Raw genomic sequence first — 57,671 nt, 5'->3', positions numbered from 1 at the left:
CTGAACAGCGGCTTACCCGTCTCCTCTGCTGTCCGGCACCCGCAACTCCTCGATGCGATCGACAGCGCCGCGAGCCATCACCGTCATCAAGTTGTGTCGATCAACGAGGTGGTGCCCGTCGAACGCTGGCTCTCCGCCACGGTGAGCTGGATCGGCCCGCCGGCGGCCGGCCCGAACGACCCGGCGATTTTCGTGTTCCTCCGCGACCTGACCGAGCAGGAACGCATCGGCCAGATGCGCGCGGATTTCGTCGCCAATGCCAGCCATGAGCTGAAGACCCCGCTGGCCTCCGTGCTCGGCTTCATTGAAACGCTGCGGGGTCCTGCGCGCGAGGACGAGAAGGCGCGCGAAGAGTTTCTCGGCGTCATGGCGCGCGAGGCGGAACGCATGAAACGCGTCATCAATGACTTGCTCTCGCTCAGCCGCGTGGAGATGAAGGCTCATCTGCGCCCCACCGATCCGGTGGAGATCAACGAGGTGCTGGACTACGTGCGCGGCTCGCTGGAGCGGCTGGCCGCAGAGCGCGGAATCAGCATCGATCTGCAACCACTCGACGGGCCGGCCTATGTGCCTGGTGAGCGCGAAGGGCTGATCCAGGTCTTCGAGAACCTTGTGAATAACGCGATCAAATACGGGCGCGAGGGCGGTTTCGTCCGCATCGTTGCGGGGCGCGAGGGCGGCAAGGAGCCCATGCTGAGCGTGGCGGTCATCGACAATGGACCGGGCATCTCCGAAGAGCATCTTCCACGGCTGACGGAGCGCTTTTACCGCGTGAACGTGGCGGACAGCCGGGATCGCGGCGGCACGGGACTGGGGCTTTCCATCGTCAAGCACGTGCTCAACCGCCATCGGGGGCAATTGCGCATCGCCTCGAAACCCGGGGAAGGCTCGCGCTTCACGGTGTTGCTGCCCGAGCACGAGCAGGCGAGCGCCGAAACGCAAGACGCCGGCTCGCTGCCAGAGCGGGTGTAGTCATCTCGCGGAAGAAAAACGAAATTCCGCAAGGCGTCGACGGACAAATACCCGGTTTGCGCGGATGAACTGGTGTTGAGCCGCGAGGCTTCTGGCATCGAAGGCTGGACCGTCGTCATCCCCGCAGGGCAACCTATCACGTAATCCTGCTGCTCCGACTCATCTCGCCTACGCAGCCCCGCGGTCAGCGTATATTCAAGTCCGTGCCGAGTTCTGAATTAGAACGCAGCAGCGCCAAACAAGTCACAGATCGCCACGTCACCATTCAAAAGGCTGGGTCTGGCTCGGGGTCGTGATTGGCCCCCGGCAAGGCCGCTCTGCGGTGAACCAGGAACCTGTCCACGGCAAATGACAGGACTCGGTTCCACCTGCCCTTTAACCATGCGCATCACCCCGCCAAAGAGACAAACGGCGCGCTTCGGCGAAACACCGAAAATGCATGAGAATCAATCGCCTAAACTGTCATAAAAGAATTAATGGCAGGCTGTATGGTGCGCTGCAGAAAGGTCGGGAAGCGGCCTTTCTTCGCAGCATATCTCAAAAGACAGGGAGAGCAAATGAACACGAAGTTCGTAGCGTTCACCGCGGCGGCTGCCGTGGCTGGCGCGATGGCTGTTCAGCCGGCTTCGGCCCGCGATCAGCTCCAGATCGTTGGTTCGTCCACCGTTTATCCGTACGCCCAGGCGGTTGCGGAAGAGTTCGCCAACGCGACCGGCAACCCGGCTCCGGTTCTGGAATCCACCGGCTCCGGCGGCGGTATGAAGATCTTCTGCCAGGGTATTGGCGCCGAGCATCCGGACATCACCAACGCTTCGCGCGCCATGAAGCCGTCCGAGTACGAAATGTGCCAGGAAAACGGTGTCGAAGACATCACCGAGGTCCAGATCGGCTCGGATGGTCTGTCGCTGGCCGTGTCCCGTGAGGGCGCCGACCTCGACCTGACGAAGACGCAGATCTACAAGGCGCTGGCCAAGCAGATTCCGGTCGATGGCGAGCTGGTGGACAACCCCAACACCACGTGGTCCGACATCGACTCTTCGCTGCCGGACGCCGAGATCCTGGTGTACGGCCCGCCGCCCACCTCCGGTACCCGTGACGCTTTCGTCGAGCTGGTCATGGTTTCCGGCTGCATGGACCTGCCGTACTGGGAAGAAAAGGGCGAGGACGCTGCTGAGGAAGGCTGCGCCCCGATGCGTCAGGACGGCCCGTTCGTCGAGGCCGGCGAGAACGACAACCTGATCGTTCAGCGTCTTGAAGCCGATGCGAAGGCTCTGGGCATCTTCGGCTATTCCTTCCTGTTCGAGAACCAGGACAAACTGAAGCCGGTTGCCGTTGAGGGTGTCGAACCGTCCTTCGCGACGATCGAGTCCGGTGAGTATCCGGTGGCCCGTCCGCTGTTCTTCTACATCAAGAACGCGCATCGCGGCGTCATCCCGGGCATGGAAGACTACATCGCCGAGTTCGTTTCGGAAGAAGCGTTCGGCCCGGACGGCTACCTCAAAGAGCGCGGCCTGGTTCCGCTCGGCGACGAGCGTCGCGCGGAAGTCCGTGAGGCTGCCCTCGAAGGCAAGACGATGGAACCGAAGTAATCGGCTCCGTCAGTTTCTCGGTGGTCGCGCCCGGCGCGGCCACCTTTTCGCGCATTCGGACGCTCGCGACGCCTGCATTGACAACAAAGCGTAAAACAGCGTTCAAGACCGGGGGCCGCGCCGTGACTCACGGCCAGGCTAGCTTTGAAGCAGGCACGCACTCATGCTGACCACGGTTTTTGCGACACTCTTCCTGCTGATCTTCATCGGCTACATCATCGGTGTGCGCCGCGCCTACGCCGTCGTCGGCGGCAACCAGACGGAACTGCATTCCCGGCCCGGTTACCATGGCGCCTTCGTAGCCGCCTGGATCGGCATCCCATCCATTCTGCTGGTCCTCATCTGGCTGTTGTTCCAGGGCACGGTCATCGACAACCTGCTGCTGATGAGCCTGCCGGAGGGGGTGCTCGAGGGCAAAAGACCTTCGGAAATCGACCTTATACTGGCGGAGATCAAGTCCGTCGCGGCTGGCAACATCTTCGGCGAGCCCGAGCCGTATGTAGTGGAAGCGGCGAACCGCTACCAAAGCTGGCAGGACATCGCACAATTCTCGATGTTCGCCACGGCCGTCATCATCGCGCTTCTCGGACTGCTTGCCGCGCGCCGACTGATCAGCGGGGCATTCCGCGCGCGCCAGCGTGTCGAGCGGATCGTGACCTGGATCATGATCGTGTGCTCGACGATCGCCATTCTGACGACCTTCGGCATTGTCATTTCGCTGCTGTTCGAGGCGCTGCGCTTCTTCGAGCGCGTGCCGCCGGCGGAATTCTTCTTTGGCCTGAACTGGGAGCCGCAAATCCCCATTCGCGAAGGGCAGGTTGCCGCCTCCGGCGCGTTCGGCGCGATCCCCGTTTTCACCGGCACGCTCTTGATCGCCGCGATTGCCATGCTGGTGGCGATCCCGATCGGCCTTCTCTCGGCGATCTATCTGAGCGAATACGCCTGGCCCCGCTTCCGCGCGACTGTGAAGCCGATCATGGAAATCCTCGCCGGCATCCCGACAGTGGTCTACGGCTTCTTCGCCATCCTCGTCGTCGCCCCGGCCCTGCGCGAGACGGGAGTCTTTCTGGGGCTTGATGTCGCGCCGAACAGCGCGATCGCCGCCGGTTTCGTCATGGGTATCATGATCATCCCGTTCGTTTCGTCACTGTCGGACGACGCAATCAGCGCCGTACCGCAGTCCATGCGCGACGGCTCCTACGCGATGGGCGCGACGAAGGGCGAGACGATCACAAAGGTCCTTCTGCCAGCCGCGCTGCCTGGCATCATGGGCGGCATCCTGCTCGCGGTGAGCCGCGCGATCGGTGAGACGATGATCGTCGTCATGGCCGCCGGCCTGATCGCCAACCTTACAGCCAACCCCTTCGAGGCGGTCACGACCGTGACGGTCCAGATCGTGACGCTGCTGATCGGCGATGTGGCCTTCGACAACCCGAAGACGCTCTCAGCCTTTGCACTCGGCCTGGTGCTGTTCGTCGTCACGCTCATCCTGAACGTGATCGCCCTGCGGATCGTGAAGAAATATCGAGAAAAGTATGAGTGAGATCACAGCGGATCGACGTGCACCCTACGACTGGACGTCTGCCCAGAGCAGGCGCCGCGTGCGCAGGCGCTATGCGGCGGACCGGCGGTTGCAGGCCCTGGGCCTCGGCGCCATCGGCATTGCGTTGTTGTTGCTGGGCACGCTGTTCGTCTCGATCATTTCCAGCGGCTACAAGGCGTTTGTCCAGACGCATGTCAAGCTGGAGATCTTCGTCGACCCTTCGGTGGTTGATCCTGAGAACCCTGCCGACGGCAACTACCGCAAGCTGGTCCGCGACTCTTTCTTCGCCTACTTCCCGGAGGTGACGGACTCCGCCGACCAGCGCGCGCTCCGCGAAATCCTCAGCGCCAGCGCGCACTACAATCTGCGGGATTACATCGTCTCCAATCCGGGGGTGATCGGCCAGACCATCAACGTGGAGGTCCCCACCTCCGACCCGTTCGACCAGCTCTACAAGAACGTTATTCCCCGCCGGATCGAGGCGTTAAGCTGGCAGGAGGAGCAGGCGTTCGAAACCTACGTCGCCGAGCGCGGACTCGTGACGACGCGGGACGGGCAGAACCTGATCCGCATCAACGTGTTCCTCGACCCGGGGAAGATCGACGCGGAAGACCCGGCATCCGGCAACTACCGCAGCATACTGGCCGAGGCCATGCGCGCGCTCATTCCGCGCAATGCCATTCGCAATCCGATCGACCTGCTCAGCGATGCGGCGGCCACCAAGCTCCAGGAGTTCGCGGTCGCAAACCCGGATCGCATCGGTTCAGTCGTGGAGAATTTCGAGGCACCGCTGTCCGAGCACTACGCGGCTCTCGCGCGTGGCGAGGAGCCGACGATCCTGAACCCGCGCTTCCGCAGCGCCAAGGAATTCGCCTGGTTCGACAGCCTGATCGAGCGCGGGCTCGTCACTCTGCCGTTCAACTGGGCGCTGATCACCAACGGCGACAGCCGCTTCCCGGAGCAGGCGGGTCTGGCCGGCGCGATCGTCGGCTCGGCCCTGACGCTGCTGGTCACGCTGCTCATCAGCTTCCCCGTCGGCGTGGCGGCCGCAGTTTACCTGGAGGAGTTCGCGCCGAAGAACCGCACAACCGACCTGATCGAGGTGAACATCAACAATCTTGCGGCAGTGCCCTCCGTGGTTTTCGGCCTGCTCGGCCTTGCGCTGTTCCTCGGCACTTTCGGGATGCCTCGATCCACGCCTCTTGTGGGCGGCATGGTCCTGTCGCTCATGACGCTGCCGACGATCATCATCGCCACGCGCGCGGCGCTCAAGGCGGTGCCGCCGTCAATCCGCGAGGCAGCGCTTGGCGTGGGCGCATCCAAGCACCAAGTCATCATGCATCACGTTCTGCCGTTGGCGATGCCAGGCATCCTGACCGGCACGATCATCGGCCTTGCGCAGGCGCTCGGCGAGACCGCGCCGCTCCTGCTGGTGGGCATGAACGCCTTCATCACCACGCCGCCAACGAGCATTGTGGACCCGGCGACCGCGCTGCCCGCCCAAATCTATAGCTGGGCCGACAGCCCGGAGCGCGGCTTCACCTCACGCACTTCCGCGGCGATCCTGGTGCTGCTGGCGTTCCTGATCGTCATGAACGCTGTAGCGATATTCCTGCGCCAGCGGCTTGAGCGGAAGTGGTAATCGGCATGGAGCAATTCCGTCGGCAACGCACGACCGGGGCCTGGAGCGACAAAGAGAGAGGCATCGTGGACCAGTATCAGACCGCAACGAGTTTCGCGCAGCCCGCAGCGGTGTCGGGCTCGACGAAAATCAAGTCGCGCCACGTCGACGTGTTCTACGGCAGCGCGCAGGCGATCTTCGATGTCAACCTGGACATCCGCGATCGTACGGTGACAGCCTTCATCGGCCCGTCGGGCTGCGGCAAGTCCACCTTCCTTCGCTGCCTGAACCGGATGAACGACCCGATCGAGGGCGCACGCGTCGAGGGCGAAGTCATCATCGACGGCGAGAACGTGTATGCGCCGCATATCGACCCGGTTCAACTGCGCGCGCGCGTGGGCATGGTCTTTCAGAAGCCGAACCCGTTTCCGAAATCGGTGTACGAGAACGTTGCCTATGGCCCGCGCATTCACGGCCAGGTCAGCTCAAAGAGCGAACTCGACGATGTGGTCGCGGAGGCCTTGCAGCGCGCGGGACTGTTCGAGGAGGTGAAGGATCGCCTGGACGAGCCGGGCACGGGCCTGTCCGGCGGTCAGCAACAGCGCTTGTGCATCGCGCGGGCGATTGCGGTGAACCCGGAAGTGATCCTGATGGACGAGCCCGCTTCCGCGCTGGACCCGATCGCCACGGCCAAGATCGAGGAACTGATCGACGAATTGCGCCGCAATTATTGCATCGTCATAGTGACGCACTCGATGCAACAAGCCGCGCGCGTATCTCAGCGGACTGCGTTCTTCCATCTCGGCTATCTGGTGGAGGAAGGTGAGACCAACCAGATTTTCACCAATCCGAAAGATGAACGCACGCAGGATTACATCACCGGGCGCTTCGGCTAAATTCCTGAGCCACGCGGCATTCAGTATAACAGGAGCAGCACAGACCCATGGAACAGCATACCGTAAGCTCCTACGAACAAGAGCTTAAATCGCTTGATGCCAAGATTGCCCATATGGGAGGACTGTGCGAGCAACTGCTTAGTGAGGCGATTGAGGCGCTTGAGAAAAACGCCCCGGAGCTGGCCGAGGACGTGATCTCTCGGGACAAGAACATCGACCAGCTCGAAAAAGAAATCGAAGAGCTTGCGGTACTGATGATCGCACGGCGTCAGCCGGTCGCGCTCGACCTGCGCCAGATCATCACCGCCATCCGCATCGCCGGCGACCTAGAGCGTATCGGCGATCTGGGCAAGAACATCTCCAAGCGTACACTCGCCATCGCCGGCGAGCCCCAGCCCAAGCGCGCGATGCTTGGCCTGAAGCATATGGGCCTGCAGGCCCTTCAGCAGCTCAAGGATGTGCTCGACGCCTATGCGACGCGCGATGCTGAAAAGACAAAGCGCGTCTGGATGGACGATTATGAAATCGATGCGATGTACAACTCGCTCTTCCGCGAGCTGCTCACCTACATGATGGAAGATCCGCGCAGCATCACGTTGTCCACGCATCTGCTGTTCGGCGCGAAGAACATCGAGCGCATCGGGGACCACGTCACCAACATCGCGGAGATGACCTTTTTCATGATCACCGGCGAGACGCTGGTCGAGGGCCGCCCGAAGAGCGACACCACGAGCCTGCTGTCGCCGGCTGAGGCGACGGGAGACTCCGACGATAACGGCTAGAGTAGTATCCGGGGCAGAGCGGAATGTCAGCTAAGGTTCTGGTCGTCGAGGACGAAGAGCCCTTGGCCATGCTGCTCCGCTACAATCTGGAGGCGGAGGGCTTCAACGTTACGGTCGTCTCGCGCGGCGAGGATGCCGAGGTTTCGGTCGAGGAGGATACGCCCGACCTGATCGTCCTCGACTGGATGCTGCCGGGGCTTTCGGGGCTGGAGTTGTGCCGGCGTCTGCGCACAGGCCGCGAAGGACGCAACATCCCGATCATCATGCTGACGGCCCGCGGCGAGGAAACCGACCGCATCCGGGGGCTGACCACCGGCGCGGACGATTACGTCGTGAAGCCGTTTTCGCTGCCCGAACTTTTGGCGCGCGTGCGCGCGATCCTCCGGCGCACCAGCCCGAGCCGGCTCCAGGACACGCTGGAAGTCGGCGATATCGTGATGGACCGCGATGCGCATCGGGTGTTCCGCGGCGGGCGCGAGTTGCGCATCGGCCCGACCGAATACCGCCTGCTGGAATTCATGATGGAAAGCCCGGGGCGCGTATTCACGCGCACCCAATTGCTCGACGGGGTGTGGGGGCGAGACGTGTTCGTCGACGAGCGGACAGTGGATGTGCATATCGGCCGGCTGCGCAAGGCATTGAACCGCGGACGCGATCAGGACCCGATCCGCACGGTGCGCGGTGCCGGCTACGCGTTTGGCGAGAAGCTCCCGAAAAAGACCGGAACCGGCGCGTGAGGGTGGCGCGCGCCGGGAGGGACCCGGCGCGGCGCCTTGCCCCGCCCCTTACGCCGCCTCTTTCTCCGTCGGGCGACGACGCGCCGCCGGCTGGAACGCCATCGCCGCATGGCGCTCGCAGTAAGGACCGTCTTCCGCCTTCTGGCAGCCGCAGAATCCGAAACCCGGCTGGTCTGGATCGCCAATTGGCCAGCGGCAACTGCTCTCTCGCAGCTCCAGCAGGCCAACGACCGGACCCGCCTCGGACTCCGGCTGCTCCACCGGGCGAAGATTCGGCCGCCGGGCCGGCGCCGGCCAAGCCTGCGCCACGCCAGGCTCCGCCTTCAGCGCCGCGTTCCCCTGCACCGGGAATGCCGCGCCGGAGCCGCCGCGCGGCTTCTGGTTGCGCGGGCGCATCTTGATGCGAGCGGCGCGGAACCGCGATTCTGCCGCGCGCCCGGAAAGCCCGAGCCGGTGCACCTTGCCGATGACCGCATTGCGCGTGATATCGCCGAACTGCTCGGCAATCTGGCTCGCTGTATGCCCCTCATTCCAAAGTCGCGTCAGCAGCGCGACGCGCTCTTCCGTCCATGCCATTCGTGCCTCCTCATGGCTCTGTCTCTTGAGCGCCGCACACGGAAATGCAGCGCTGATCGCGCAGACGCGGCGTCAAAAATCCCCGCCGGACGCAACGCGGCTACGCCGTGACCAAGCTCGTCAAAGGTGTCGAAAACGACGACAAACGCTGTACTGGGAAGACTCGTTCGGCCGCGGACTGGTACTGCTACCGGATCGCTGAAGCGGCGATCGGGACGCGCGCTGGCCGAGGCGGCAACTGAGGACTCGAAGGGGCCGCCAGCCCTCAAACATTGCGGTCGCCCCTCCCGTTGCGCCGAAGCCACTGACTCCGGGGGAGGGCACACCGCTATCCTGCTCTACGAAGTGCCACGCCCGGTTGAAAAACTCAAACGCCGAGCACGCTCCTGTGGCCCTTTTGACGGCAATTATTGCCGCAGTGTGTCTTTTCGGCCAATTGACACCGCGAAAGCGAGTGAGGAATATGCTGCGGGAGCGAGGCTGTCCCGGCGGCCAGCCAACGCGCATGCGCTTTTTTGCAACGGAGAAGAAAGTCCTCGGACATGCCGGCGGTGCTGCCAACTTACGCCCGCGCTGATCTCGTGTTCGAGCGCGGCGAGGGTGCCTATCTTTTCACGACCGCGGGCGAGCGTTATCTCGACTTCACCGCAGGCATCGCCGTGAACGTGCTTGGCCATGCCCACCCCAAGCTGACAGACGCACTGTGCAACCAGGCGCAGAAGCTCTGGCACACGTCCAACCTTTTCCGCGTGGAGGGGCAGGAGCGCCTGGCCGAGCGGCTCTGCGCGGCGACCTTCGCCGACACGGTGTTCTTCACGAACTCGGGCGCGGAGGCCCTGGAATGCGCCATCAAGATGGCCCGAAAGTTTCACTCGGCCACCGGCGCACCCGAGCGGCACAGGCTCATTACTTTTGAGGGCGCGTTTCACGGCCGAACAATGGCGACCATCGCCGCGGCGGGGCAGGAAAAGCTGCTGAGCGGCTTCGGCCCGCCCATGCCGGGCTTCGACCAGGTGCCGCTCGGCGACATCGAAGCCGCACGCGCCGCGATCACGCCGGAAACCGCCGGCTTCCTGATCGAGCCGATCCAGGGTGAAGGCGGCATCCGCAATCCGGGCTGGCCGTTCTTGCGAGCTCTGCGCAAACTCGCGGACGAGCACGGCCTGCTGCTTATTCTCGATGAGGTGCAGTCGGGCGTCGGCCGGACCGGACGCTTCTTCGCCCACGAACACGCAGGCATCGTCCCGGACATTCTCGCTGCGGCCAAGGGCCTCGGCGGCGGCTTCCCGGTCGGGGCCTGCCTGGCAACAGAACACGCCGCGCAGGGCATGACCGTGGGCACACACGGCTCGACCTTCGGCGGCAACCCCTTGGCGATGGCCGTGGGCAACGCAGTGCTGGACATCGTTCTGGAGCCCGAATTCCTGGCGCATGTGCGCGATACCGGGCTAAGGTTGCGTCAGCAGCTCGCGGAACTCAGCGATGCGCATCCCGGCATGATCGAAGAGGTCCGCGGCGAAGGTTTGCTGCTCGGCCTCAAATGCTCGCCGCCAGTTGGGGATGTGGTGGCCGCGCTGCGAGCGCAGCACATGCTTGCTGTCGGCGCGAGCGAGAATGTCTTGCGGCTCGTGCCGCCGCTCAATATCGGCGAAGACGAAGTGCGCGAGGCTCGTGGGTGTCTCGATGCGGCGCTCACGGCGCTTGGCACCGACGCTCCTGCCGCTGCTGCGCATCACGGCTGACCTTCCCGCTCACTGGTTCTCGCGCCCTCGTCGGCCGCAGCGTGAAAAACGTGGACAAGCCATGACGCCTCGTCATTTCCTCGATCTCAACAGGCTCGAACAGTCGCAGCTTCACCGACTGATGGCGCGCGCGCATGACATGAAGGCGCGCTTCCAGCGCGACCGGCTGTCGATCGCTCACCTGGCGCGCGGCCAGGTGCTGGCCATGCTGTTCTCCAAACCCTCCACGCGCACGCGCGTGTCCTTCGACGTGGCGATGCGCCAGCTCGGCGGCGAGACGATCGTGCTGAACGCGAACGAGCTTCAACTCGGCCGAGGCGAGACCATCGCCGACACCGCCCGGGTCTTGTCCCGTTACGTCGACGTCATCATGTTACGAACGACGGCCCACGCGGACCTTCTCGAACTGGCCGAACATGCGGACGTGCCGGTGATCAATGGCCTGACCGACCTCTCACACCCATGTCAGGTCTTCGCCGACGTCATGACGTTCGAGGAGTATCTCGGCCCAATCAGCGGGCGGAAGATCGCGTGGATCGGCGACGCGAACAATAACGTGGCGACCTCCTGGCTCCACGCCGCGTCGATGTTCGGCTTTATCTTGTCCATTGCGTGCCCGGAGGCTTACCGGCCTTCGCCGGAACTCGTCCAGGACACGACGGCGCGCGGCGGGCAAATCGTTATTCATGAGGATCCGGGAGAGGCGATTGCGGGCGCCGACTGCGTCCTGACCGACGTATGGGTGTCAATGGGTCATGACGACGGCGACCGCCGCATGAAGATGTTGCGGGACTACCAGGTTGATGCGGCGCTGATGAGCCGCGCTGCGCCCCATGCTATATTCATGCATTGCCTGCCCGCCCAGCGCGGCCATGAAGTCACCGGCGAGGTGATCGACGGTCCACAGTCCGTGGTTTTCGAGGAGGCCGAAAACCGGATGCACGCGCAGCGGGCCATCCTGGCATGGTGTTTAGAGGCGGAGTGAATGGTTGGAGAATCCGGCGGGACGAAAACGGATGGAGACGTGCTCGACCAGAGCGAGGGCAAACTGGTCGGCACACTAGAGAACTACGTGCTGCCCTTCCAGATCGAGAGTGCGGGCGTGCGCGGCCGCCTGGTGCGGCTTGGCCCGGTCGTCGACGACCTCTTGTCGCGCCACAATTATCCTGAGCCGGTCTCGCGCCTGCTTGGCGAGGCGATCCTGCTCACCGTGATGCTCGGGCACTCGCTGAAATTCGACGGCAAGCTCACGCTCCAGACCAGTTCGGACGGCCCCATCACCTTCCTGGTTGTGCAGTTCCGTGCTCCGGGCGACGTCCGTGCTTATGCCAGCTATGAGGATGAGGGCGTCGCAGAGGCGATCGCGGAAGCCGGCGAGAGCGACCCGCGCCTGCTCGGCAAGGGGCACATGGCGCTGACGATTGAGCCGGGCGGCGGCCTTGAAAGGTATCAGGGCTTCGTTGAGCTCGAGGGTGAGAACCTCGTCGACGCGGCCCATACGTATTTCCGCCAGTCGGAGCAGATCCCGAGTCTGCTGCGCGTGGCCGTGGCACCGCAATTCGTTGGCGGACGCGACGGGGAGCGCGGCGGTTGGGCCTGGCGTGCGGGCGGCCTGATGATCCAGAAGGTCGGCGCCGAGGGCGGCCGCAACGCCATCCATGCGACCGAGGCCGAGGGCCAGAGCGCGGAGGACTGGAACCGCGCCTCCATGCTTGGCGCGACGGTCGAGGACCATGAAATCCTTGATCCGACGTTGTCGCCGGAACGTTTGTTGATCAGGCTTTTCCACGAGGAGCGCGTGCGCGCGTTCCCGGCAAGCGCGATCAGCGCGTTCTGCCAGTGCTCGCGGGAGCGGGTGGAAGATTTGCTCAAGCGGTTCCCGGCCGACCGGATCAGCGAGATGGTTCAGGACGACGGCAAGGTCTCGGTGACCTGCGAGTTCTGCAACAGCGAATACGACTTTGACCCAGACGCGCTGTTCGGTCACAGGGGTGAATGACCAGTGTCAAAGACGAGCATTGCATAGCGTCACTAAACGGTTCGGCCATTCACCACGTATTCATGTTACCGCCCGCAAAACCGGCGTCAGTGCGTTCTCGTAAGGTTGTTTCATGCTCCAGCAGCGCCCCGCAGAGGAAACGGATCGGGAAGACCGGCATGAGGAGCCCCAGGGCGGCTTTCTCAGCGTGCTTGGCCGTGGGGCCCGCCTGCTGCTTCAAGTGCTGCTGCCGCTGGCGCTGCTGGCGGGGGCCTACGCGGGATACCAGTACCTGCTGGCGACGAAGCCAGCGGTGACCCCCGAGCCCCCGCAGGAAGCGGTCTCGCCCGTGCGCGCCGTGACGGTCACTCATTCCAGCTATCAGCCGCAACTGACGCTCTACGGCGAGACGGTCGCCGGACGCGAGGTGCAGTTGCGCGCGCTGGTCTCCGGCGAGGTTGTCGAAGCATCGCCGAACCTGCGCGAAGGCGGCGAGGTCTCCGATGGCGATCTCCTTCTGAAGATCGACCCGTTCGACTACGAGATCGCGCTCGCCGAGGCTCGTGCTCAGATCGCGGAAACCGAAGCGCGGCTACAGGAGAGTGAAGCGCAGATCCGCGCGCAGGAAGCCGCCCTGGAACGAGCGCGAGAGCAGCTCGAAATCGCCGAGCGTGACCTGGCGCGCGCCGAAAGACTGGTCGACACCGGGGCCGTTTCGCGCCAGACGCTTGATCAGCGCCGCCTGACGGTCAGCCAACGGCAGGATGCCGTCGAGCAGGGCGAGATCAGCCTGTCCGTGCAGCAGGCCCGCGCCGATCAGCAGCGGGCCGCGCTGGAGCGCCTTCGCGCGACCCGCCGCACCGCGGAGCGGAACCTGCGCGACACGAGCCTGACCGCGCCCTTCAACGCTTACGTCAGCGAGCCGAACGCCGAGGTCGGCAAGGTTCTGGGCACCAACGACGCGGTGGCCACCCTGATTGACAAGTCGTGGATTGAGGTACGCGTGACGCTGAGCGACGCTCAGTATGGACGCCTCGTCCGCACCAGCGGCGGCGTGCTGGGCCGCCCGGTCGAGGTCCGCTGGTATGTCGGCGAGGAGCCTTTCGTCTATGAGGCGGAGATCGTTCGCGTCGGTTCGCAAATCGCCTCTGCCAGCGGGGGCGTGAATGTCTTTGCCCGGATCAAGACGCCGCTGGAGCCGACGCCTCTGCGCCCCGGAGCCTTCGTCGAGGTGCGCGTTCCGGACATTCAGTACGAGGACGTCGTCCGGCTTCCACAGACCGCGCTTTACAACAACGATCATGTCTACGTGATCGAGGATGGCCGACTGACTCGTCGCAGTGTCGAGCAGGTCGGCGGCGCGGACGGCTATGTGCTGGTGCGCGGCGATCTGCAGGACGGCGAGCGCGTGGCGGCGACACGACTGGCGCGTCCTGGAGAGGGCGTCAAGGTGACGGTGGTGGAGGCAGATGTCTGAGCATCCTTCGGGCCGGCCCGGTCTGATCGGCCTGTTCGTCCGGCACCCCACGGCCTCCAACCTATTGATGCTGACGATCATCGTGCTCGGCCTGTTCTCGGTCAGCCGGCTCAACACGCAGTTCTTCCCGACCGTCGAAATCCCGGCGATCACCGTCACGATCCAGTGGTCCGGCGCCAGCGCGCTGGACGTCGAGCAGAACATCGTCGACGCGATCGACCCTGAGTTGCGCTTCCTCGACGACGTCGACAAGATCACCTCGGTCGCGCGCGAGGGCGTGGCGGTCTTCAACATCGAGTTCTTCGCAGACGCAGACATGCAGAAGGCGCAGTCTGACGTCGAGCAGGCGGTCGAGCAGGTGACAACGCTGCCGGAGGCCGCCGAAGAGCCGACGATCCAGCGCGTGACCTTTTACGAGCCGGTCGCAAAGATCGCGATTTCCGGGCCCTTCGCCGAACGCACGCTCAAGGACTATGCCAAGCAGATCCGCGACGGGCTGCTGGAGGCCGGCATCGACCGCGTAAACTTCACCGGCGCGCGCGACGAGGAAATCTGGGCAACGATTCCGGAGGCGGAGCTGCGCCGGCTCGACCTTGGCGTGGACCAGGTCGCCACGCGCATCCGCGAGGAGACGCGCGACCTGCCGTCCGGGACGGTCGAGGGGGAGTCCGAGCTGCAGTTGCGCACACTCGCCGAGCGCCGAACGCCGGAAGAAGTGGCCGAGATCGAGGTCAAATCCGACGCGGCGGGCAACAAGATCCAGCTCAAGGACATCGCCGAGGTCGAGCCACGCTTCGACGACGATGCCATCATCGGGCTGCACGAGGGTGGGCGCGCGATCCTGCTGCAGGTCCAGCGCGCGGTGAGCGCCGACACCCTTCAGACCATGGACGAGATGAAGGCCTATCTGGACCGCGTCCTTCCCACGCTTCCGGAAAGCCTGAACGTCGAGGTCTATGACATTCGCGGCGAGTACGTGACCCAGCGCCTCGGCATCCTGATCCAGAATGGCCTGCAAGGGCTGGTCCTCGTCCTCATCGTCCTGTTCCTGTTCCTGAACATGCGCATCGCCTTCTGGGTCGCGGCGGGCATCCCGATCGCGTTCCTGGCAACGCTGGTGGTCATGTTCCTGTCGGGCCAGACGATCAACATGATCTCGATGTTCGCGCTGATCATGATGCTCGGCATTATCGTGGACGACGCGATCGTGGTGGGTGAGGAGACCGCCACGCGCCAAAGCGAGGGCGAAGGGCGCATGGAAGCCGCGGAGAACGGCGCGAAGCGCATGTTCACACCGGTGACGGCCGCGAGCATGACGACGATGGCCGCCTTCCTTCCGATCTTCATCATCAGCGGGCGCATCGGCGACGTCATGGTGGCCATCCCGCTTGTCGTCATCGCCGTGCTGATCGCGAGCCTGGTCGAGAGCTTCCTGATCCTGCCAGGCCATCTCAGCCACAGCTTCGGCAACCTGAACCGACCGCCGAGCGCCTTCCGCCGCACCTTCGACCGAGGCTTCCAGTGGTTCCGCGATGGGCCTTTCCTGCGCTTCGTGGAGTTCAGCTATGACTGGCGCTACACCACACTCGCCTTCACGTTCGGGGCAATGCTACTGGCCATTGGCTTGCTCGGCGGCGGGCGCGTGGACTTCCAGTTCTTTCCGTCTCCGGAATCCGAGAACATCTCTGCCGAGGTCGAGTTCGCCGCGGGCACCCCTGACCCCGAGCGGATCAAGGCGCTGAGCCGCATCGAGGACGCGCTTTACGAAGCCGAAGCCGCACTGACCGAGGGCGAGGGCGGGCTTGTCGTCACCGCTTTTACCACGCTCGGCAAGGCCGGACGCACGCAGTCCGACACGATCTCCGAGGTCGCGGTCCAGCTCGTCCCAAGCGAGGACCGCACAATCCGCACCGAAACCGTCATGCAGGCCTGGCGCGAGCGCCTGCCGATGATCCCCGGCATCGAGCAAGCCACTGTGCGAACCGAACAGGTCGGCCCGCCGGGCCGTGACGTCGACGTCAAACTGCAGAATGCGCCGATCGAGAACCTCAAGGCCGCGGCGGAAGAGGTCAAGACGGCGCTGCGCGGCTATCCGGGCGTCACGGCGATCTCCGACGACATGCCCTACGGCAAGCGCGAGTTGATCGTGGAGGTCACGCCGCGCGGCCTTGCCCTGGGCTTCACCGCGGAGAGTGTCGGCACGCAGCTTCGCAACGCCTTCGACGGCGCAATCGCCACCCGTTTCCCGCGCGGCGACGAGGAGATCACCGTGCGCGTGCTGCGCGAGCAACAGGCAGAAGGTGCGCAGGCGCTGGAAAACTTCTATCTGCGCGCGCCGGACGGTACCTTCGTGCGCTTCCCCGAAGTCGCGCAGGTGCGCGAGCAGGCGGGCTTCTCGATTATCCAGCGCATTGACGGGGAGCGAACCGTGTCCGTCACCGGCGACGTGGACGCCGAGGTGAACAGCGTGGCGACCGTCGTGGAGCAGCTGAGGGCGGATGTGCTGCCGCGCCTGGTCGAGAGGTACGGCATCGAATACGACTTCGGCGGCCGACAGGAGGATCGCCAGCAGTCCTTCGCCGACCTCCAGACCGGTGCGATCGTCGCGCTGATCCTGATCTTTGTTATCCTCGCCTGGGTGTTCGGCAGTTACGCCAAGCCGCTGGCGGTTATCGGCATCGTCCCCTTCGGCCTTGTCGGCGCAATCGTCGGCCACCTGATCATGGACATGCCGCTGACGATCATCAGCATGATCGGCCTGCTCGGACTGTCCGGCATCCTCGTGAACGACTCCATCATTCTGGTCGCGCAGGCCAACGAACGGTTGAAAGCGGGCGAAAACCTGCGCGAAGCGGCGATAGGCGCGTCCTACGACCGTTTCCGCGCGGTGCTGCTGACATCGCTCACGACCATCGGCGGGTTGACGCCGCTGCTGTTCGAGACCAGCCGGCAGGCGCAGTTCCTCATCCCGATGGCGATCACGCTGGTGTTCGGCCTTGCGGCGGCGACCTTCCTGGTGCTGATCCTGGTGCCGTCGCTGCTGGGCGTTGGCCGCGACATCGGCCGGGCGGCCGGCGCGATCAAACGGCTTTATGTCCGCGCGCCGCGCGGCGAAGCCTCCGAGGCATAGGGCTCAGGAAAGCCAGAACGCCGGCAATATCAGCACGAGCACTGCAAAGAGTTCCAGCCGGCCGATCAGCATGGCAGCCGACAACACCCATTTCGCGCTGTCCGGCAGGCTGGCGAAATTTGCCGCCGGCCCAATCGTCTCTCCGAGCGCCGGCCCGACATTACACAGCGCCGTCGCCGCGCCGGAAATCGCGCTGATCGTGTCCAGGCCGATCACCTCCAGCAGGATGGCGATCACCGCGAAGGCGCCGATGTAGAGGAAGAAGAATGTCGTCACGGCACTGATGACATCGGGCGACAGCGGCCGGCCGTTATACGTCTCCAGGAACACGCCGTGCGGGTGGAACATCAGCCGGATCTTCTGGCGCAGCCCCTGGAACAGCACCTGAAACCGGAAAATCTTGATCCCGCAGGAGGTCGAGCCTGAGCACCCGCCGATGAACATCAGGATAAAGAACAGCGAGACCGCCATCGGGCTCCACATGTCGTAGGGGCTGGTGGCGTAGCCCGTGCCGGTCATGATCGAAACGACGTTGAAGACCGAGTCGACGTACTTGCCGCTGTCGGTGATCGGCGCGCCGGGCGCATGCGCATATACGCCGACTGCGCTGAACACGGCGAGGGTTGCGAGGAACCAACGCACCTGGCTGTCGCGCAGCATCGCGCGGAAATCCCCGTGGAGTGCGCGCAGGAACAGCGCAAAGGGGAGGCTGCCGAGGATCATGAACCCGATTGCCGTGAGTTCAATAGGCAGGCTGTCGAAATGCCCGATGGAGGCGTTGTGGTTAGAGTAGCCGCCGGTTGCGATCGTTGTCATCGAATGGACCAGCGCGTCGAAGGCGCTCATCCCAGCGGCCTGGTAGAACACGGCGCAAGCAGCCGTCAGCGCGATGTACAGCAACGCCAGCTCGCCGGCGATCTGCGTCGCGCGCGGCAGGATCTTGCCAGCCGTGTCAAAGCCCTCGACGCGGAAAAGCTGCATCCCGCCGACCTTCAGCATCGGCAGGACGGACAGCGCCATGACGATGATACCCAGCCCGCCGAGCCATTGCAGCAGCCCACGCCAGATCAGGATGCCGGGCGGCGCCTCGCGCAGATCGGTGATGATGGTCGAGCCGGTGGTGGTTATGCCCGACATCGCCTCGAAGAAGGAGTCGGTGTAGCTCAGTTCGAGGCTGGACCAGGCGAACGGGATAGCGGCGAAGGCGGTCAGCGCGATCCACGAGGTCGTCGTCAGCAGGAACGCCTGCTTGATGGTCAATTCGCGGCTGCGCCCCCAGTTCGAGACGGTCAGCCCGACGCCCACGAACAGCGTCACGCCCGCCGAAGCGGCGAACACACGCCAGTCCGGGTTGCCGGCGGCGGCGTCAAACAACGCGGGCAGGAGCATAGCAGCCCCGAGCGTCGAGAGCAGTATGCCGACGGCGAGCAGGACCGGCCGGAGGTCTATCATCGCATTCCCGCGCGCTCCCTCGCCGCGCTGCGCGATCACCCGTGGGCCGCGCGCAAGCCCTGATCGATATCGGCCATAAGATCGCGCACATCCTCCAGCCCGACGGACAGGCGCAGGAGATCGCCCCCGATGCCCAGTTCGGCGCGCGCGTCCTCGCTCAGCCGCTGATGCGTGGTCGTCGCCGGATGCGCGATCAGGCTCTTGGCGTCGCCGAGATTGTTGGAAATCTTGATGATCTGCAGCGCGTTCATGAAGCGGAAGGCCGCCGCCTTGCCGCCTGCGATGCGGAACGCCACCATCGGCCCGCCATTCTCCATCTGCCGGCGCGCGATCTCGTGCTGCGGATGGTCCGCGCGGCCGGGATAGGACACGCCAAGGATGCCCGGCGCTTCGGCCAGATGATCGGCGAGCCGCGCCGCTGTCTCGCTCTGCTGCGCGACACGCAGCGGCAGGCTCTCCAGCCCCTTGAGCATAACCCAGGCATTGAACGGGCTCATGCACGGCCCGGTCTGGCGCAGGAAATTGCCCAGGTACTCGTCGACGAACTCCTGATCGCTGAGGACGACGCCACCGAGGCAGCGGCCATGCCCGTCGACATGCTTGGTGGTCGAATAGATGACGATATCCGCGCCCAGCGCCATGGGCTTTTGCAGCATCGGGGTGGCGAAGACGTTATCCACGATCAGCCGCGCCCCCGCCGTCCGCGCGATCTCGGCCACGCCTGCGATATCGACGAGATCGAGCGTCGGGTTGGCCGGGCTTTCGAGGAACAGCGCGCGCGTGTTCGGGCGGATCGCGTCGCGCCACTGGCTCAGGTCCCGTCCGTCCACCAACGTACTCTCGATGCCGAAGCGCGGCAGAAGTTCCTCGACCACGTACCGGCAGGAGCCGAACAGCGCCCGCGCGGAGACGACATGATCGCCCTGGTTGAGCCAGCAGAGCATCGCCGAGGTGACTGCCGCCATGCCCGATGCGGTCGCGCGCGCAGCCTCCGCGCCTTCCAGCATCGCCATGCGCTGCTCGAACATGGTGATGGTCGGGTTGGCGTAGCGCGAATAGACATAGCCCGGCGCGTCGCCGCTGAATCGTGCCTCGGCCTGCTCCGCGCTCTCGTAGACATAGCCGGAGTTGAGGAACAGGGCCTCGGACGTCTCGCCAAACGCACTGCGCAGCGTCCCGCCATGCACCAGCGTGGTCGCCGGGCGCCAGCCGCCGGGCGGCGTCTCGTCACCGGATTGGGTCATGGGCAACCTCCTTAAGCGCCGGAAACCACCGTCCCAGCGTGCAACGCGGCGGATTAAGCAACCGGCCCGCCTTGGCGTCAAGGTCGTTCTCCGCTACACGAAAGCGCAAGGAGCTAACGAATGAGTGAAACGACCGCGCCTTTGGCGACGTCGGGGCTGCTGCCCTGTCAGGAGATCGACCGGCTGATCGCAGCCGGGCATATCCTCGCCGAAGCGCCGATCATCGAGGAGCAGATCCAGCCGGCGAGCCTTGACCTGCGCCTCGGCCGCCATGCGTGGCGCGTGCGCGCCAGCTTCCTGCCCGGCGAGCGGTTCACGGTCGCGGACGGGCTGTCGCGCTTCGGCCTGCACCGCATCGACCTGACGGATGGCGCGGTGCTGGAGACCGGCTGCGTCTATGTCGTGCCGCTTCAGGAGGCGCTCGCCCTGCCCGCCGACATCAGCGCGGCCGCCAACCCCAAGAGTTCCACCGGCCGGATCGACGTGTTCACCCGCATCATCTCCGATCACGGCCGCACATTCGACCAGATCCCTGCGGGCTATCGCGGGCCGCTCTACGCGGAAATCTGCCCGCAGACCTTCCCCGTGCTGGTGCGCACCGGTTCGCGGCTGGCACAGATGCGCTTTCGCCGTGGCGTGATTGACACGAGCGACACGGCGCTTGCGGCGCTGCACGACCAGGAGCGACTGGTCTCCACGCAGGCGGACATCGACCGGGGCCTGGCGCTTTCCGTGGATCTCGCGGGCGGAGAACCCGGCGCGGTGATCGGCTATCGCGCCAAGCGCTATACAGGCGTCATTGACATCGACGTGGCCAGCGCCTGCGCCGTCGAGGACTATTGGGAGCCGCTTCATGCCGGCCGGGAGCCGGAGTTGGTGCTGGACCCCGACCAGTTCTACATCCTTGCCTCAAAGGAAGCCGTGCATGTGCCGCCGACCCACGCGGCGGAGATGATCCCGTTCAACCCGCTCGTCGGCGAGTTCCGCGTCCATTACGCCGGCTTCTTCGACCCCGGCTTCGGGCATGATGCGGCGGGCGGCGCGGGCAGCCGCGTGGTGCTTGAAGTGCGCAGCCACAAGGTGCCGTTCATGCTGGAGGATGGGCAGATCGTCGGCCGCGCGGTGTATGAACAGCTGACCGAGGTGCCGACGCGCCTGTATGGCCAGGACATCGGCTCGCACTATCAGGCCCAGCGCCTCAAGCTCTCGAAGCACTTTCGCTGAAGCGGCTTTCGCGCCGTAAAAGCACGTCATGCCCGTGCTTGACACGGGCATCCAGTGCCGCGGGACTGTGTTCATACGCTGGATTGCCGGATCAAGTCCGGCAAAGACGAATGTGCAGTTGTTTAAGTCTGCTCGAAAAGGGGCCAGACGATGCGCCGGTCAGCCCGAACAGCTCGCCCCGCCCAGCACACAGAACTTGCTGCAGTGCGGGTGGCACAGCTTCACCGCGCCATTCTCGAACATCCCGCCATCAGCGCCGAAGGACTCGCGGAGCGTCGCGCCCATCTCGAAAGCGCGATCATAGGGCAGCAGCGTGCAGGGCAGCACGGTCGGCTCGCTCGCGCCCTTGCGCTTGACGATCATCCGGCTTGACGCGCACATCACGCTGTCCGGCGATTTCCCGAGAATGCCCCAGCACGCCTCGGTGATTTCCGGCACATCGGCTGTCTCGTCCATCTCCGGGAACAGCACGAGCTGGCTCGGATCGCTCGCGTCGATGGGCCAGCCGCGCTCGGCGATCAGCCGCGCATAGCCCTCGCGCGCCTCCGGCTCCGGCTCGTCCCACATGGTGCGCCCGGCGATCGACACGTTGAAGCCGTTTTGCGCCAGCCAATCCAGCCCGTCCCGCGTGCTCGCGAACGAACCGGGGCCGCGCTCGGTGTCGTGATAGTCGGCTGTGTAGTGATCCATGCTCACGCGGATGGTCAGCCGCGCGCCGTGATCGCGCTGCAGGCCCAGCAGCCCGGCCTTGACCCGTGGGCGCTGCATCGGGCGCATCGCGTTGGTGAGGATCAGCACCTCGAAGCCGCGGTCCAACGCGTCCCGCGCCATCTGGATCATCTCGGGGTTCAGGAACGGCTCGCCGCCGGTAAAGCCGATCTCGCGCGTGCCCAGGGCCAGTTCGGCGATCTCGTCATAGACCTTGCGCGCGTCGGCGGCGGAGAAATAGACCAGCCGATCATTCGTCGGGCTGGACTCGATGTAGCAGTTCGCGCATTCGATGTTGCACAGCGTGCCGGTGTTGATCCACAGCGTCTCCAGCTTGCGCAGGGCCACTCGCGCGCGCCGCTCGCCCTTCGCGGTCCGGTCCGGGTCGGAGAATTTGCGCGCGATGAGGTGATCGTCCCGTGTGCCGTGCATGCCGTCTCCTTTGCTTGGCTCCGGCGGAGATATGGCAAACCGGCGCGCGGAAATCACGGGGGATCGGCGCGGCGGGCGGTCACAAAGGCTTGAGCGGGGTCAGTCGAACTCCACCGGGAACTGTCGGCAATCCTCGGGCAGCCGCCCATCGCTGCACCAGGCGCAATAGGTCGCGCCCTCATCCAGCCCGTCGACCTCATGGGACTGGCCGGGATCGAGGCAGAATTCGATCTTCTCGATGCCGTCATAGACGCGCAGGCAGCGCACGCCCTCCTCACAGTTGTTCTCCACCGTGACACTGCGGGCGTGGGCGGACGCGGAGAGTGCTGTGGTCAGCAGGACGGCGAAGAAACCGCGTAGGATCATTGTTGCGCTCCCGGCTCTTTCTGCCGGGCGTTTGTACCCAAGTCGCGCCGAGCTTTCAGTAACAAAAGCGAGTGAAGGGAAGGCGCCGGCACTCCGGCCCGCGCGCAGGCACGCGCAACCGCTCGGCCAGGCGCTCGCCAGCGACGGCGCCCTCCCCCGGTTCCGGACGACGATCCACCAACGTGCCGGCGAAGCGCACCATGGGGTAAAAGCTTTGACAAAGTGTAAGCGCTGGGCGCTCACGCTCGCTTTTTGATCCACGCCGCGAGGAAATGATTGAGCCACAGCCTCTGGCGCGGTCCGTGGATCTGATGATCCGCAATGTGCTGGCGGCGCGGCTTCGCGCCGGGCAGGCGCAGGCGGCGATGGGCGTGCGTGGTCCAGCGGTCGATCATCGGCAGCGTCATTTCCGGGTGAAACTGAAGGCCGAAAGCCGGGCCGTACTGAAACGCCTGATGCTCGAACACCGGCCCCTCGGCCAGCCGGATCGAATCGCGCGGCACGTCAAAGCCCTCGCGGTGCCACTGATAGACATGGCTGGGCCAGTGCGGGAAGCGCCGTCCTGGCTTTAGCGGGCGAATGGGATAATAGCCGATCTCAACCTGCCCGCGCGAATGCGAATAGACCCGTGCGCCAAGCTGCTTGGCCAGAAGCTGCCCGCCCAGGCAGATGCCGAGAAACGGCAGATCGGCCTTCAGCGTGCGCTCGATCAGGTCGCGCTCGGCGTGGATGTAGTCGAAGTCGTCATTCGCGCTCATCGGCCCACCGAAAACGACCACGCCGGCATAGTCCTGAACGCTCTCGGGCACCGGATCGCCAAAGCGCGGCCGGCGCAGGTCTAGAGCGTAGCCGTGACCGGTCAGCCAGCGCCCGACATAGCCCGGGTTCGACTGGCGCTTGTGCACGATGCAGAGCACTTTTGGCTTACCGCCGGCAGGCGCCCGGCCGGCCTCGCCGGCAGCGGGCGCGAATTCGTCGTCGCGGCTCATCTGTTTCATGGCTGGAGAAACCTCCGCTTTTTCAACAGAACGCCCATCAGGGGCGTCGTCAATGTGTGCGGCAGAATGCGTACCGCGAAATAATTGAATGTCGTCAGTATGCCCGGCGTGATGATGACCTTGCGGCAGCGAAAGCCCTGATAGGCCGCTCGCGCCACCACATCCGGGTCCATGCAGCCGATCACCTTGGTGTAGAGCGCTGATTCCGCGCCCATGCTTTTGTGAAAGCGCGTGGCGACCGGCCCCGGCACCACCACCGACAGCCGCGTGCCGCGCCCGCCGATCTCGTGCGCGACCGCCTCGGTCAGCGAGATCACATACGCCTTGCTGGCATAATAGGCCGCCTGATACGGCCCCGGCAATGCGCCGCCCAGTGAAGCGACGTTCAGCACGCCCCCGCCGCCGCGTTCGAGCATCTCCGGCAGATACCGGTGCATCAGGTCGGTCAGCACGCGCATGTTCAGGTCAACCAGGCGCAGCACGTCCGCCGTTGCGTGTTCGACGAATTCGCCGCTCAAGCCGATCCCGGCGTTGTTGACCAGCACATCGACCCGCAGGCCGCGCGCCTCCAGATCCTCGGCCAGCCGGTCGCAATGGCCGTGGATCGCTAGGTCGATCGCAAAGCAGTCCACCCGAATGCCGTGCGCCGCCCGCAAGGCTTCGGCGTTTTCGGCCAGCTTGTCCTCGCTGCGCGCCACCAGCGCCAGATCGTGTCCCGCGGCGGCGAATTCATGCGCCAGCGAAAGGCCTATGCCCTCGCTCGCGCCGGTGATCAGGACCACATCGCGCCGCGCATCGTCCGGGTCCGGCCCCGCGCCGGCCGGCACCCTGCGCCGCGCCCAGGCACGTTCGAGTCGCTGAATCACCCCGCTCATCCGCCCGGCGCCGCTGCTCTATTGCTGTGCTTCGACCTTCTTGCGGGCGCGGATGCGTTCGCGCGAAGAGATGCCAAGAAGTTCTGCCGTACGCCAGATCAGGTTTTCCTCGTAACCATGGACCTCGCCGTCAGCGTAGGCGATCTCCCACATCATCTCGATGATCTCGAGCCGGTCCTCCTCGGACAGCGCCTTCTTGAGCTTGGACGTGAAACTGTAGATGTCGACAGCATCGCGCTCACTGCGCTCGGCGGCGACCACCAACTCGTGAAGCTGGTCGCCAGAAAGGCCATAGCGCTCCTTAAGAACGTCCTGGAGGCGCTCGGTCTCGGCCTCTTCGACATAACCGTCGATGGTGCTGGCATGAACGAGCAGCGCCGCGGCGGCCAGCCGCGTATCGTCAACCCTTTCGGTCTCCTCCTTGGCGCTGTCGCCCGACATCAGATTGTCCAGCACCTGTCCCAATGTCTTGATCATCTGGCCTCGCTTGTTTGCGGTTGCGCTTTACCAGCGCAGGGGGGCGCATCGTCTAGCGCAAATCGCGTCTCGGCGTCGCAATCTGCGGTATCGGCTGCCGAACTGTCACGGAAAATGGGCCTCGTCTCCAGGGATTTAAAGCAGCCCTGGCTCCCGACGGGATTCACTGCTGCTTAACGCTTTCCCAAACCGGGCCGGCGCATTCATGCATTGGCAATCCTTTTGCGCCATCGCTGAAATCGGAAACCGGCGGCGCGCATCAGCAGACGCGCAATGAACATAATACATCCCGACGGCTCTGCGGACATGAACACGGACCTGAACTTCGCCAACGACGAGTGGTTCTGGAAAGCCTGGTCGGAAACGATCTCGAAACGCTACGCCAAGGCGCTCCACGGGCACTACAGCAAGCACGCCGACGCGACCATCGTGAACGACCGCTCGCTGCTGAGCAGCGAGTTTCTGGAGCAGTATGCCGCCCTCGTCATGCTGCTGGAGCGCTTCCCCGCTGCGCCCGGTGCACTGGCCGGTGAACTGGCGAACTGGCGGCCACGCTCCTACGAGGATTATTTCCGGAGCGCTGGTCTGGGCGACGGGCAATTCGCCATTGCAGCCTTCGCAAGTGCGCCTGCCACGGTTCGTCGGCCCTTCCTTGCAACGGTCGCGCAACTGGACGATGAAAGTCTCGGCGCGGTCGAAGCGGTCATCGACGTCGCGCGCCAGGGCCGGGCCGATCTGTTGCCGCGCCTTTGTCGGGAGCGAGCGCAATCCTTGCGTGCGCGGATCGAAGAGGTGGCGCAACTGATCGCGGCGACCGGCAAGCCGAGCAAGGTGAGCCAGAGGCGGGCGCTTGCCGCACGGTAAGCCCAAACATTCTCCCGGCCGTTAGAGTGGTAGGCTGGCTATCATCGCAGTCCTCCGTTAGCCTCCTCGCGGAAACAACTGGGAGCGCGCCAATGAAAGCCGGCCTGCGCCTGCTCGTGGCCGTCGTCGCGGTCGTCGGACTGTTTCTAGCGTTCAATTACGGACTGCACGCACGCATCCCGGATCTCCTTTGGCGGACGCTCCATTTTCTCAGCTTTTTCACCATCCTGACCAACGGAATCATCGCGCTCGCGATGGCTCTGCCAGTCCTGGCACCCGAAAGCGCGGCGGGCCGGTTCTTCACCAGCCCGCGCGTGCGGACCGCGATTGGGGGCTACATCATCATCGTCGCGGCCGTGTATCATGTCATGCTCGCGCCGCTGTGGGACCCGAAGGGCCTGAACCTGATCGCGCAGATCATCCTGCACACGATCGTGCCGATCGCCTTTCTGCTGGACTGGCTTGTCTACACGCGGCGCGGCGAGACGCCGTGGCACTGCGCGCTGACGGCGCTGATCCTGCCGTTCCTTTACGCGGCATGGATTTTCGCGCACGGCGCCTGGACCGGCTTTTATCCATATCCCTTCCTTGATGTCGCCGAACTGGGCTATGGGCAGGTGCTGCTGAACATGACTGTGCTGACGGTCTTGTTCATTTGCGTGGAACTGTTGCTGGTCACGATCGACAAAGGGCTGGCCGCGCTGCAACGCGGCTCGGCACAAACGCAAGGGTGACCCTAGGATACGCATGCGCCGACATTGACAAAGGCATGCCCAGCACTGTATTTCTCTCGCACACATGCGCGGGCTGCGAGTCCGCGCGCTTAAGGCGCTGCCCGAGGCCATCTCCAAATCGGACAACACAAAGCCCGCGAACAACGGCTTCCCCCGTGAAGGGTCGTATTTGCGTTCGCGGCGCCACAGGGCGCGGCAAGAGAAAAGAAAGGCTTGAGCGATGTATGCGGTCATTCGCACGGGCGGCAAGCAATACCGTGTGGCGCCCAATGACGTTCTGGAAATCGAAAAGGTCGAGGCGGACGAAGGCGAAGTCATCGAGCTTCCCGAGGTCCTGATGATCGGGAAGGACGGCGCTGCCCCCCAGATCGGGGCGCCGACCATCGACGGCGCGCGCGTCGCCGCGGAGGTGCTGGAGCAGGGCCGCGGCGAGAAGATCATAGTCTTCAAGAAGAAGCGCCGGAAGAATTATCGCCGCAAGCGGGGACATCGCCAGCCGCTCACGACCATTCGCGTGCTGGAGGTGCTGGAGGCCGGCCAGAAGCCTGGCGAAGGCGTGGGCAGCGCACCGGCCAAGGAGACGAAAGGCAAAGGCAAGGCCAAGAAAGGCACGGAGCAAGCTCCGGCCGCTGGCGCTGCCGAGGAGAGCAAGGCTCAGAAGAAAGCATCCGGCAAGCAGAAGCCGGCAGCGCCCTCCGGCTTCGAAAAGCTGGATGCCCCGCAAGGCGAGCCCGACAACCTCAAGGCCCTGCCGGGCGTCGGCCCGAAACTGGCTGAAAAGCTCAACGAATATGGTATCTTCCACTTCCATCAGCTTGCCGCCATGAGCGAGGCGGACGTGGAAGAAATGGACGCCGCGCTGAACCTGCGCGGCCGCGCCACCCGCGACGACTGGGTCGGTCAGGCCAAGCAGTTTATCGAGGACAGCAGCGCCTGAGGCGGCACAACGACATCGGCTGAGCCCTCTGGGGCTCCACGAAACGCGAGAGAGAGCCATGGCACACAAAAAGGCAGGCGGTTCATCCCGCAACGGACGCGACACGATCGGACGGCGCCTCGGCGTCAAGAAGTTCGGCGGGGAGCGGGTTATCCCGGGCAACATCATCATCCGCCAGCGCGGCACCACCTGGCACCCGGGCGACGGTGTCGGCATGGGTCGGGATTACACGATCTTCGCCGTGCGCGAAGGCCGTGTGGCTTTCCGGAACATCCGCGGCGGCCGGACAACGGTGTCAGTACTTCCCGAAGCCGAGTAACGCCGGCGCGCATTCTCATGTAGAAAAGCCGGCGTCGTTCATGTTTCCGCCGTTCGGGGGGCCGATGTTTGTGGCAAAGCGGTCCATGAGGGGGGAGACATGCGACGCATTCTCGTGATTATCGGCAGCGCCGTGCTGGTGGCAGTGGCGGCGCTCTTCATTATCCCGTTTCTCGTTCCAGCCTCGACGGTCAAGGGGGAGCTGGCCGCTTACGTAAAGCAGGCGACCGGACGCCAGCTCGTCATCGCCGGGGACGGGCATTTCCAGGTCCTTCCTTCTACCGGTGTAACCTTCGAGCGCATTCAGCTTTCCGGGCCGGACGGGGATTCGCAGCGGCCCTTCCTGCGCGCCGAGACCGTGACGGCCGAACTCAACGTGATGTCGCTCATGGGCGGCGGCATCACTTTCGACGCGCTGACACTCGACAATGCGATTATCGACCTGCGCACCGATGCCGCGGGCAACGTCAATTGGGAGTTCGGGGCGGCACGGCAGCCGGTGGAGATCGCCTACGCCGCTCCGGCCCTGGCGGCCCCGGCTCGCGTTCGCATCCGGCGAGTAAGCCTGCGCAATTCAACGATACGGTATCATACGCCGGATGGTCGCGTGCCGGTCGAAATGACGGACGCGGACCTGGCAGTGCGGATGCCGGCGCCGGGGGAAGCGGCGACACTTCGCGGTGCTTTCTCCGTCCGCGGGCGCCAGATCGAGGTCGATGCCACGCTTGAGACGCCTCAAAAACTTGGGTTCGGCGAGCGCGCCAAGCTGACGGCCGCGCTTTCGGGCACGTTTGCCGAACTCGGCCTCGACGGATACGTGACGCCGGAGAGAACTGTCACCGGCGCGCTTCGGGCTGATACGGACCGGCCGGCCGAACTCTTCGCGCTTGCCGGCGGCAACGCCGCGCCGATGCTCGAACGCGTCGCGCTGCAGGCCCAGCTGGATACCGGTGCCGATGACATTCGGCTCTCCGGGCTGACAGCAACGTTCGACGAAATGACGGCACGTGGCGACCTCGCGGTGGCAATGGATGGCGCGCGGCCTGCCCTCTCAGGACAGCTCGATTTCGACAAGCTCAATCTGGATGCCTTCCGCTTGCAACCTGTCCCGCGGGATGCAGCCCGCGCTCAGGATCCGGGGTTATGGTCGGCGCATGCTGCCCCGGAGGACGATATCCGGCTCGATCTGTCGGAGCTTGACGCGCTCGATGCCGACCTGACGCTCACAGCCAAGACGCTCACCCGGAAGGCGCTCGCTGCGCGCGACGCGATTGTCCGCGCCAGGCTCAGCGGCGGCACGCTGAGACTCGATCTGTCACGCCTGAACCTCTATGACGGCAGCGCGATCGGCGCCGCAGAGGTCAGCGCGCATCAGGGCGTGCCGGTCATCAGTGCGATGCTGGACGTGCAGGACGTCGACGCGCTGCCGCTTTTCCGCGATGTCTCGTCCTTTGACTGGCTGTCCGGCAAGCTGAACGGCCGGGTCCGGCTGGCCAGCGGCGGCCCGACGCTCGACGAGCTGCGCGCGAGGCTGCAGGGCGAGGCCGACATGGCCCTACGCAACGGTGCGCTGGAGGGGCTTGACCTCCCCGCCATCCTCGGCCGGCTTCAATCCGGCGATATATCGGAATTCCACCGTCGAGAGGGCGAGGAAACGCAGTTCGTCCGGCTGGATGCGTCATGGACCATCCGGAAAGGCGTTGCACGCACGGACGATCTGCAATTGGAAGGGCCGTTTGTCAGCGCCGACGGCAACGGTGAAGTCGATGTCCGCCACGAAAAGATTGATCTCAAGCTGCGTCCTCGCGTGACACCGCGGGCGTCCAACGGGCAGACAGCCGAGGCGGTGGAGCTACCGATCCGTATTCAGGGCGACTGGACCGACCCGGCAATCCTGCCAGATATCGAGGAAGTGCTTAAAGACCCGGAGAAAAGCCTCGGTGCGGCCAAGAATTTCGGCAAGGCCGTGGAAGAGTTCACCGGCGGCGAGGTTAGCGAGGACGACTTCAAGAACGCCATCGAAGGGCTGTTCGGACAGTCGGACTGATGGCCCCGATCACCTCTGCATGCTCTCCCAGAACTGGCGCAACTCCTGTGTCCGCTGCCGCTGGCTCCGCCGCGAACGCCGGCTACGGCTGCGGTTCCGCTGCGCCGATGGTGCCCGCCACTGCCGGGAAACGGTGTCGTAGGCCTGCTTCTGACGCTTCTCGCGGCGCGCCTTCGCCTCCCGGGCCTCACGGATGCGCTTGGCCCGTTCGGCGCGCAGTCGGGCAAGCCGGGCAATCTCCTCATTCTTCTCCAGCCGTGCCACCGCGCTCTCCACCTGCTGGAAAAGGCTGGACACGCGCTCGGCATTACCTCCCAAGTCGTGCTCGACGTAGCGCGACGCTGAGCGCACATCCACGCGGGCGCGGCTCTGACCGCCTCGAATGCGCACAGCGACATCGCCCGTGATCCCGAACAGCAGCGAACGGTCGGTCGCCTCAATGTAGCCCGCCTGGCCGTCCGCCGGCGGCGTCGCCGAGACGATGCTCCAGCCCAGTTCGTCGATTGATTCGCGCACAAGGCTGAAGGTCTCCTCCGCCGAGCGCTCGACCGTTAACGGCTTCATGGTAAGTGGACCGGTCGTCGCGCTGTCGGGAGACGGCGCTGCAGCGGCTTGTACCTGACGAGCCACGTCCGCGCGCACTTTCGCCAGTTCGCGGAAGGCCGGCGGCGCGGTGGCATCGGTAGTCACCTCCGTGACGCCAGGCTCAAGGAAAAGCTTTGGCAGCGACCAGGCCGGCCCGGCCAGCACTAACGCTGCGGCGAAAATCGCCGCAAGTGCCCGGCGCGATCCGCGCGAACCGTCTTGCCAGATGCGCCAGAGGGCCACGAGCGCCAGCGCCACCGCGATCACCGCGCCAAGCACGGCGATGCCGAACACGCGCATGGCCACAGGCGTGGACAACCCGGCGAACTGATGCAGCAGGATCGTCAGAACGAAGAGCTGTAGCGTTAACAGCGCAATGCGACGGCTCCAGGTGGCCGCGGACGACATCTGCGGATAAACTCGCATTCCGGCTAAGGGTCCCTTCTCTCGGCGAATCCCGTTTTATCCGCTCGGGCCATCGCCTTGCAAATACAGGCTAAGCCATCCTGGACGATATTCCGTAAACGCCTTAAGGCTTTAAGCGCCCAGCCTCGCCAGAAGATTGATGCGGACTGTACAACGACGCCGTGGCGGGATTGTGGTGCGACCGTGCCGGCTTGCAACCACGCGGCAAAGGGACCGGTATCTATGCCCTTTCGGGTCAGCCTCGGGTCTAACGGCCGAAATTCGCCCAAAATTCGGGCCGACTGAATGCAGACGCTTGCGCGGCGGCCCCGCGCATGACACATCCTGAATGACAGCGCGTGACTTCCAGCGCCACCTCCAAACTCCAGTCGAAAAATGGCCGAAACCAAGCAGAAGAAGATCGCCCGCAGCGAGGGCGGCCGCGAAAACCAGCGGAAGATTGTCGTGCGACAGGCGCGGCTTGACGACGTGGCCGAGATCGCCGCGCTCAGCCAGCGCGTCTACGCGCCCGCTCCGGGCTATAGCCAGCGCGCGATCCGCAGCCAGATCATCAATTTCCCGGAGGGGCAGTTCGTCGCCGAATACGAAGGCCAGATGGTCGGGCACTGCGCCACTTTCATCATCTCCGGTGAAGTCGCACTGAACCCGCACACCTGGGCGGAGATCACCGGCGACGGCTTAGCCTCTCGCCATGACCCGGAGGGCGACTACCTTTACGGCATGGAGGTCAGCGTCGACCCCAACTACCGCCGGCTGCGCATTGGCCGGCGGCTCTACGCCATGCGCGAGAAACTGTGCCAGGAACTGCGCCTCAAGGGCATCGTGTTCGGCGGGCGGATGCCCGGCTACGCCCGGAGGCAGCGGACCTATCCCAACCCCGAGGACTACGTCCAGGCGGTCAGCGATCGAAAGATCCGCGACACGGCGATCCGCTTTCACCTGTCCAACGGCTTTGAACCGGTCGGCGTGCTCAAGGACTACGACCCGGACGACAAGGAATCGCTGGGCTACGCCACGCATATGGTCTGGCTGAACCCCTACTATGTCGAGGCGGGCGAAAAGCCAGGCTCGGAACGGGCGATGGCCCAGCCGGACCAGGTCCGCGTCGCCACCGTCCAGCTCCAGATGCGCGGCATCAAGGACGCCAGCGAGTTCGAGCGTCAGATCGAGTACTTCGTGGACGTCGCGGCGGACTACCGCGCGGATTTCGTGCAGTTCCCGGAACTGATGACGCTCCAGCTCCTCTCCGCCGAGCCGAAGCCGCTGCCGCCCAGCGAGGGTATGGCGCGCATCGCCGAGTACACCGACTGGTTCAAGGATTTCATGCACCGGCTGGCGATGCGCTACAACATCAACATCATCGGCGGCACGCACCCGGTCCGTGACGAGGACGGCGAGATCCGCAACGCGGCCTTCGTATTCCTGCGCGACGGCTCGGTTCACCGGCAGGACAAGATCCACATCACGCCAGACGAGGCCTATTGGTGGAGCCTGAAGGGCGGCAGCCGCGTCGATGTCATCAATACCGATTGCGGGCCGATCGGCGTGCTGGTCTGCTACGATTCCGAGTTCCCGGAACTGGCGCGCCATCTCGTCAATCAGGGCGCGATGCTGCTGTTCGTGCCGTTCTGCACGGACGAGCCGCGCGGTTATCTGCGTGTACGCTACTGCTGCCACGCGCGGGCCATCGAGAACCAGATTTACGTCGTGCTGTCTGGCGTCGTGGGGAACCTGCCGAACGTGGAGAATATGGACATCCACTACGCTGAAAGCGCGATCCTCACGCCGTGCGATTTCGCCTTCGCCCGCGACGGGGTGGCGGCCGACGCGGCGCCGAATACCGAGACCATCGTGTTCGCCGATCTGAAGCTGTCGGACCTGCGTGTGGCGCGCTCGTCCGGGTCGGTGCGCAACCTGCGCGACCGTCGCTTCGATCTTTACCGGGTGGTGTGGAACACCCGGCGCTCATGAGGTGCCGAGCGCCGACGCATTCGTGAGCCGTTGAGGGAGACTGCCATGTATATTGCCATGAACCGCTTCAAGGTCGCCAAAGGCCGCGAGGCGGAGTTCGAGGAGATGTGGATGAACCGCGATTCCTACCTGCACGAGGTTCCGGGTTTCCTCGAATTCCACCTGCTCCGCGGCCCGGAACATGACGATTACCGGTTGTACACGTCGCATTCGATGTGGGCGTCCTATGAAGCGTTCCAGGATTGGACGCGTTCGGAAGCCTTCCGCAAGGCGCACGCCAACGCCGGCAGCATGCCCGAAGGGCTGACGCTGGGTCCGCCCGACTTCGAGGGCTTCGAGGTGGTCGGCGAAGTCAAATCCGAAGGGTAAACAGCCCGATACGCACGGAAGAAGAGGGGCTTAACCTTGGGCCTCTTTTTTGCCGCAAAAACTTGGCCGACGCCCGAGAATTCTCTGGACGCAGCGTGGCAACTGCGCTACTGTTCAAGCAATTAAAGTTCGCCGCAACGTTGGATGACCCATCAAGAGGATCGGAGCAACACTCCGGTCCTCTTTCCGTTTGGGACGCTCAAGCGGCATTTCTCTGCAGGCGGCTCTGAACCTGCCCTTCCGAGACAAGGCGCGCCGTACCGCGCTCCGTCGCCTCGATCAGCCGGCGGCGGAACTCCTCGCGCGGCAGCCCCGGCGGGATCGGCTCCAGAAACTCCATGATGATCGTCCCCGGATTGAGCCGCCACGCGTGCCGCGGCCAGTAGAGCCCAGAATTCAGCGCGAGCGGCACGCACGGCGCATCCAGTTCCTCATAGAGCAGAACGACGCCGGGCTTGTAATCGGGCGGTGCGCCGGGCGCCCGCCGGGTGCCTTCCGGGAAGATGAACACCTGCCGACCCTCTTTGGCGCGCGTCCGCGCGATCCGCGCCATTTCCCGCAGCGCCACCGCGCCATGATCGCGCCGGACCGGGATCATCCCCAGCTTGCGGGCGAACTGGCCGTAAAGTGGGATGTCCATCAGTTCCTTTTTCAGAATCACGGCCGGATCCGGAAGATAAGCCATCGGCGCAATCGTGTCCCAGGCCGACTGGTGCTTCGACGCGACGATGTAGCCGCCCTCTGGCAGCCGCTCCAGGCCGCGCACCTCCATGTCCACGCGGCCGATCCAGCGCAGCAGCAGGATGATCGTGCGCGTGTGCAGCTTCCATGCCCACAGCACCCAGCTTCGCGGCGCGAAAAACAGCGGCAGGCCGAACAGCATGAACAGGATGGTCGTCAGGTAGAACGCGGCATGAAAGGCGATGGAACGGAGCAAGGGCAGCCTCACACGGACAAGGGATCGAAACAGCCATGAATGCCGCGACCGCCGCCCATTAGCCGCACGCCGGCACAGCGCGCAACGCTGGCGACATATTTTGCGTACTCGCTGGCAAGCAGGCGAAAGGTGCCGGGATGCGCCCACCAGGCATCCAACCGCAGACGGGCGGGGACGACCGGGTAAGGAATCAACTCCAGACTCGGCAACGCCCGGCGCAGTTCCACCAGCCCGCGCGGCATGTGATAGCTCGACGTGACGACGATGACCGACCGGAAACCACGCTCCGCCGCCCAGCGCCGCGTTTCATCGGCATTCTCGATGGTGTCCCGCGCGTTGCGGTCAAGATCGATGCAACAGTCGAACAGCCGCTCGGCCTCTGGGTTGATGCGCCGGAGCATCGCGGTCGTCGTCTTGGGGTGCACACCCGAGATGAGTAGGCGCCGCCCGCGCCCGGCGGCCAGCAGCCGGACCGCTTCCGTGACCCGCGAATCGCCGCCTGTCAAGACCACGATCGCATCGGCCTGGATGTTGCTGTTGGGCGGGCTCTTCTCGATCTGGCTGACGAACACAAGCAGGCCGATGCCGAACAGAGCGACCGTGGCCAGCGTCGCAAGAAGCAGCCAGCGCAGAGCCGTCAGCACGCTGCTGCGCTGCGCGCCACGCAGATTGTCGGTTTGGTCTTCAGAGCGCGTTCGCATGGCGGTCCGCCTGCGCCAGATCATGCTGTCCATCGCCGGTGCGGGCCGCGCCTCGTTTGCGTGGCCCATGCTTCGTCGATAGCGCGCATATGCGGCGAGATCACGTTGAAATCATTTGACGTTTATCAGCGATTCTGCTGATCGAGAATACGATACACGCCGAACCTTGACGTTATACGGCAGATCGCGGCGACAACCACAACAACCAGCACCAGCAGGGCGTAACCCAGCCAGTCGAGCGTCCCGGCGCCCACCAGCCGGCGCAACTCGGCATCCGTCGCCGGCGAGGCGCCGAACAGTGAGGGCAGCAGCGGAAACACCACGAACACCAGTGCCGCAAGCCCGGCGCCTGCCGCGCCTGCCATGATTCCCAGTGTCTGGAAGTGCTTCTCGAACTGCTGCGCGATGAAGCGATCGCGTGCACCGACGAAATGCAGCACCTCGACGATCTCGCGGTTCGAGGCCATCGCGCTGCGCGTCGCCGAAACAATGATCGCCACCGTCGCCAGCGCCACTAACGCGATCACGCCCAGCCCGGCGACCGCAAGCGTACTCGTAAGGCTACGGATCTGGGCCTGCCAGCGGCCGTGATCGTCGAGCATAGCGCCCTCGAACTCGCCCTCCAACGCCACGCTCAGCGTGGGCAGATCGGGCGGGTTTTCTCGGTCGAGCTGCACCGCGATCAGCCGGGGCAGCGGCAATGACTCCAACCCCTCGACCTTGCCCAGCCATGGCTCGATCAGCGCGTTCGTCTCACGCTGCGACAGCACGCGGACATCAGCAATGCCGATCTGTTTTGACAGAAAATCGCTGATTTCCGCCAGTTTCGCCTCGGTCTGAGTTGCATCGGCGGCGGGGCGCACCTGCACCGTCACCTCGCTTGCCACGTCGCGCAGCCAGGCCGAAGCGGACTGGTTGATCAGATACACAACCCCGGTGGTCAGACTCGCGAGGAAGGCCATGATCGTGATCACGACCACCAGCGAACGCCCCGTGACCGACCGTGGCGGCACGATCGGCGAGTTACGCAAGGCAAGCTTCGGGACCGCCAGCGGCTGCTCGCGGATCACGGCGGGGAGATTGCGCATGGTGTCGATACTCATGACCTAGCCGACGATCTGTACGGTGCCGCGCTCAAGCTGCAGGCGCGGGGCACCGAACTGCCGCATGAGTTGATAATCGTGTGTCGCGATAATGACCGAGGTCCCCAGCCGGTTCAGTTCGACGAACAGCCGCAGCAGCCGGCGGGCCATTTGCGGATCGACGTTACCGGTCGGTTCGTCGGCGAGCAAGAGTTCCGGCTTGCCGATCACCGCGCGGGCGATGGCCGCGCGCTGCTTCTCACCGCCTGACAGGACCGGCGGATAAGCGTCCATCCGGTTGCCCAGCCCGACCCACTTCAGCAGCTCGGTGACGTCGTCACGGTATTCGTGCGGCTTGCGCCCGTGCACGCGGAGCGGCAGCGAAATGTTCTCCCATGTCGTCATGTGATCGAGCAGCCGGAAATCCTGGAACACAATTCCGATGCGCCGGCGCGTCTTCGCCCGATCCTCCGGCTGCAGATTGCTCGTGTTCTTCCCGAACAGGTGCACCGTTCCGCGTGTGGGCTTGAGCGACATGAACAGCAGGCGCAGCAGGGTCGACTTCCCCGCGCCGGATGGGCCGGCCAGGAAATAGAACGAGCCGGGCAGCAGGTGAAAATTCACGTCCCGCAATACCTCTTCGCCCTCGTCGTAACGCAGCGCGACGTTCTCGAAGCGGATCACGGCACACTCCCGCTGGTTGATGGATGGGGAATTATCGCTGTGGGTTGTGGTTTTCTCAAAGCTCTGCCTTATTGGTATCAACCAATTTTGGCATTTACAGGAGACGGCAGCGGGACGAAAGCCCCGCGCAAACGAACCGTATAAAGCGGGAGGCGGCAAGATGGAATTCCGGTGCCCGGCCTGCGACACGAGTTACCGCGTTCCCGTGCGCATCGATCAACAGGTGCGCTGCGCGCGCTGCAACCATGTCTGGCGCATCGCGGAATCCGACTTCGTCATCGACGAGGACGCACGGGACGAGACCGAAATGCCCGAAGCATTCTCCAGCCCAGGCGCAAATGACGAACACGATTCGTCCGGCGCCCAGGGGGCGGAGCAGGACGATCTGTCTGCGCTACTGGAAAGCGGCGAGGACTGGATGGGCGCGCGGAACGATGAGCCGCGGGCGCCCGTGGATGAATGGCCGGCCGGCGATTGGTCGACATCTGAGCGCCATACATCCCCTGCGCTCGGGGAATCTTCGGAAATCGCGCCAGAGCCTCACCGCGTCGAGGACGGCGCCCTTGCAGCTGGTCAAGCCCCCGGAACGCTCGAGATGCAGGATGAGGGCGCCGACGCAGGCGATGATTCATCCGCGACGGGTGGCCCGACACAGGAGGACGCCGAGAGCTTCGACCGCCGGCTGGCCGATAGCTGGTTTTCCGGCGCCGCCGATCGGCAAGGCGACACGGATAGCTTGGAAAACGAACCGAACGCGGCCTTCGAACGCATCATGGAGGGCATTGAGGAAGTCATTGCCGAAAACAGCGGCAGCGACGACAGCGCGACCGATCGCGCTGGCGACGAGGCTGATGACCCGCTGCGCGCCCTGATGAACGAGGAGCGCGCGCGTAGCCTCGGCGCGACGCTGCAGGACCAGCAGCACACAGCGCAGACAGAGAACGAAAACAGCGACGATCCGTGGGGCGGCAAGGTCGTGCGGCTGACGGCCCGTAGCGCCGACCGGCGGGTGGAGAGCCGCGCGCAGGATGAGCACGGGTTGCGCGAGACTGAAAGCGCATCCTCGGGGACCAGCGGGTCGGTGGAGCCGATGGCCGACCTGATCGACAAGATCGCCACGGGCCGCGCCGAGCCCTCCGATCTTGCTGAGGCGCAGGAGCCGGAAGACATTCGCGCGGAGCCGGAGGGCGCGGTCCAGGGCGCGGACGCCATGAGCCAGGCGCATTTCGAGGCGTTGCAGGCCGATATGGAGGACGCCGCCCACGCAATGCAGGAGCGCTCGGAACCCGAAGAGGATGGCCCGAGCGAAAGCTGGACCGCCGAGAGCTATCACGACGACGCGCATGAGGAAGCGCAGCGCGAGAGCCTCGCCTTCGACACCGGACAGGAGGCGTTTGACGGGCGTGAGGCTTCCGAGCCGCAGGAGGACCCCTACGCCCGCGATGAGGAGAGCTTCGACGCGCAGGACCCGGACGATGATCGGGGCCAGGACTGGGACGAAGCTGAACGGGACAGGTGGCGCGACGAACCGGCCGACATTTTCGCCGTAGACACGCCCCCGCACCGCCGCGGGGATGACGCGCCCGACGCGATGGACGTGGAGGATGACGACGCGCTGCTGGCCGAATATGACTTCGGCGACGAACAAGAGAGTGAAACGCCGCCGGAGGGCGCCGATCAGGCGCGCAGGGGCGCTGGAACGCTGACCGTGGCCGCTGCCTGGGCGCTGTTTGTCGCGGTGATGGCCGGGGCAGCCGTCTCGGCCGTGAGCTTCCGCGACCAGATCGCCGAGATGTTGCCGGCTTCCGCGCCGGTCTATGCCGCCATCGGCTTCCCGGTCGATCCGCCGCCGCTCGTCTTTGGCGAAGTCGGTTACAGCTGGGACGAAACCTCTCCGAACACGCTCATTCTCACCGGCCAGGTCAAGAACAACCGGTCAGAGTTGACGGAAGTGCCGAACATGCAGATCACCGCCCGCGACGACAGCGGCGAGGTGGTGGCGGAAGAAAGCCAGTTTCTCGGGCAGTCCGCGCTGTTGCCCGGCGAGACTTACGATTTCCGCGTTCAGGTCGAGGTCTCGCCCGACAAGCTCAAGACGGTCGAATTGCGTTTCTGAGCGCCCTACTCCGCTGGCGTCGCGACAGCCTCCGGCTCGGCGCTGCGTAGGTAGTGCGGGTAGACGGTGATCAGCCGGTAGGGCTTGTAGTGCTGGTTGCGGATGAATCCCTGCAACTGGCCGAGTGAGGCCGCCTTCTGCCAGACGCGCTGACCTTCCACCGTGCTGGTGCTGGAGCAGAGCTTGCGCACCGTGGCTGCCTGATGCCGCGCCTCGGAGTTCGACAGGAAGATCTGCGTCTCCAGGCTGCCCGCCAGATCGTCGGGGATATCGACCGGAAACTGCGTGCCGATCGCAATGGCTATGCCGAAGGCGCGGCCCTCCCGCGCCATTTCCTGCAGGCGCTGGCTGTCCTTCACCCGCCACGCCTCGTCGAACACGAACAGCCGGCGCAGAACGCGGGGCGCCTCGCCGCGCAGTGCATGGCCGTGCGCCTGAATGATGATGAGTTCGGCGATCGCCGCCTTGATCTCGTCGTTCGGCAGGTCGTGCAAATCGAGAACGATCTTCTTTTCCAGCAGATCGCCGAAGGTCAGAGGCGCTGTCTCGTCGCTCGGGAACAAGCCGAGATCGAAGAGCGGATCGACGCGGTTGAGCAGCGTCTGGGATTCCTTGTGCTCGCGTAGATACTCCACAACGTCGCCGAAGCCCGGTGCGGTGATCTCCCCGGCGCGGTACCAGTGCTGCAGGTTGATGCCGCGATCCTCGAAACCCTGGCGCAGCGCGTTCTTCAGCTTCGCCTGCTGTTGCGTGCCCAACCCGAACACGCGCTGGAAAATCTCCGAGATGGTATGAATATGCCGGATCGGCTGCACCTCACCCTGCATCCCCGGTACCGGATGCAGCGGATTGAACGGCAGGCCGGCGCGGCTGACGTCATAGACCGACAGGCCGAGCGGCTTGGCAAACCTGTCGTCGGCGTAATCGTTCTTGAAGTCCAGAATACACATTGGATAGTCGGCGCGCGCCATCGCGTCGATCAGCACGCGCAGCGTCTGCGTCTTGCCCGAGCCGGGATCGCCCGTGACGAGGAAGCCAAAATTGAGCAGGCGATCCTCCGGGTGGTGCGGATCCCAGTAGATCGGCGTCTTGGCGTCCGAGGTGCCAAGGAAGACCTGAAAGCGATCGGATGCGGCTGCACGCGCCTCATGCTTCTTGAAGTCGATAACGGCTTCCTCGGTCATCGCTGGCTCTGCTGGTTCTTCAGAGGACTCGACCTCCGCGATCTGATCCAGGTCTTCCGCCGCTTCCGGCTCCAGGGCGTCCGCCCGGTCTTCTGGGGCGGAGCCGGCCGGCGTGACCTCGGGCGGCGGGGCGGCATGGTCACGCTCCTCCGGCTCGCGCTCCATCTCCGGCGCGGGCGCGCTGATCTCGATGGTCGGCAGGAAGATCGCCCGCAATGGCGCGATCCGGCTGAGCAGGAAGCCTGTCTCTGCCCGCCAGGCGCGAAAGCCGCCTTCGGACTGATGCGCCTCGACAAAGCGCTTGGCCGCGCTGAGCATCTGCCAGTCCGCCGGCTCGAAATCCACGACGATGCCACCCGCCGCGCGCAGCTTGTCCAGCGGCCCGGCCACCTGCGCCGACTTGCTGCGCGGAAAGCGTTGCTTGCCCACTATGACCGGGCGCGCGTCCCCGGCGTGGCGGCGCACCGATTCGATCTGCTTGGCGAGACGATAGTCGCGGTTGATCGCCGTGCAGATGCCAAGGAAGCGCATTTCGCTCTGGCCCGCCTCCCCGCCGCTGAAAGTGAGTTGCAGCCCCTTGGTCTGCGTTTCCGTCAGCGTGCTGGCCTCTGCGCGCACCTGTACCGGCGCGAGCTCCGCCGCAAGCGCGCTGGCGGCCCAGCGCAGCAGGTCGAGCCGGTCGTCATCCGTCTCCGGCACGTCAAAGGCGGTGTGCTGGTCGAGATGATCCTGCCAGGCCTTGGCGTAATCGCGCGCGGACTGCGGCACGGGTGCGGCCGGGGCCGCGTCATCAAAGAATTCCGCCTCTTCCGGTAGCCGTTCCAGGTTCAGCGCCATCGCGCGGAACCGCGCCAACTCCGAAAGCGCCTCGCGGATGCGCGCGCCGACCAGCCCCTCCACCAGCCAGTCCGGGATCAGGTCCATCAGTGGCGCAGTGTCTTCCATGTCGGCCATGCGTGCGACGCGTTCCATGCGCCGCTCGAACAGCGTGCGAAGCTGGTTGCGGTTCGGCGGCTTCAGATAGGCGGGCGCGAGCGACAGGCGGATGCGATCGCGTGTGGACTGAACCAGCTTGTCGTGCAGTTCCTCATAAACATTGCGCAGCGAGGCCAGCACGATCGAGATGTTGGGGAATTCCTGAACGAGGTTGACCGCCTTCTCGATCGCGCGGACATACAGCGACTCGTTCGCCAGCGACCAGAAGGACTCGAGCTGATCGAAGGCGAGCACGAAGGCGCCGTCCACGGCGCGCGCAGCCGTCGAGATGTCACCCAGCCGGCGGCGGTATTGCTCGGGCCGCTCCAGCGGGGCGAAGCTGAGGCCCGGGACTTCGGTCTCGGCCGCATGGCCGCCGAGCGCGTCGAAGCCCGCCAGATCGCCGCCGTAATGCAGCAGCAGCGCCTTGACGAAGTCCTCGCTCACGACGTTGTTGGTCCGCTGATGGATGAAGCGGCGCAGGCTGCGCGCAAGCGGCGGCACCGCCTCCAGGCAATCGAGATCGCCCGCTTCCGCCTTCGCCTTGAACGTCCGTGCATCGGCGGTTCCGAGCTGTGCGAGCAGCGCGTGTGCCAGGTCGATCAGCGGCGGATACCATTCCGGGGCGCTGCCGCGGCGCACCAAGAGCATGGCGATCTGCTCCGGCGCCGGGACGGCGCGGCCATGCGCACGCCGCTCCATCTCATCGGCCAGACGCGGCGCGAACTCATGCGCAAGCCGCTGGCACAGCGCACGATCCTCGTCCTGCACCGCCTGACGGAACGGCGCGGCGTCCTCTGCCGGCAGCAGCCCAAGCAGCGCCTTCGCGTCATCGCCGAGTCGGGGAATGCCGAAATAGGGATTGTTCAGCTCGCGGATCACCGCTTCGAGCATCCAGCGGTCGTAATCGGCATCCGTCACCGGCGAGGTCATCTGGATGACGGCCGGATAGAGCTGCCCCTGCACGGCAAGTCTCCGCAGGCTGGCCGCAAGCAGGTGGGTCTTGCCGAACCCGGCCTCGCCCAGGATCAGCGCGATGCGCGCGTTCGGATCGGAGTCGCCCGCGCGAGTCGCGCGCACGGCGGAGGTGATGGCGCCGCGCGCTTCGGCATGCAGCGACTCGACGTCGAAATTGACCTCATCCTTCGCGCTCTGCAGCGAAGCGGTCTGGGAAAAGACGCCGTTAAAGCGCGGATCTATGAAGATGCTGAACGCATCGCTCATGAATTTCGGCCCTCAAACATCAAGGATCGTCTTGAGTCCGGGACTACGCCGGAGTAGTGATTGCATCGGATCTTTCGTCATGCCGCGAAATCGTGAAGATTTTGTTTTTATTTGATGGAAATGCTGGGCAAGAACCCACGGACGCGCTACTCAACAACGACGAAATGCACCACATCTCCGGCCCGTGTTGGCGTCGCCGAGCGTTTGCGCAGGTCGTCATCCATCAGATCAGGGATGTCCAGCCGCGTAAGGTGGAAATCTGCGCCGGCGCGCACCGCCGCCCAGAGGCGGGACTTGAACTCGTCGAGCGAAAGCGGTGCGTGGCCCTTCGCAATGTAGGCGTCATAAACCTGCGCAATGGCGACCTGTCCGCCGGAGAAGGTGCCGCCTCGGGCCCTCGGCGTTTTGAGCTTGCGGGCGAGCGCGGTGACAGCTTGCGCGAAGTCCTCTGGCTCGGCGACGATGCCAGTTTTGGCCGGTTCGGACGCGGTCGCCGCAGGCGCGTTTTGGACCGCTGCCCGCACGAGTGCCCGGCGCAAACCGCCGACGCCTGCCGACGCGCCCGGCAGAATGCGCCGCAGCAGCGCCGGCGTCGCCTGATCCACGTTGCCGCGCGTCAGACCGCAGAACCGCAGATAGAGCGTGCGCGTTAACGGATCATTCGGGCCGGTCATATCGGTAGGACCCTCCGCGCTGAGCAGGTCGGGGCACCGCGCTGCTGCGACACGCCACACCAGCGCGGCGCGCATCGCGCTCAGTTTCGGGCAGATTGCCGGGTCCGCCAGATCGAAAAGCACGGCGAGCGTGCACGCGTAGAAATTCCGCGCATCTGCCAGATACCGCCTGGTCACGGGCTGCCGCGCATCGAGCCTCAGCGCGAGCGCAGGCAATTGCCACTCGGCCAGCGTCGGCCAGTCTGCCTCATTCAAGTCGAAGCGCCTCTCCGCCTCCGCCTGCCCCGCCGTGGTGAGCCGCCAGCGGCCGCCCGCCGTCTCCGCCAGTCCTTCCGCTGCCAGTGCCTTCAGCGCGCCGCGTGCATTCGCCACGCCCCAGGGTTTCACGCTGCGCCCGACAATCGTGGTTGACCCTTGCAGCGACGCCAGGCAGGCGAGCGCCACGTCCCGCGGCCGGATGGCTTGCAGCCGCGTCAGATCAGCGGATGGCAGGCTGGGAAGCTGCGTGGTCATGCTGCGAAACGGCGTTTCGAATCCCGCGGTCGGCGAATCATTGCGAAATGATCGCGCGCACAGGTTGTCGTGTCGAGGCCCGGCGCGCTTATCCCCGGTGATTGGGGAAATTGCGCAATGGCTGAACGATCAGAACCTGACCTTCAGGCCAACCGTGTAGTTCATGCTGTCATCGGACGAAAGCTCGCTGCCGACCTGCGTGCCGACAATGCCGAAGGGGGAGCCGCCGCTTTCGTCATCGTTGTTCAACGCCACCGTGGGGACATAGCCGAGGTATTCCGCCTGCCCAAAGACCTCCAGACTGCCCCACTGGAGATCCTTGCCAAAGCTGAGATGGACACCGGCGATGACGGTGGTGTCGTCGTCGTCTGCATCGACGCTGCCCCATTCTCGGATAAATTCGTTGGGCCCGACGAGGACGTAACCATCGTAACGCCCTTCGTATTCCGCGTGCGCGCGATAAAGACCGCCCTGGGCATCGACCCCGAAAACCCAGCCGTCCGGCAGCGTGAACCTCTCCTCGAAACCTATGAAGCCGCCGTAATAGTGCGTGTCGATCCGCTGGTCATAATCGACGGGACGAGGGCTAAGCGGATCGCTGGCATGAAGATCGGTGCGCTCGTTCAGGCCGCGCACGCCCACACCGATCTTCCACGGCGCTACGTACCGGGCGGGCATGGAATCCTTCAGGCCGCCTTCCAGCCCGGCGAAGCCGGTATCGACCGACACACCCCAGTAATGCAGTGTCCTGTCAGTTTCCGTGGTCAGATCGCCGAAGGGGCCGGTGTTGTTCTCTTGCTCCGGGTTGAAATCCAGGATGTTCACATAAAAGCAATTTGAATCTTCCCCGAATTCGCAGCCCGTCCGATCACTGCCGTCATAACGCGCATAAAAGCCTGCAAAGCCGAAATTCAGGAACTTGCCGTCGCCCAGCGGGTGCATCGCCGCATTGTCGATGCGGGCATCGAAACGCACCCCGTCGAGTTCGCCGTCATGCTCCTGGAGGCGAGACGCCGCCTCGTCGAGGAAAGGCTTGTAGGCAATGTTGCCCATTCTGATCTCCGGTAGCTCGAACCAGGAATAACCAGCGGAAAACGAGAATTCCGACAGGCCAGGATACCGAAGCTCTTCGTAGTAGGTCAGGCGTTCCAGATCGCCGTTCAGCCGCGGATCCTCCCCATCCACGATCACACGAACGCCAGCCAGCGCACGGAAGCGCTCATAATCCAGATCCTGCAAGTCCTGCTCGAAAAATTCGTAACGCACTTCGGAATATAGCTGCATCCGGGGCGAATAATTATAGGCTATGAGGGCGTCCAGTTCGGTCGAATTGTATTCGAAGCTGTCGCCAATCTCCCGAATATGCTGGCGCACGGCGCGGAACGAAAGCTGCAGCCCCGGCAGTGGGCGATACGTGCTCTCGATTTCAAAGGACTTGATATCCGACAGCCGGCTGAACGCCGCGGATGGCTCACCGATCACACGCTCGACGGAAGCCGCCAGCGAGAAGAACTGGCTCGGCCGCCAGGTAAGCGCGGCATCGAAATAGCTGGACTGAAAGTCGTCGACGACGTCGTCCTCAAGTTCGCGGTAGTTCCAGCGCCAGCCGAAGTCGCCATGAAGGACGGGCGAGAACACGATGCGGACACCGGTCTTGGCATACATGTCGTCCGCGTCGCGGTCGACCTCATCTTCTAGCTCCTGGTTGGTGTAGTTGACATCGGCGACATTCCCCTCGCCATACAGACCAAACCAGTTCCGGGTGCCCACCAGGACGCCGGCCGCAGCTTCTGTCCGCTGTGCGTCATACGAGTCGGTACGATAGAGCGACTTCATCGCCTCTGGGACGTCGGGTGATACGGTCCCCGATTCCAGATACTGAATATCGGTGAAGCGGCCCCGGAGAAAGGCGGCAAACAAGGAGTCCTGATAGCCGAGTTCGGTAAAGGCGCCGGCGATTCGATCCTCCGTAAAGGAGAATTCATCGTTTTCGAACAGCCCTCCTGCCTGCAGCGAGAGCCCGGGCGCGAGCATGTGAATGATCTTGCCCTCCAGGTAGCCTTTCAGGCGGTCGGCGCGGTCAACATCGTCCGTGAAGTGCTGCCACGCGCCTTCTCCCGAGAACTTGACAAGCGTGCGGTCCCAGACGGCCGTGAGATTCAGTCCGACGCCCGTCAGGAACACCGGCGAGCCTTCCTCGTCGAATTGCTTGTCCGGGTTGCTGTCATAGCCGGCAGCGGTAAAGGCCGTGGGGGTGACGATGATGCCCGGCCCCAGCACAATCCCAACTTCCCTGGCTTGCTCGGGATCGCTCGCCTGAAGCTTGTCGGCAGCGCGTTCGAAGGGCTGGTCGTTCGCGGTTGTCGGCTGCGCGAGCGCGGCGCGCGGATCGGCGGCAAGAAGTCCTAGTATGATCAATGTGCAGGTGCGCAGTTCTCGGCGCATGTTTACCCCCATCTGATTCCCGCCGACAGCTGTTTGATGGAGCCAGTCGGCGGTTTGCGTACATGAACGGAACGACTTGAACGCTCTCGACCTTCACAACGCGACTTCTGGGAAAACTTACGCCGATACCTTTTGAACTCCTTCACGCTCCAGTTGAAACACTAACGCTACGCTTTGCGCTGGCTGGCTAATTCTGCGTTCCGCCTGACGCATCCGTCTCGGTCTTTGTGATCACCTCTAGATAGCCGCCAGATGCAGCCGATATATTCGTATCGCCGGTGGCTATGCTGTAGGTGCCGTCTTTCGTTGTCCGGGAAAGCGCGCGTGCGATTTCCTCAACCACGACATAGGCCCGGCCGTCGATGTAGATAACGACCTGATTTTCCGAGCGCGCCTTGGCCAGGACATTGTCGCCCTTGGCATAGATCTGCGCCCTTGCGGATTTCTGCTGGTCGTATTGGGCCTCGCCGCCCTCAACCACGAAGTTGGTAAAATTTCCCGCCGCCGCGTTCGCCCAGGCTTCCTTCAGGCCGCCGGGGATCTCCACCTCCGCGCCTGACGCGGCATCGGCGAAGGTATGCGACTCGTAGAACGCGCCGCCGGCTTCGACCGTGGTCCAGGTATCCGAGGTTGCCTCACCGGACGTGAACGCCGTATATGGCTGCGAGAAGCCCGGGTCCGCTTGCGCAGCGGCCGTCCCGGCCAGGATCACCAGGGCTGAAAGCAGCCCCACGGGCCAGGTGCGACCCTTCGTCTGTTCGATGGACATGTTGCCCCCATCGTCATGCCGTCTTGCCCAAAAGTCGTGCGCTGATTACCGCCGGTCAGAATGAAGCTGCCGCCGATACGGGCGGATGAGCCTTGCGCATCCCACAACCTTTGATCGCAGACCGGCGCGCACGTTGGCTCCCTCCGCTCGTCAAACGACGTCAAAGCGGAGCGCGAACAGTCTTTCCGCCGACCGGATGAGCCGGCGGAAAGACGATCAGCCATCTACTGGGAAGAAGGCACGTTGTTCATGTCGAGGTGACGGCCACGCGGCTCGAAGTTGCCAGCCTTGAAGCCCAAGAAAGCACCTACACCAGAACCCGCGACGGCGCTCGAATGCGACTGGGCAGAGCCATGACCATAATCGGTCTCGAAGCCCGACCTGTTAATGGAACCAGATTGCGCCATCGTGGTCCACGCCTCGAACTCGCCGTTCTTGTTTTTCTTGCCGCAGCGATTGCAGTCCTTGTTGGTCTCGTGGACCTTGGTGGTGGTGCTGTAGGCGTCGGTCTTGCTCCAGGTCTTGCCGTAGTCCTTGCCATACTTGAGCTTGGCGTCACCATGAGCGCCAGCGTCACCATAGGCCCCCTTGCCGTAGTTGAAGCCGACGCTCTGGAAGCTGTAGCCACCAGCCTGAGCCGCGGTCGACACGCCAGCCGCCAGCGCGGCAATCGCCACAATACGAACGATTTTCATGATAATCTCTCCGATGCTTGGTTGTGTTACCGGGTTACCGGGAAGCCTGTCTGCCCACGGGCTTTCCGGTATTTTGCGGTTCGGAATCGCTTTCCGAAGCCGCAAAGCGCTTATACCAACGGCACAATAAAGAAACAATGAATGCGTGCATTACCGGAACACTCTTCAACCTGTCATTGAATAGTGTGATGTATTTTTGCAACGATTGTGTGTTAATGCTTGCACCACGGTGCGAATCGCTTTCAAAGTTTGAGTTTGGCCTGTCTGGAGGCCGTTAACCTTTACGTCCAGGCTGGCCTTATCTGCCGGCGCAGAGCCGTCATCTCATCTTGTCGATGGGCACAGGCCGCGAAATCTCCTTCGACTGACATCCTCCGCGCGATCCAATGCGTGTTCCGCCGCGAACCCGGCACGATCCGGGGCGCTCGCCGGCGTGCTTCTGTGAAGGCGGAGCGCCCGCGGTTGACAGCAGCTGGCAGGCTATCAAAGGTGTTGCGGTCGACTTTGCGTCGCCCGGTTTGAAGCTCTATCTTCAGCATAGACCCGCCGGAGGGGTGGCCGAGTGGCTTAAGGCACCGGTCTTGAAAACCGGCAGGCGGGAGACCGTCTCGTGGGTTCGAATCCCACCCCCTCCGCCAATTACTCGCAAAAAATGCTGGAATTTCAAGGGTTTACGCCAGAAACCGCGAATCTGGTCCCACGCTGAGTCCCTCATCGCGCACGATTTCGGCGATGCGAGACATAACCGACATTCGACGATTCTTCGATGTTGATAGCGCGGAGGAGCCGCGCTGGTTCCTGGGATTAGCCCGCTCCTCTTTCGCACCCCTTCCCCTGGCTAACGCGAAAGGTCCTCTCGCTAGAGCATGCCCCCGAATTGGAAAGTTCGGGTGCCCACTGCGCTGCACAGCCCCAAGGGACCGAACAACGTCAATGCCTGTTTTCTTCTATGGCAGCGAACGCATCTGCACGTCGGCGCGGTGCTCGTGGAACAATTAAGGTCGGGTCGCTCTTCGCTTAATCCATAACACGGGTGGTGATATTTTCCCCGAGCGCAGGCGCGCGAATCATCTTCCGCTTCACTAGTGTCAGAAAACATAAAAAACGAGGGAGAGATGAATTTCCTTCCAGATCACGAGCCTCGAGAGGTTGCGCTATCCGCTACGGCAGATCTGTCCAATATTGAGCTTTATATCGGTCGCGGACAGCTGGCCTTAGAGGTTGTGGTCGCTGAGGCGGGCACCGCTCCAACAACCGAAAAACTCAGAAAAATCTGGAATGAACGAAGCCAGGGCCGTGCAGCGCCTCTGCTTGTGGTCATCCGCACAACTCACACCGCATCGATCTGCGGTCCCGGTGGCGAGCAACCGCCTGTATTCAGGGGTGTTGAGCTCGATCAAGCACGGCGGCTTTGTAGCAAGGCCCTTGATGCGGAGGATCGGCATCAAGCGCTATTGTTCCTCACGGCCGCTCTGCCCTCTCTCGAAAGCGAGTTGCCGGGTGTCAACAACCAGGGACTCTTCTCAGACCATGAGCTGATGGTTGGCGCGCGACGCCGGAGCGATTGGAGCTCGGCTGAAACGAAGGCGGCCCGGGTGCTGGGGCATGAAGATGAAGACCTCTTGCGCGCACTGGGTTTCGATGTGCAGCGGGTCGATTCGGTTACGAGCATTCTGAAGTGTGGCGAGCGGCACCGCGCCGTGGCCGTTCTACTAGACGATCGCGAAACACCTGAAGGGGCGTCGGATCGGTTCCAGGCAATGTCTCCAATGTCCTGGGCCTTGAATCAGGCGGAGAACCGCGGCCTCCCATGGGTCGTGATGATACAGGGCGGCGCGCTCAGACTATGTTCGCCTGATCCTGACGTGGGCGTGGGGCGCCGCGGGGGTACTTCTACCTGGCTGGAAATCCAGACCGATATCTTGCGGCCCAGCGACGGCGCCTTGCTCTGGCTCCTCTTTTCCGCCGAAGCCCTGGACCGCGAAGGCTCGGCAGAACAACTGCTCCAGACCTCACGGGACTTCTCCGCCGACCTCGCCGAACGCCTCAGAGAGCGCATCTACAATAATGTCATGCCGGCGTTGGCCGCTGGGGTCGTGCACGCGCGCAACCTTCAGAAACCATCGGCTGAAGACCTCCATCTCACCTATGAGATGGCTCTCACCTTGTTATTCAGACTGCTCTTTATTGCGTATGGCGAAGATCGCGATCTGCTGCCCTACCGGACGAACGAGGCCTACCGTCATCGAGCCCTCAAAACAAAGGCGCGCGAGATAGCGGACAATCCGGATGCACCGATTCCGGAAGGTACGGGCCTCTGGCACGAGATCAGCGTCCTGTTCGACGCCATCCGCAAGGGCAACGCTCAGTTGGGGGTTCCGCCGTACAATGGCGGGCTTTTCAGCAGCGATCCGGCCGTCTCGACGGCAGGGGCCGCCCTCGCAGAAATCGCCCTGGACAATGCGAATCTCTTCCAGGCTCTCCGCCACTTGCTGACGATAGAGAATGACGACGGTGTCATTGGGCCCGTAGACTTTCGCGCGCTTGGCGTGAGGGAATTCGGCACGATCTACGAAGGCCTGCTCGAATCCGAGCTGGACGTAGCTGAACAGGACCTCGGGACCAAAAGGCAAAAGAAGCAGGAGGTCTTTGTCCCTGCCACCGGCAATATGCGCGTTGAGGTGCAACAGGGCGAAGTCTATCTGCACAATCGATCGGGCGCCCGGAAGGCAACTGGAAGTTACTTCACGCCGGCCTTCGCGGTCGAGCATCTTCTGGACGAAGCACTCGAGCCGGCTCTTACAGACCATCTCGCGCGACTCGATACTTTGGACGAGACCGAAGCTGCCGAACGTTTCTTCGACTTCAGGGTGGCAGATATTGCGATGGGAAGCGGCCACTTCCTTGTCGCCGCCGTCGACAGGATTGAACGTGGTCTGTCGCGTTACCTCGCCAAGCGTCCGCTGCCCGCAGTGCGCCGAGAGCTGGCAAGTCTTCGAGCCGCGGCGACCAATGCCCTGAAACAATACCAGCCGGAAGAGTCCATACGGATCGAGGATGACCAGCTTTTGCGCCGGCTTGTGGCCCGCCGGTGCATTTACGGTGTGGATTTGAACGAACTTGCCGTACAGCTCGCGCGTCTTTCGATCTGGATCCACACCTTCGTGCCTGGGCTACCCTTGTCGCTGCTCGACCATAGCCTTGTGCGCGGGAACGCACTGGTGGGTATCGCGACGGTCGACGAAATTGCGCAGCGTTTCGAGGAAGCCGGAATCGGGCTGTTTCCCGTGGACGCCAGCAATCTGCTTGGCAATACCCAGGAGCCACTGAAGCGCCTGGCGACGCTGGCCGATGCGACCCCCAAAGATATCGAGGAGGGGCGCAGGGCCATGGAACATGCCCGGATTGCCGCCAACGAGGTTCGCGCCCTGTGCGACGTTATCGTTGCAGAGAAGGTGAAGCCGCGCGAAATCGACTTCCAGTTCGACCAGTGGCCGGCGCTTCGCGCGACTGTTCATCGCCATCCGGCGGTGCATAAGGCGCGCGAAGAGGTGCTGAAAGGGCTGGACGTCTTCCATTTTCCGGTCGCTTTCCCAGAAGTGTTCCTGCGCGGCCGTCCAGGTTTCGACGCAATAATCGGAAATCCGCCGTGGGAGGAGGTCACGGTTGAGGAGCATGCCTTCTGGGCGCGCCATTTCCCCGGGTTGCGAGCGCTGCCGCAGCATCAACAGGAGAGCCGCAAGAAAGAGCTGGCGGAGGAGCGACCGGACCTGAAGGCGGAGCTCGATGCCGAAGTCGCTGCTTCAAAGCGCTACAGGCAAGTTCTCACTGCAGGCTTTTATCCAGGCATGGGGACGGGCGATCCCGACCTTTACAAAGCCTTCTTGTGGCGCTTCTGGACGCTTTCTGCGGACCCGGGGGGATGCGTCGGCGTTGTGTTGCCGCGCAGCGCGCTTGCCGCGAAAGGCTCCGCAAAATTGAGAGAAGCCATCTTCCGGAACAGCTCCGCCTTGAACGTCACGACGACGCTCAACAAGGGCGGTTGGATGTTCATGGATGCCGAGCATCGGTATACCATTGGCCTCGTCACTTTCTCCCGAGGCGAACCGGCCGAAGCGAGTATCGCACTGCGGGGACCTTATACTTCGCGACTTGCCTTAGAGGAAGGTCTCACCCATGATCCTCACCGTTTCAGTGTTGAACAGGTTATCAGTTGGACGAGCACAGCCAGCCTGCCTCTGTTGCCCAACGCTGATTCCATCGAGGTATTTGCACAGTTGCGCAGAGCGCCCCGGCTTGACCTCAACGACGGAAGAAGTTGGCGCGCGCGTCCGGACCGGGAACTGGACGCTACGACTGACAAACACCGCATGACATTTGCGAGAGAAAAGCCAGAAGGCTTTTGGCCCGTATACAAGGGTGAATCGTTCGACATCTGGGAACCGGATCGCGGCGAATACTATGCCTGGGCCGATCCCGAGACGGTGCAGGAACGCCTCCAGGAGAAGCGGCTGAAGAGCGCCAGACAGCGGCGGGATTCGGCACATTCCGAATTCGATCTCCATTATCTCCGGGATCCGCAGACGCTGCCCTGCTTTCGTCCCCGGATCGCCTTCCGTGATTCCACAAATCGCACCAACAGTAGGACTGTAATTACGGCATTGGTGCCCGGACAAGTTTTCCTCGCCAATACAGCACAGTACTTCCTTTGGCCGCGAGGTGACGAGCTTGACAAGGCGTTTCTCCTTGCTGTTCTCGCCAGTCGTCCTCTGGACTGGTACGCTCGTCGAATCGCCGAGTCGCACGTAAATTTCTTCATCATAAACCCATTCCCGATTCCGCGCCCTTCGCGCGCGGATCCCCTTTGGCAGCGCGCCGTTGCGCTTGCCGGCCGGCTGGCCGCGCCTGACGATCGTTTCGCGGAATGGGCCGAAGAGGTGGGCGTGGCCTGGGGGCCGCTCGCAGCGGACGAAAAACAGGACATGATCGAAGAACTCGATGCCGTGGTCGCGCACCTGTACGGGCTCCAGACACAGCAGCTGAGGCACATCTTCGAGACTTTCCAGGATGGCTGGGATTACGAAGAGCAACTTGGGCGCACACTGCGGCACTTCGAGCGACTGAAGAATTCGAGAACAGGTGGGGCATGAGTGACAAGGTAGGCTCTGGTGGCAGCCGGGTGACTTCCGCTGGCGCGCAAACCGTCTTCGTCGATCACCGCGATGGCAACAACCTGCTCGCCGCGCTGCGGGGTAGCTTGCCGGCAACGGAGTCCGAGCGCGGCGGCCTTGAGGATGCGGCCGGGCAGCGGACTTCCGAAATTTCGATCGCGACCGCGTATTTCAGTCCAGCCGGGTTCGCCGCGATTGCAGACAGACTGGAGCAAGCTAGCCGGGTCCGTCTGATGATTGGCGCGGAAGCGCCCCCCGAAGCGGTGACGCCCGAGCGCCTGCCCGGGGATCCGCCACCCGATAAATTTGAAAAAGCCCAAGTGCGGCATGGCCTCCGCGACCTCGTAATGGGGCTGCGCCGCGAACGCGACAAGCTGCCCTTCCGGCCGTCGACAGCCGCGCAACTCAAGAAATTGAGCCGGCTGCTTAGAAGTGGCCGGGTGGAAACCCGGCGCTATGAACGCTCGTTTCTCCACGCAAAGGCCTACCTCTTCGAAGGGTGGCCCAGCGGTTTTTTTGCGGGTTCCTCCAATCTTACGCGCGCAGGCTTGACCAAGAACATGGAGTTGAACCTGGGCCACTGGGATCCGGAATTGTTTCAGAAGGCCAAGTCTTGGTTCGATGAACTCTGGGATGACGCTGTACCGTTCGACCTTGCAGCGTTTTACGAAGAGGTCGACGCCCCCTTCGACCCCTACACAATCTTCTTGCGAGTCCTCTGGCAGCTATTCGGCGACGAGCTAGACCGGGAGTTTGAGGACGAAGGCGACATCCCGTTGACTGCCTTCCAGCGCCACGGCGTTTGGCGAGCGAACCGAATCCTCAAGGATTTTGGGGGCGTAATCGTCGCCGACGAGGTTGGCCTCGGCAAAACGTTCATTGCTGGCGAGATCATCAACGCATTCGCCAAACGGCGCCAGCGCGTGCTGCTTGTCTGTCCGGCTGTGCTCCGGGATACGACATGGAAAGGTTTCCTCCATGATTTTCAGATCAGTCGGGCTGTAGAGTGCGTTTCGTTCGATGAACTCGGCCGCGACGTACAGTTTAGCGATCCCAGGCGTCCGCACGCGACACAACGGAAACTGAGCCAAAACATTGATGATTACGCCCTCGTGGTCGTTGACGAAGCCCACAACTATCGGAACCCGGACGCTCCTTACCGCGCGGACGTCTTGCGCCGCTTGCTCTTCGGACCTCGCAAAGACGTCGTCCTGCTCACTGCGACTCCCGTCAACAATAGTCTCTGGGATCTGTATCATCTCACCCGCTTTTTCGTCCGGCAGGATAGCGCACTGGCCGACCGCGGGATCGTAAGCATACGGCAAAGGTTCAAAGAGGCGTCCCGCGTTGATCCGTCGAGCCTGAATCCGGACTTCCTGTTTCCGATCATCGATGCGGTCACGGTGAAGCGCACACGCGCGTTCGTGAAAAAGCACTATGTGGGTGAGAGCATCAAGGGGCGCGACGGCAGCCTTCAGCCGATCGTATTTCCAAAGCCTGAGGCGATCTCGGTCCGCTACAACCTGGATGCCCTGCTTCCGGGTTTCTTTGACATGGTCGCCGATGCGCTTGACCCGGCTAACGGGACAAATCTGTTGCGGTTTGCTCGTTATGCCCTTGGCAGTTACCTTCTCGAAGAGGACGAGGAAGCCGCGGCTGACGGCGCGATGGCCGTGGGGCTGCTTAGATCCGGTCTCCTCAAGCGCTTCGAGTCTTCTGCCTATGCGTTCCACCGCAGTCTGGAACGCATGATTGAGGAACACGAGCGCTTTCTCGAGGCATTGCAAAACGGGAAGGTCGTCCGGACAGCCTTCTTACAGGAGCTTTCAGCCTCGGATGACCTGAGTTTCGAGGAACTTCTTCAACAAAGCAACGACGTGGAAGACGCTGCGCCGTATGATACAGAGCGCCTCTACGCAGATGTTCAAGCTGACCTTCACATTCTCAGATCGTTGGCTCACGAGACCAGCAAAGTCACGCCGGAGAATGACCCAAAAATTGCTGCGCTGATCGAGCAGCTGGAGACAATTGCGGAAGAAGCCGAACGCCAAGGCACGCCAGAACTAAGCGCCAACGATCTACGGAAAGTGCTGATCTTCTCGTTTTTCAGGGATACGGTTCACTGGATCTATGAGGGTCTGCAGGCAGCAATAAAGGAGCAACCTCGGCTTGCTCCATACCGCGACCGTATCGTGACCGTCGTTGGACAAGGGCACGATCAAAGTGTGAGCCGCGAAGAAGCGGTGATGAAGTTCGCGCCCAAGTCTGCCGGCCAGTCCGGTCAGGAAGAAGCAGATCTCTACGACCTTCTGGTCGCTACCGACGTCATGGCAGAAGGCATGAACCTTCAGCAATGCCGGCACATCATCAACTATGATATGCCGTGGAACCCGATGCGGCTCGTTCAAAGGCACGGTCGCATTGACCGAATCGGGAGCCCCCATAAGCGCGTTTTCCTGCGTACTATCTTCCCAGCGGACCGGCTTGACGACTTACTTAATCTCGAGCAACGCATCCTAGATAAACTTGCCCAAGCTGCGCGGTCGATTGGCGTTGAGACGGCCCCACTTCAACAAGCTGAGAGCGGACGACAAGTCTTTTCAGAAACTCGGAGCGAGATCGAAAGGCTTGCTCAAGAGGATCCGACACTTTTTGAAATTGGAGGCACCGAGGCAGCCGCACAGACTGGGGAAGAGTATAGGCAACAGCTACGTGAAGAATTGAAGCACCGGCGAGAACGGATAGTCCAGCTCCCATTCAAGGCAGGCAGCGGCCTATTTAAAGGCCAAATAAGCGGTGTTTTCTTCCTCGCTCAAGTCGAAATGCGCGACCCTGATGAAGGTGTAAAAGACCGCCGGACTTTTACACGTTTTGTCCCGACGGCGAGCGATGGAACTTGGACACCAGATGCTCAACGAATGATTAGCGAAGTGGGAACCTGTCTGCGCCTTATCGAGTGCGGGCCCGACGCTGAAAGGTATATCCCGAAGGAGCTAGACGAAGCCATATACGACTTCTGGGAAACTGCCGAGCAAGACATCTATTCGGAATGGCAGAGGCTTTCCGATCCAGCCAATCTTCAGCCTTCAATACGACCACTCAATAAACGCGTTGCAGAGTTCATCCGAACAAATCGGCCGGTTGATATGTCGAATGAAAAATTAACACTCGCGCTCGATATTCTCGAGGCGCCTTGGCCGCGTCGTGAAGAAATGATGCTCAGGAATCTTTATAACAGTGTTGTTGGCTCTCCAACGGAGCAGGCTGAAGAACTTATCGAGTGGGTTCTTGGCTCTGGCCTCGAACCCTTTAACGCGCCTACGCCTCTCCCGCGGATCGACAAAGATAACATTGAACTAATTTGTTGGTTGGCCGTGGCCTCAGACTCGTCACAGAGTTCTACTCGTGACGCGCCAAATTAGTCAGGACGACAGTCCCCTCCGCAGTTTTCCGCGATGAACCCAACGCCGCGCATCCGGTCGTTCTCTTCTCACGGCGTCCAAGCGCACCTGGACGAGAGCGGTGAAGCTGTAGCCGAGCGCGTCAGAGCAGTGGCGGCACCTCCACAGCCGCAGGTGCACCGGCTCGCCGGTCTTGCGGCTGCAGTACCGCGGCGCGGCTTGCTGTCGTCGACCACCTGGAATCGGCGCTTCGACGCATCGCTGCTCATTTGCCGTTCAGCCGGTTACGTGCGAAACTGGCGACGAACGCGATCCGCAATCGGGAAGTAAGGGTCATGGCGCTCACCACGGACGAGAAGGAACAGATCCGCGCGTTTGTCCGCACCCGCGAACAGGACCACGAGCGCATGGAAAAAGGCGCGCGCGAGCTTGAGGCTGATCCCGAGAAGCGCGCCGCCTGGTGGCGTCGCTGGCGCCACATGCAGGCGAAGATGAACAGCTCGGTCGGGTAAGCCCGAACTCCATCAGGGGCCGCCCGCGCTCAGCGCAAGACCCATTCGCCGCGTTCGGCGATGGCGTCGTGCATCGCGTCCGGCGCGAGATCAAGCCCGCCCGGCCAGGTGACCACGCCGTGGAGGATGAAGGCGCGGGCGAACGTCTCGGGATCGGCCAGCCTGGCGAACACGCCAGCCTCCGGGGAGCGGACCAGCCGGGACATATCGACAATGCCTGTCACCCCGTCGTTGAACCGGACCCGCAAGCGATAGTCCGGCAGGGCCGTCACCTCCACCGCGTGCCACGGCATCCGCGACTCAATCGCGGGGACTATTTCAGCGGCTCGATCTCTTTCGGGTGCTGCTTTTGTGAGCATAGTTCCCAGTTCTCCAACAGTTCCGCGCGGTGCTGATCCGCCCATTCCATGGCCAGCGAGCGCGCGCGCGGCGGCAAGTGGCCGCGGATCACCTCCAGGGTGCGAATGTCGATCAGCGCTTCATCGCCCGCATAGCGCGCGTGGAAATGCGGCGGCGCGTGATCGTTCCAGAACATCTGGATCAGTATGCCATAAAACACGCTGACTGTCGGCATGGGTTTCTCCGCGATGAAGCGTGCCGCGCCGCGCTCAGACGCGCTTGCGCAGCCGCACGCCGGGGCCGCCGCCGTTCGCGTCGATGAACTCGATGCCCTCTTCCTCGAAAGCCTGCCGGATCGCTGACACTGTGCGCTCTTGCAGCTTTTCCCCCCGTGCCAATCGGGTCAGCGTCCCCGGCGCCACCTTCGCCTTGTCCGCAAACTCCCGAACGCTCAAACCCAGCCCCGCCAACGCCATCTGATATTGCTCAGGTGTCAATTTTGACATGACATGTCATTTTTGGTTGCCCATATCAATATGGGGTGTTAACGTTAGCACACCGTAGCAATTTCGCTGCGGTGAAACAAGAGGTGACGACATGGCCAGTAACAAGTTGCCAAGCACCTATCGCGCGCAGCACGAAGCGATCCTTCGGGACGTTTTCCAGCTTCTCGGCATCGTTCAGATGAGCGTTGCCACGGGCAAGGCCGGTATCACGCACAGCGCCCTGATCGACTGGCTGAAGCTCACCCTGGAGCGCGCGGGCGTCGAGCCGAATTTCGACCTCGATGACCTGATGGCCCGTGCGAAGCAGAACGAAGCGGCCAAGCAGAAGCCGCAGCAGCCCACAGAGAAGCCCGAACTCCGCGCCGTCAAGTAATCACCTGCCCCGCCGGCCGCCGCGCCGGTGGGGCGCTCTTTTGATCGTAGGAGGCGAATTTGCTCATGCAGCAGGATTTACTTTTCAAGCTCCGCGAAGCCCAGCGTCACCTGATCGAAGCCGCCCGCGCGATCGACGGCGCTTCCATTCACGTGGGCAAGCTGATCGAGGCCGTTGAGAGCAACCGCAACGCCGACAAGGAGGGAAACGATGATGCCTGAGATTCAGGACCAGTTGAACGAGCTTCATGGCCTTCTAATCGCGGCCCGGAAGATCACGCTGGAAGGCGAGTCGGGCGGC

General features: G+C 63.5%; 47 protein-coding genes and 1 tRNA gene (1 of these 48 running past the window's edge). 27 read left to right on the top strand and 21 right to left on the bottom strand.

What is annotated here, in order from left to right:
* The 7 genes from BXY53_RS10260 to phoB all read left to right on the top strand — a co-directional run.
* A protein-coding gene (locus tag BXY53_RS10260) for an ATP-binding protein (protein ID WP_119061911.1) crosses the window boundary here: on the top strand, positions 1 to 972 show its 3' portion. 387 nt of this gene lie to the left of the window's left edge; 972 of the gene's 1,359 nt are visible here — the last part of the coding sequence; the start codon falls outside the window, past its left edge; the stop codon is at positions 970 to 972.
* Positions 973 to 1,529: 557 nt separating this feature from the next.
* On the top strand, positions 1,530 to 2,561 hold the full coding sequence (locus BXY53_RS10255; protein ID WP_119061910.1) for a substrate-binding domain-containing protein: 1,032 nt from the start codon (positions 1,530 to 1,532) through the stop codon (positions 2,559 to 2,561).
* Between the two features lie 163 nt (positions 2,562 to 2,724).
* Positions 2,725 to 4,104, top strand: coding sequence for a phosphate ABC transporter permease subunit PstC (gene pstC / locus BXY53_RS10250; RefSeq protein WP_119061909.1), 1,380 nt, complete (start codon positions 2,725 to 2,727; stop codon positions 4,102 to 4,104).
* A complete protein-coding gene (pstA, locus tag BXY53_RS10245) occupies positions 4,097 to 5,746 on the top strand; it encodes a phosphate ABC transporter permease PstA (RefSeq protein WP_245410440.1) in 1,650 nt (549 codons plus the stop codon). Before pstC ends, pstA begins: the two co-directional genes overlap by 8 nt.
* A 110-nt stretch (positions 5,747 to 5,856) precedes the next feature.
* The gene (gene pstB / locus BXY53_RS10240; RefSeq protein WP_425359186.1) at positions 5,857 to 6,621 is read left to right on the top strand and encodes a phosphate ABC transporter ATP-binding protein PstB; all 765 of its coding nucleotides are present in this window, start codon (positions 5,857 to 5,859) and stop codon (positions 6,619 to 6,621) included.
* Positions 6,622 to 6,668: 47 nt separating this feature from the next.
* On the top strand, positions 6,669 to 7,403 hold the full coding sequence (gene phoU, locus BXY53_RS10235; protein ID WP_119061907.1) for a phosphate signaling complex protein PhoU: 735 nt from the start codon (positions 6,669 to 6,671) through the stop codon (positions 7,401 to 7,403).
* 23 nt (positions 7,404 to 7,426) lie between these two features.
* Positions 7,427 to 8,140 (top strand): phosphate regulon transcriptional regulator PhoB, encoded by a 714-nt coding sequence (gene phoB / locus BXY53_RS10230; protein ID WP_119061906.1) that lies wholly within the window; start codon positions 7,427 to 7,429, stop codon positions 8,138 to 8,140.
* A 48-nt stretch (positions 8,141 to 8,188) separates the two neighbouring features.
* Here the strand turns inward: phoB and BXY53_RS10225 are convergent, their stop codons facing one another.
* Positions 8,189 to 8,716, bottom strand: coding sequence for a GcrA family cell cycle regulator (locus BXY53_RS10225; RefSeq protein WP_119061905.1), 528 nt, complete (start codon positions 8,714 to 8,716; stop codon positions 8,189 to 8,191).
* Between the two features lie 542 nt (positions 8,717 to 9,258).
* Here BXY53_RS10225 and BXY53_RS10220 point away from each other — a divergent pair.
* The 5 genes from BXY53_RS10220 to BXY53_RS10200 all read left to right on the top strand — a co-directional run bounded on the left by BXY53_RS10220 (position 9,259) and on the right by BXY53_RS10200 (position 17,043).
* The gene (locus tag BXY53_RS10220; RefSeq protein ID WP_119061904.1) at positions 9,259 to 10,458 is read left to right on the top strand and encodes an aspartate aminotransferase family protein; all 1,200 of its coding nucleotides are present in this window, start codon (positions 9,259 to 9,261) and stop codon (positions 10,456 to 10,458) included.
* A gap of 61 nt (positions 10,459 to 10,519) precedes the next feature.
* Positions 10,520 to 11,443: an ornithine carbamoyltransferase gene (gene argF / locus BXY53_RS10215; protein ID WP_119061903.1), complete on the top strand. Its 924-nt coding sequence runs from the start codon at positions 10,520 to 10,522 to the stop codon at positions 11,441 to 11,443.
* Entirely contained in the window at positions 11,444 to 12,457 is a 1,014-nt protein-coding gene (locus BXY53_RS10210) for an Hsp33 family molecular chaperone (RefSeq protein WP_119061902.1), read from the top strand.
* Positions 12,458 to 12,569: 112 nt separating this feature from the next.
* Positions 12,570 to 13,913 carry an efflux RND transporter periplasmic adaptor subunit gene (locus tag BXY53_RS10205; protein WP_119061901.1) on the top strand — a complete coding sequence of 448 codons (1,344 nt, stop codon included), beginning with the start codon at positions 12,570 to 12,572 and terminating at the stop codon, positions 13,911 to 13,913.
* Complete coding sequence (locus tag BXY53_RS10200; RefSeq protein WP_119061900.1) at positions 13,906 to 17,043, top strand: efflux RND transporter permease subunit; 3,138 nt, start codon at positions 13,906 to 13,908, stop codon at positions 17,041 to 17,043. Before BXY53_RS10205 ends, BXY53_RS10200 begins: the two co-directional genes overlap by 8 nt.
* Positions 17,044 to 17,046: 3 nt before the next feature.
* Here BXY53_RS10200 and BXY53_RS10195 read toward each other — a convergent pair whose 3' ends face one another.
* Together BXY53_RS10195 and BXY53_RS10190 are read right to left on the bottom strand one after the other, a co-directional pair.
* On the bottom strand, positions 17,047 to 18,495 hold the full coding sequence (locus tag BXY53_RS10195) for a TrkH family potassium uptake protein (protein WP_119062172.1): 1,449 nt from the start codon (positions 18,493 to 18,495) through the stop codon (positions 17,047 to 17,049).
* 35 nt (positions 18,496 to 18,530) lie between these two features.
* Complete coding sequence (locus tag BXY53_RS10190) at positions 18,531 to 19,739, bottom strand: O-succinylhomoserine sulfhydrylase (protein WP_119061899.1); 1,209 nt, start codon at positions 19,737 to 19,739, stop codon at positions 18,531 to 18,533.
* A 120-nt stretch (positions 19,740 to 19,859) separates the two neighbouring features.
* On the opposite strand from BXY53_RS10190, the gene BXY53_RS10185 reads away from it, so the two are divergent.
* Entirely contained in the window at positions 19,860 to 20,963 is a 1,104-nt protein-coding gene (locus BXY53_RS10185) for a 2'-deoxycytidine 5'-triphosphate deaminase (RefSeq protein WP_119061898.1), read from the top strand.
* A 159-nt stretch (positions 20,964 to 21,122) separates the two neighbouring features.
* On the opposite strand, the gene BXY53_RS10180 is transcribed toward BXY53_RS10185, so the two are convergent.
* The 5 genes from BXY53_RS10180 to BXY53_RS10160 all read right to left on the bottom strand — a co-directional run bounded on the left by BXY53_RS10180 (position 21,123) and on the right by BXY53_RS10160 (position 24,819).
* Positions 21,123 to 22,103, bottom strand: coding sequence for a radical SAM protein (locus tag BXY53_RS10180; RefSeq protein ID WP_119061897.1), 981 nt, complete (start codon positions 22,101 to 22,103; stop codon positions 21,123 to 21,125).
* A 99-nt stretch (positions 22,104 to 22,202) separates the two neighbouring features.
* Positions 22,203 to 22,469, bottom strand: a complete 267-nt coding sequence (locus BXY53_RS10175; protein WP_119061896.1) for a hypothetical protein — start codon at positions 22,467 to 22,469, stop codon at positions 22,203 to 22,205.
* 239 nt (positions 22,470 to 22,708) lie between these two features.
* Positions 22,709 to 23,467: a glutamine amidotransferase-related protein gene (locus tag BXY53_RS10170; protein WP_245410438.1), complete on the bottom strand. Its 759-nt coding sequence runs from the start codon at positions 23,465 to 23,467 to the stop codon at positions 22,709 to 22,711.
* Positions 23,464 to 24,342 (bottom strand): SDR family NAD(P)-dependent oxidoreductase, encoded by an 879-nt coding sequence (locus BXY53_RS10165; RefSeq protein WP_119061895.1) that lies wholly within the window; start codon positions 24,340 to 24,342, stop codon positions 23,464 to 23,466. Before BXY53_RS10165 ends, BXY53_RS10170 begins: the two co-directional genes overlap by 4 nt.
* Positions 24,343 to 24,360: 18 nt before the next feature.
* Positions 24,361 to 24,819 (bottom strand): tellurite resistance TerB family protein, encoded by a 459-nt coding sequence (locus tag BXY53_RS10160; RefSeq protein WP_119061894.1) that lies wholly within the window; start codon positions 24,817 to 24,819, stop codon positions 24,361 to 24,363.
* 273 nt (positions 24,820 to 25,092) lie between these two features.
* Here BXY53_RS10160 and BXY53_RS10155 point away from each other — a divergent pair, with 273 nt between their 5' ends.
* The 5 genes from BXY53_RS10155 (at position 25,093) to BXY53_RS10135 (ending at position 29,719) form a co-directional block, all read left to right on the top strand.
* Complete coding sequence (locus BXY53_RS10155; RefSeq protein ID WP_147361547.1) at positions 25,093 to 25,683, top strand: hypothetical protein; 591 nt, start codon at positions 25,093 to 25,095, stop codon at positions 25,681 to 25,683.
* Positions 25,684 to 25,775: 92 nt separating this feature from the next.
* A complete protein-coding gene (locus BXY53_RS10150) occupies positions 25,776 to 26,417 on the top strand; it encodes a Pr6Pr family membrane protein (protein WP_119061892.1) in 642 nt (213 codons plus the stop codon).
* Positions 26,418 to 26,637: 220 nt separating this feature from the next.
* Positions 26,638 to 27,354 (top strand): 50S ribosomal protein L21, encoded by a 717-nt coding sequence (locus BXY53_RS10145; RefSeq protein WP_119061891.1) that lies wholly within the window; start codon positions 26,638 to 26,640, stop codon positions 27,352 to 27,354.
* Positions 27,355 to 27,412: 58 nt separating this feature from the next.
* Positions 27,413 to 27,673 carry a 50S ribosomal protein L27 gene (gene rpmA, locus BXY53_RS10140; protein WP_119061890.1) on the top strand — a complete coding sequence of 87 codons (261 nt, stop codon included), beginning with the start codon at positions 27,413 to 27,415 and terminating at the stop codon, positions 27,671 to 27,673.
* A gap of 99 nt (positions 27,674 to 27,772) precedes the next feature.
* A complete protein-coding gene (locus BXY53_RS10135; protein ID WP_119061889.1) occupies positions 27,773 to 29,719 on the top strand; it encodes an AsmA family protein in 1,947 nt (648 codons plus the stop codon).
* Between the two features lie 9 nt (positions 29,720 to 29,728).
* On the opposite strand, the gene BXY53_RS10130 is transcribed toward BXY53_RS10135, so the two are convergent.
* Entirely contained in the window at positions 29,729 to 30,730 is a 1,002-nt protein-coding gene (locus BXY53_RS10130) for a DUF1499 domain-containing protein (protein ID WP_119061888.1), read from the bottom strand.
* Positions 30,731 to 31,105: 375 nt separating this feature from the next.
* Between BXY53_RS10130 and BXY53_RS10125 the strand changes: the two genes are divergently transcribed.
* Entirely contained in the window at positions 31,106 to 32,701 is a 1,596-nt protein-coding gene (locus tag BXY53_RS10125) for a carbon-nitrogen hydrolase family protein (RefSeq protein ID WP_119061887.1), read from the top strand.
* Between the two features lie 45 nt (positions 32,702 to 32,746).
* Complete coding sequence (gene hmuQ / locus BXY53_RS10120) at positions 32,747 to 33,070, top strand: heme-degrading protein HmuQ (protein WP_119061886.1); 324 nt, start codon at positions 32,747 to 32,749, stop codon at positions 33,068 to 33,070.
* 199 nt (positions 33,071 to 33,269) lie between these two features.
* On the opposite strand, the gene BXY53_RS10115 is transcribed toward hmuQ, so the two are convergent.
* The 4 genes from BXY53_RS10115 to ftsE are packed head-to-tail and all read right to left on the bottom strand — an operon-like array spanning position 33,270 to position 36,474.
* Positions 33,270 to 34,007: a lysophospholipid acyltransferase family protein gene (locus tag BXY53_RS10115; RefSeq protein ID WP_147361546.1), complete on the bottom strand. Its 738-nt coding sequence runs from the start codon at positions 34,005 to 34,007 to the stop codon at positions 33,270 to 33,272.
* A gap of 8 nt (positions 34,008 to 34,015) precedes the next feature.
* A complete protein-coding gene (locus BXY53_RS10110; protein WP_245410437.1) occupies positions 34,016 to 34,777 on the bottom strand; it encodes a YdcF family protein in 762 nt (253 codons plus the stop codon).
* A gap of 56 nt (positions 34,778 to 34,833) precedes the next feature.
* The gene (locus BXY53_RS10105; RefSeq protein ID WP_119061884.1) at positions 34,834 to 35,811 is read right to left on the bottom strand and encodes a cell division protein FtsX; all 978 of its coding nucleotides are present in this window, start codon (positions 35,809 to 35,811) and stop codon (positions 34,834 to 34,836) included.
* A gap of 3 nt (positions 35,812 to 35,814) precedes the next feature.
* Positions 35,815 to 36,474, bottom strand: coding sequence for a cell division ATP-binding protein FtsE (gene ftsE, locus BXY53_RS10100; RefSeq protein WP_119061883.1), 660 nt, complete (start codon positions 36,472 to 36,474; stop codon positions 35,815 to 35,817).
* Between the two features lie 160 nt (positions 36,475 to 36,634).
* Here ftsE and BXY53_RS10095 point away from each other — a divergent pair, with 160 nt between their 5' ends.
* Complete coding sequence (locus BXY53_RS10095) at positions 36,635 to 38,590, top strand: MJ0042-type zinc finger domain-containing protein (protein ID WP_170144412.1); 1,956 nt, start codon at positions 36,635 to 36,637, stop codon at positions 38,588 to 38,590.
* A gap of 5 nt (positions 38,591 to 38,595) precedes the next feature.
* On the opposite strand, the gene BXY53_RS10090 is transcribed toward BXY53_RS10095, so the two are convergent.
* The 5 genes from BXY53_RS10090 to BXY53_RS10070 all read right to left on the bottom strand — a co-directional run bounded on the left by BXY53_RS10090 (position 38,596) and on the right by BXY53_RS10070 (position 47,069).
* Positions 38,596 to 41,973 (bottom strand): ATP-binding protein, encoded by a 3,378-nt coding sequence (locus BXY53_RS10090; protein ID WP_119061881.1) that lies wholly within the window; start codon positions 41,971 to 41,973, stop codon positions 38,596 to 38,598.
* A 146-nt stretch (positions 41,974 to 42,119) separates the two neighbouring features.
* The gene (locus BXY53_RS10085) at positions 42,120 to 43,160 is read right to left on the bottom strand and encodes a hypothetical protein (protein ID WP_119061880.1); all 1,041 of its coding nucleotides are present in this window, start codon (positions 43,158 to 43,160) and stop codon (positions 42,120 to 42,122) included.
* A 129-nt stretch (positions 43,161 to 43,289) separates the two neighbouring features.
* The gene (locus BXY53_RS10080; protein ID WP_170144411.1) at positions 43,290 to 45,605 is read right to left on the bottom strand and encodes an outer membrane beta-barrel protein; all 2,316 of its coding nucleotides are present in this window, start codon (positions 45,603 to 45,605) and stop codon (positions 43,290 to 43,292) included.
* Between the two features lie 187 nt (positions 45,606 to 45,792).
* A complete protein-coding gene (locus tag BXY53_RS10075) occupies positions 45,793 to 46,374 on the bottom strand; it encodes a hypothetical protein (RefSeq protein WP_119061878.1) in 582 nt (193 codons plus the stop codon).
* 224 nt (positions 46,375 to 46,598) lie between these two features.
* The gene (locus tag BXY53_RS10070; protein WP_119061877.1) at positions 46,599 to 47,069 is read right to left on the bottom strand and encodes a hypothetical protein; all 471 of its coding nucleotides are present in this window, start codon (positions 47,067 to 47,069) and stop codon (positions 46,599 to 46,601) included.
* 548 nt (positions 47,070 to 47,617) lie between these two features.
* Between BXY53_RS10070 and BXY53_RS10065 the strand changes: the two genes are divergently transcribed.
* From BXY53_RS10065 to BXY53_RS14145, 4 genes are all read left to right on the top strand, one after another.
* Positions 47,618 to 47,707: transfer RNA gene (locus BXY53_RS10065), tRNA-Ser, on the top strand.
* Between the two features lie 477 nt (positions 47,708 to 48,184).
* Entirely contained in the window at positions 48,185 to 52,219 is a 4,035-nt protein-coding gene (locus BXY53_RS14150) for an Eco57I restriction-modification methylase domain-containing protein (protein ID WP_170144410.1), read from the top strand.
* Positions 52,216 to 55,662, top strand: a complete 3,447-nt coding sequence (locus BXY53_RS10055; protein WP_170144409.1) for a helicase-related protein — start codon at positions 52,216 to 52,218, stop codon at positions 55,660 to 55,662. Before BXY53_RS14150 ends, BXY53_RS10055 begins: the two co-directional genes overlap by 4 nt.
* Before the next feature lie 314 nt (positions 55,663 to 55,976).
* A complete protein-coding gene (locus BXY53_RS14145) occupies positions 55,977 to 56,153 on the top strand; it encodes a hypothetical protein (protein ID WP_170144408.1) in 177 nt (58 codons plus the stop codon).
* 29 nt (positions 56,154 to 56,182) lie between these two features.
* On the opposite strand, the gene BXY53_RS10050 is transcribed toward BXY53_RS14145, so the two are convergent.
* From BXY53_RS10050 to BXY53_RS10040, 3 genes are read right to left on the bottom strand one after another with little or no spacing between them, the layout of a single operon-like run.
* Complete coding sequence (locus BXY53_RS10050; RefSeq protein WP_119061874.1) at positions 56,183 to 56,446, bottom strand: DUF2442 domain-containing protein; 264 nt, start codon at positions 56,444 to 56,446, stop codon at positions 56,183 to 56,185.
* A gap of 20 nt (positions 56,447 to 56,466) precedes the next feature.
* Positions 56,467 to 56,727 carry a DUF4160 domain-containing protein gene (locus BXY53_RS10045; RefSeq protein ID WP_119061873.1) on the bottom strand — a complete coding sequence of 87 codons (261 nt, stop codon included), beginning with the start codon at positions 56,725 to 56,727 and terminating at the stop codon, positions 56,467 to 56,469.
* 34 nt (positions 56,728 to 56,761) lie between these two features.
* Complete coding sequence (locus tag BXY53_RS10040; RefSeq protein ID WP_245410436.1) at positions 56,762 to 56,998, bottom strand: transcriptional regulator; 237 nt, start codon at positions 56,996 to 56,998, stop codon at positions 56,762 to 56,764.
* Between the two features lie 91 nt (positions 56,999 to 57,089).
* Here BXY53_RS10040 and BXY53_RS10035 point away from each other — a divergent pair, with 91 nt between their 5' ends.
* Positions 57,090 to 57,371 carry a hypothetical protein gene (locus BXY53_RS10035; RefSeq protein ID WP_119061871.1) on the top strand — a complete coding sequence of 94 codons (282 nt, stop codon included), beginning with the start codon at positions 57,090 to 57,092 and terminating at the stop codon, positions 57,369 to 57,371.
* A gap of 59 nt (positions 57,372 to 57,430) precedes the next feature.
* Positions 57,431 to 57,592, top strand: coding sequence for a hypothetical protein (locus tag BXY53_RS14140; protein ID WP_170144407.1), 162 nt, complete (start codon positions 57,431 to 57,433; stop codon positions 57,590 to 57,592).
* Positions 57,593 to 57,671 lie beyond the last annotated feature (79 nt).

This window comes from Dichotomicrobium thermohalophilum, from assembly GCF_003550175.1.
Taxonomy (GTDB): domain Bacteria; phylum Pseudomonadota; class Alphaproteobacteria; order Rhizobiales; family Rhodomicrobiaceae; genus Dichotomicrobium; species Dichotomicrobium thermohalophilum.
Note: the sequence above shows the minus strand (reverse complement) of the source record. Positions and strands in the feature narration are given on the sequence as shown.

What these genes read in the sequence shown, in the direction of transcription:
- BXY53_RS10255 (WP_119061910.1), top strand. Translation starts at nt 1,530, where the DNA reads ATGAACACGAAGTTCGTAGCGTTCACCGCGGCGGCTGCCGTGGCTGGC.
- pstC (WP_119061909.1), top strand. Translation starts at nt 2,725, where the DNA reads ATGCTGACCACGGTTTTTGCGACACTCTTCCTGCTGATCTTCATCGGC.
- pstA (WP_245410440.1), top strand. Translation starts at nt 4,097, where the DNA reads ATGAGTGAGATCACAGCGGATCGACGTGCACCCTACGACTGGACGTCT.
- phoU (WP_119061907.1), top strand. Translation starts at nt 6,669, where the DNA reads ATGGAACAGCATACCGTAAGCTCCTACGAACAAGAGCTTAAATCGCTT.
- phoB (WP_119061906.1), top strand. Translation starts at nt 7,427, where the DNA reads ATGTCAGCTAAGGTTCTGGTCGTCGAGGACGAAGAGCCCTTGGCCATG.
- BXY53_RS10225 (WP_119061905.1), bottom strand. Translation starts at nt 8,716, where the DNA reads ATGGCATGGACGGAAGAGCGCGTCGCGCTGCTGACGCGACTTTGGAAT.
- BXY53_RS10220 (WP_119061904.1), top strand. Translation starts at nt 9,259, where the DNA reads ATGCCGGCGGTGCTGCCAACTTACGCCCGCGCTGATCTCGTGTTCGAG.
- argF (WP_119061903.1), top strand. Translation starts at nt 10,520, where the DNA reads ATGACGCCTCGTCATTTCCTCGATCTCAACAGGCTCGAACAGTCGCAG.
- BXY53_RS10210 (WP_119061902.1), top strand. Translation starts at nt 11,444, where the DNA reads ATGGTTGGAGAATCCGGCGGGACGAAAACGGATGGAGACGTGCTCGAC.
- BXY53_RS10205 (WP_119061901.1), top strand. Translation starts at nt 12,570, where the DNA reads ATGCTCCAGCAGCGCCCCGCAGAGGAAACGGATCGGGAAGACCGGCAT.
- BXY53_RS10200 (WP_119061900.1), top strand. Translation starts at nt 13,906, where the DNA reads ATGTCTGAGCATCCTTCGGGCCGGCCCGGTCTGATCGGCCTGTTCGTC.
- BXY53_RS10195 (WP_119062172.1), bottom strand. Translation starts at nt 18,495, where the DNA reads ATGATAGACCTCCGGCCGGTCCTGCTCGCCGTCGGCATACTGCTCTCG.
- BXY53_RS10190 (WP_119061899.1), bottom strand. Translation starts at nt 19,739, where the DNA reads ATGACCCAATCCGGTGACGAGACGCCGCCCGGCGGCTGGCGCCCGGCG.
- BXY53_RS10185 (WP_119061898.1), top strand. Translation starts at nt 19,860, where the DNA reads ATGAGTGAAACGACCGCGCCTTTGGCGACGTCGGGGCTGCTGCCCTGT.
- BXY53_RS10180 (WP_119061897.1), bottom strand. Translation starts at nt 22,103, where the DNA reads ATGCACGGCACACGGGACGATCACCTCATCGCGCGCAAATTCTCCGAC.
- BXY53_RS10175 (WP_119061896.1), bottom strand. Translation starts at nt 22,469, where the DNA reads ATGATCCTACGCGGTTTCTTCGCCGTCCTGCTGACCACAGCACTCTCC.
- BXY53_RS10170 (WP_245410438.1), bottom strand. Translation starts at nt 23,467, where the DNA reads ATGAAACAGATGAGCCGCGACGACGAATTCGCGCCCGCTGCCGGCGAG.
- BXY53_RS10165 (WP_119061895.1), bottom strand. Translation starts at nt 24,342, where the DNA reads ATGAGCGGGGTGATTCAGCGACTCGAACGTGCCTGGGCGCGGCGCAGG.
- BXY53_RS10160 (WP_119061894.1), bottom strand. Translation starts at nt 24,819, where the DNA reads ATGATCAAGACATTGGGACAGGTGCTGGACAATCTGATGTCGGGCGAC.
- BXY53_RS10155 (WP_147361547.1), top strand. Translation starts at nt 25,093, where the DNA reads ATGAACATAATACATCCCGACGGCTCTGCGGACATGAACACGGACCTG.
- BXY53_RS10150 (WP_119061892.1), top strand. Translation starts at nt 25,776, where the DNA reads ATGAAAGCCGGCCTGCGCCTGCTCGTGGCCGTCGTCGCGGTCGTCGGA.
- BXY53_RS10145 (WP_119061891.1), top strand. Translation starts at nt 26,638, where the DNA reads ATGTATGCGGTCATTCGCACGGGCGGCAAGCAATACCGTGTGGCGCCC.
- rpmA (WP_119061890.1), top strand. Translation starts at nt 27,413, where the DNA reads ATGGCACACAAAAAGGCAGGCGGTTCATCCCGCAACGGACGCGACACG.
- BXY53_RS10135 (WP_119061889.1), top strand. Translation starts at nt 27,773, where the DNA reads ATGCGACGCATTCTCGTGATTATCGGCAGCGCCGTGCTGGTGGCAGTG.
- BXY53_RS10130 (WP_119061888.1), bottom strand. Translation starts at nt 30,730, where the DNA reads ATGCGAGTTTATCCGCAGATGTCGTCCGCGGCCACCTGGAGCCGTCGC.
- BXY53_RS10125 (WP_119061887.1), top strand. Translation starts at nt 31,106, where the DNA reads ATGGCCGAAACCAAGCAGAAGAAGATCGCCCGCAGCGAGGGCGGCCGC.
- hmuQ (WP_119061886.1), top strand. Translation starts at nt 32,747, where the DNA reads ATGTATATTGCCATGAACCGCTTCAAGGTCGCCAAAGGCCGCGAGGCG.
- BXY53_RS10110 (WP_245410437.1), bottom strand. Translation starts at nt 34,777, where the DNA reads ATGGGCCACGCAAACGAGGCGCGGCCCGCACCGGCGATGGACAGCATG.
- BXY53_RS10105 (WP_119061884.1), bottom strand. Translation starts at nt 35,811, where the DNA reads ATGAGTATCGACACCATGCGCAATCTCCCCGCCGTGATCCGCGAGCAG.
- BXY53_RS10095 (WP_170144412.1), top strand. Translation starts at nt 36,635, where the DNA reads ATGGAATTCCGGTGCCCGGCCTGCGACACGAGTTACCGCGTTCCCGTG.
- BXY53_RS10090 (WP_119061881.1), bottom strand. Translation starts at nt 41,973, where the DNA reads ATGAGCGATGCGTTCAGCATCTTCATAGATCCGCGCTTTAACGGCGTC.
- BXY53_RS10085 (WP_119061880.1), bottom strand. Translation starts at nt 43,160, where the DNA reads ATGACCACGCAGCTTCCCAGCCTGCCATCCGCTGATCTGACGCGGCTG.
- BXY53_RS10080 (WP_170144411.1), bottom strand. Translation starts at nt 45,605, where the DNA reads ATGCGCCGAGAACTGCGCACCTGCACATTGATCATACTAGGACTTCTT.
- BXY53_RS10075 (WP_119061878.1), bottom strand. Translation starts at nt 46,374, where the DNA reads ATGTCCATCGAACAGACGAAGGGTCGCACCTGGCCCGTGGGGCTGCTT.
- BXY53_RS10070 (WP_119061877.1), bottom strand. Translation starts at nt 47,069, where the DNA reads ATGAAAATCGTTCGTATTGTGGCGATTGCCGCGCTGGCGGCTGGCGTG.
- BXY53_RS14150 (WP_170144410.1), top strand. Translation starts at nt 48,185, where the DNA reads ATGAATTTCCTTCCAGATCACGAGCCTCGAGAGGTTGCGCTATCCGCT.
- BXY53_RS10055 (WP_170144409.1), top strand. Translation starts at nt 52,216, where the DNA reads ATGAGTGACAAGGTAGGCTCTGGTGGCAGCCGGGTGACTTCCGCTGGC.
- BXY53_RS14145 (WP_170144408.1), top strand. Translation starts at nt 55,977, where the DNA reads ATGGCGCTCACCACGGACGAGAAGGAACAGATCCGCGCGTTTGTCCGC.
- BXY53_RS10050 (WP_119061874.1), bottom strand. Translation starts at nt 56,446, where the DNA reads ATGCCGTGGCACGCGGTGGAGGTGACGGCCCTGCCGGACTATCGCTTG.
- BXY53_RS10045 (WP_119061873.1), bottom strand. Translation starts at nt 56,727, where the DNA reads ATGCCGACAGTCAGCGTGTTTTATGGCATACTGATCCAGATGTTCTGG.
- BXY53_RS10040 (WP_245410436.1), bottom strand. Translation starts at nt 56,998, where the DNA reads ATGTCAAAATTGACACCTGAGCAATATCAGATGGCGTTGGCGGGGCTG.
- BXY53_RS10035 (WP_119061871.1), top strand. Translation starts at nt 57,090, where the DNA reads ATGGCCAGTAACAAGTTGCCAAGCACCTATCGCGCGCAGCACGAAGCG.